This is a genomic window from Ruegeria sp. YTSA168, assembly GCF_059610045.1.
In genome coordinates this window covers 1-51200 of the sequence record NZ_JBXWMW010000015.1, presented here as the reverse complement: position 1 = coordinate 51200, position 51200 = coordinate 1, and the positions used below count along the sequence as shown (strand labels likewise).

Below are 51200 nucleotides of genomic sequence, written 5' to 3'. Positions count from 1 at the left end.
TCGCTCATATCACCGCTCCGTTTTCCGAGCCGTGAATCATGCTGCGCGTTGGAAATCAATGCATCCTGACCCTAGGACCAGGCGCTCAAATTTCCGTCTAGTTTGATGCTAATCGGCGTTCTGTCACAGGGAGTGTCTCGGGGCATGGAAGCGCTACCGGGCATCAGAACACCTTTCCACATCAATCACAGGGAGTCGGCAAACCCGGCGCTCAAATCAAGGAGGCATGCGCCAGGTCAGAGCCCTGCATGATTGCTCAGTCACGCCCGTGTATTGCGTGATCAGCGTCTAAAATGCGCTGCATCTGGCCGTTGCGGTTCGTCACTCCGGCGCGAACCCTTCCTGACACCAAATCGGCAATCATCGCCGAATCAAACCCTTCGTTTCGACCACCGTGTCCGATCGTTTTCCCCGGTTCTACAAAAAGGCCGTGTGCAACACCGGGTGCCACCGGCGTGATCATTTGTCTGGCTAAGCTGGAAGGCAATAAGGCAGCGCTGTCTCCATTTAGCGAAACAATAATCGAACGCATGATCTTGATCAAACCTGTTGCACTGGCCCACAGACCAGCGGCGGCACTTTCGGGATGGCGGACGAAACCACCCGGTATCGGCTGTCCGTCCTCTAGAAACCCATTCGCATGAGGCCTGCGCGGTTCAAGATCGAATGTTGCCCTAGTTGCACCGATCGGGTTCAGGACGTTGGACGACGCATAGTCGGAAAAGCTTACATCCGTTACATCCTCGATTAGGCACTGTAAAATTGTTGTCCCGCCGCCGCTGTAGTCGAAGCGTTTGAAAAACCGACGCTCCGTGTGAACAGGAGGAGAAATAGCTGGGTGTTGTCCGTTCAGAATATCGATGAGACCTGGGATTTCATCATCAACCCCATACCCCATGAAACCATGAATGTTCGTCCCGGCGGTATGCGACAACAGATCCGAAATTGTTGTTCTGCCACTTCGCGGACCCGTGAGTTGCCACCGTTTAAGGTATCCGTTTATTGGAGCGTCGAGTTCGACATGCCCATCCCGAACCAGCGTAAAGACCGCCAAAGCGGTCACTGTCTTAGAGCATGAAGCCACTTGAAATAGTGTTCGGTCATTGACAGGGGTGCCAGGTGCAGCCATCCCGCCATGAGCCTGCCGTAGCTGATTGCCTGTCTGATCAGCGATCTGCCAACCCGTCTGATCACTTTCTTTAGCGAAAGGCGCTGGTGCAGCCATCGCTGAAAGCGAAGCGAATCCGGCAAGTGTAAAGAACCTGCGGTCCATTTGAGTCCTCACAAATATGGTATTTTTCCGAATCCGAAACAGCTGAAGGATCCTACAGCAACCGTAGCTTCGAAAAGCGGCCCGTTCGCCCGACCCTATAGGGCCGTAATACAAGACCCCGGAGGACATAAGTTTGACGTGTCTTGATCAATGACCCTCGGCATGAATCCTAATTCAATGCTTCTTAGCAAAACAGCAAACCTGGCTTTGTTGCACAAAACAGGTGATGGCCGAGGTTCCGCGAGAAGCGTCTCCTGTTCGAGGCTTTGAACAGGTCACTCGCCGACAGTGGGGATGACGGTTAGAAATTTAACGTCAATCCGGGCGCTGAAGGTCCGTCACAGCGTCCGGGATTTCGCAACCCACGGATGTTTGGCGACACTGTAACAAAAGTCGAACATCGCAGTACGGGTGTTATGTGAAGCGATCTCTGGTTGAGTGGTCCGTCCGTCCACAGCCTACCGGCCCAATCACCTAACACCACATTGAGCGGCTTTTTCCCGCCCCATTGATCTTGTTCGCCCAGTCCGATATTCAGACCGGCTGCGTTTTCGGCCGTCTATCCGAGCCCAGCCCAAAACCAACGAGCCAACCGATGGAGGGTGCCATGTAGTTCAGAAACTGCATGAAAGGCCAATGACATGGCCCATTACAAACGCAAACGTCCCCGTACCGTGCTTGGGAACGGGTATGAGCAGGCGGAAGAAGCGGTTTTGGGCGGATGAGGAGAAGCGCGAGATTTGTGCGCAGGCGGTTACGCCGGGGATGTCGGTTGCGCAGGTGGCGCGTCGCTATGCGGTCAATGCGAACCTTATTTTCAAATGGCTAAAGGATCCGCGGTTTTGCGCGCGCCTGCCGTAGCGCGACACGTGCGTCGGGGGATTTACCCCGTGCGTCCTTCTCCACGGCATAGAGTTCCGCGATCCGCCGGATCGCTTCCTCGGCAATGGCGTTGCCCTGGGAGGCGAAGACATCCACGAACTTGCGGCGGACATGCGCCATGCAGGCCATCTCATCTGCCTTGTAATGCCCGAACAATCCGTTGGAGCCGAAGTATCCATCGGCATGGACCCACCCCTTGTAGCCTGCGAGGTGACTGACGGGATGTTCGCCTTTGCGATCAATCGTGAACTGATACCAGGCACATGGCGGTGATTGTCCTGCCCACGGCCTCTCGTCACGCACATAAGTCCAGACCCGCGCTGTTTTGGTCTTCTTTTGCCCCGGCGCCTGCATCTTGACGGGCGTATCATCCGCAAAGAGCGCGCCGCCGCGCCGGACGATCCGCCCCATCTCATCGGCCAGTGGTTCCAACAGCGCCGTTGACCGGCCAACCCGGTCGGCCATGGTCGAGCGATCCAGATCGATCCCTTCGCGGGCATAGATCTGGCTCTGGCGATACAAAGGAAGATGATCGGCGTATTTGCTGACCAGGACATGCGCCAATAGGCCCGGACCCGGCCGTCCACGCTCAATGGGGCGCGACGGCAAAGGGGATTGAACAATCGCCTCACAGCAGGCGCAGGCTTTGCGCGGGCGGACAATGCGGTTCACCACAAAGCGGCCCAGCACATACTCAAGTTCTTCGGTGATATCCTCGCCAAGCGTCTTCAGCTTGCCGCCGCAGCGGGTGCAGTCCTCGCCAGGCGAAAGCACTTCTTCATGCCGGTCCAGATGGTCCGGCAACGGCTTGCGGCTGTGCTGGCGCGGAGGCTTGTCTTCAGCGGACGACGTCTCAGGTTGCGTCTGTTCAGATGCGGCCTCGGCAATCGCCTCATCTTCTTCGAAGGTCAAATTGAGCTGATCCAGGCTCTCGGAACGCACACCAAACCGATGACGGTTCTGGCCCGCCAGTTGGTGCTTCAGCTTCTCGATCATCAGGGCCTGCGACTTGACCTCATCCGCCAATAGACGGTTCACAGCCCGCAGTTCTTCTGGGTCATCTGGTGTGATATCGAGGTCCTTCAGCATCGCTGATCCCATACCGGATCGGGGACAAAACGTGAATCCCGAAAGTGCTCAAAGCCTCGTATTTATTGGTCTATCCAACCTTCAGCGGGCGCCAGGTCTTCTGCGGTATCCGCCAGTCGATCCCTTCCAGCAGCATCGACAACTGTGCTGGCGTGACGCTGATCTTGCCGTCCTTCGCAGCGGGCCAAACAAACCGACCCTTCTCCAACCGCTTGCTGAACAGGCACGCGCCCTGCGCATCCCACCAGATAATCTTCAACAGATCGCCACGTCGTCCACGGAAAACGAACAGGTGGCCGGAGTAAGGGTCAAGTTCCAGAACCTTCTCGGTCTGCGCGGCCAACGTGTTAAAACCCCGCCGCAAGCCAGACCCGCGTGTTGCTGGGAACCGGGATCAAACCGCCAGACCTTGCACCAGGCTGACCACGGCTGAAAGCGCGGTCGGGCCCTCAACCAAGATGCGCCGTCCGTCCGACAAAGTGATGTCCACTCGGCTGGCCGACAGAGAGGCAGATGGAGACGGCATTGGCACGTCGATGGGCCGAGGTTCGCGGGTAACACCAGCCTCGATCTCAATCGGCAAAAACATCGCTTCTTGAGCGGACGCATCAGCCTCTGGCGCAAGCCGATCTTCAATGAACTGGAAGACTGGCTGCACGCGCAGCTGCCCAAAATCTCCGGCAAATCGCCACTGGCCCAGGCCATCCGCTACGCCCTTGGTCGGATGCCAAAGGCGCGGGCATATCTTACGAATGGCCACCTGGAGTTGGATAACAACACAGCCGAGCGGGCCGTCAAACCCGTGGCCATCGGTCGGAAAAACTGGATGTTCGCAGGCTCCGAGGGTGGCGGCAAAGCCATGGCAATCGCCTTCACCCTGATCGAGACCGCAAAGCTCAACAACGTCGATCCGCAAGCCTGGCTCACTTGGGTTCTCGCTCAAATCGCCGATCATAAGATCACACGCCTCGACGAGCTCCTCCCCTGGCGTTACGCTGCCCAAGCAGCGTAACAGCCTAAGCGCAAACCCAACAGGCCGGGTTCAACGGACGGGCACACTAAAACCTAAACTGAATGACTTCGATACTTCGCCTCGTCATCAATGTCCGCTTCCGCGCCGAGAAGCATGCCGTTTGGCAAACGCAGCGAAGGTCCATTTTCCGCCCATTCTTTAGAAAAGCAAAGTGTTCTGGCACAAAAGTAACGGCGCAGCCAACTCCGCCGCACTTGTTTTGGGGCCAGCAGGATTTGGACAAGCCAAACGCCTCTGGCCGTCAGGGGTAAGACGCTGCCTTCCCCCTCGGGCAACCCTATTAGACAACACCGTGTCCTCGGCTGAGCCTGCGGGCCGCACCACTATTGTCGAATAGCATTGCCTCGCCCCCATCCGCGTTCGCCACGTGGCAGATCAGCAGGAACAAGCGCCTTCCGCGTCTGATCTGCAAATCAGCCCTGATTTCCCAAAAGGGAAGTCAGGATCATTGAAATCGGTCTAGGTGCTAGATGAAGGACGTGAGGCGAAAATGGAAAGGTTCTGTCGCTGGTGGCAGAACTATGTGTCGCCTGACAAAGAGTGTGGGGCGACACATAGTTTTGCCATTGCCTCGCCACTAAGCCATTGATTTTGGGTCAACAAGATTCTCCTTGGCACACTAGTTTTGCCTTTTACGACTCAAAGGTTTTCCATCACATCAGAGCAGCCCAATAGCCGCCATTGGTCTCAAGTGCGGAGAAGGCTCGGAATGATCCCAGATTGTCAGGTGCTTCACCAATTGCGAATGGCAGCAATGAGCTGTCACCCTACTCACCGGACCCATTGGTATCTTGCTCACGTTATTGTTCTCGGTAGGAAAAACGGACGGACCATCCAATTCAGATCATTGCCTGCGGCAGAAAAAATGGCATCCCGCCTGCAGGTACCGTGTTTATCGGCAAGTCGATACCGTAAACTTGCTGCATCGTCTCATTGTTGAGAACATCCGACACAGTACCTGATGACCAGACTTTCCCTTCGCTCAGAATGCAAACACTGTCGGCGAACAAAGCTGTCAGGTTCAGATCGTGCATAACTACGACGACACCTCCGCCTTTGACCGCGAAGTCCCGCGCGATGCGCAGAACGATGAACTGATGTGCGATGTCCAGGCTTGCAACGGGTTCATCCAGCAACAACCAGCGGGGCTGATCCTGATCCCTGGTGTCCCATACCTGTGTCAGGACACGCGCTAGCTGAACGCGTTGCTGCTCACCGCCAGATAGGTTCTGGTAGGACCGCGTCTCAAAGCCGCCGAGGTCAACTTGCATCAATGCCCGAGACGGCAACGTGTCGTCCTCGGCGGCCAAGCCATTTGCCAGCCCAAGCCTGACGACTTCATGCACAGTGAAGGGGAAAGCCACGGTCGTTGACTGCGGAAGAACGCCTCGTATGGCAGCCAATTCCCAAGGCTTTAGTGCCGTGATGTCGTGGCCGTTTAATGAGATCCTGCCGGAGCTTTGGATTTCTCCCGACAGTGCCTTCAGCAAAGTCGATTTGCCGGATCCATTCGGGCCGATGATGACCGTGACTTGCCCGGGCTCTGCTTTAAAATCCACGCCTTTCAGGATTTCTTTGCTTCCGATGCGGAAGCGTATGTTTTCAGCTTTCATACTTACATTCCCATTGAGCCGTGGCGTCGAAGCAGGATCCAGAAAAACACCGGCACGCCAAGGATTGCGGTCACGATCCCAATTGGTAGCTCCGCTGGAGCGACGATCACGCGGCTGATCATATCTGCGCATAACAGCAGCGTGGCCCCCAGCAGAGCTGAATTCACCAGCAAGCGATGGTGGTCTGGTCCAGTGCTGAGACGCAGCAGATGCGGCACCACGATTCCGATAAAGCCTATGCCACCCGACGCGGCAACGGCGGCACCAGTTGCCCCAGCAACCGCCAGGATCGCGACGTTTTTGCTTCGCTGGACTGAAATACCCATGTGATGGGCAATGGCCTCACCCATCGCTAAGCCGTTCAGGGCACGGGCGAGAAACTGTGTGCATATAAGTGCAGCCAGAATAATCGGGGCAGCCGTTGCAACCTTTACCCGTGTTGCACCAGCCAGCGAGCCCATACCCCAGAAAGTGAGGTCTCTGAGTTGCTGATCGTCAGCCACGTAGATCATCACGCCGGATACCGCTCCGGCCAAAGCCGCCAACGCAATGCCTGCAAGCAGCATGGTGGCGACCGATGTCTGCCCTTGGCGCGTGGAAACACGATAGAGGATCAGGACTGACGCCCATCCCCCCAAAAAGGCCGCGACGGCAATCAGCCCATCGCCTACCCACGCGAGGACTGCGCCAGGCAGCAGGCCACCAAAGACGATGGCTGTAATCGCGCCCAACCCTGCGCCCGCGCTGACACCGACGATGCTAGGATCGGCCAGCGGATTGCGGAACAGCCCTTGCATCACGACGCCCGAGACTGCCAGCGCCGCGCCAACAAGTATGCCCATCGCAAGACGGGGCAAGCGAATGTCCCACAGAATGATCCGGTTCAGGTCTGACAATTCGCGCCCATGAAGCAAATCCAAGACTGCTATCGTCAGCGTGGCTTCGGACGCCCCGACCGAGACGCTGACCACACTGGTTACGGTCAGAACGACAGTTAGAAACAGCGTCACACGCCGGGCCCTAATCCTCCGCGCGTCGGCGCGCATCGGAGCGCCGTGGTCCAAGGCCAGCGTCATGATCCACTCGCGTATTGCAACGCCGCCGATAGGTCTGAAATTGCCGCTGCAGTACGCGGGCCAAAGCCCAGAAGATAAGCGCCCTGCATGCGGATAAGGGCTTTGTTTTGCCCGGCCGGGGTCAGTTGGATTGCGGGCAGCGCGAACAAGTCTTCGTCCGGGGTTGCATGATTGCCCTGCCTTTCCATCATCAAGATCACGTCAGGCGCTGTGACAGCCAACGCTTCGGGCGTCATGGTCTTGAAGCCACTAACGCCTGCCGCAGCGTTTTCGCCGCCCGCCAATCTGATAATGCTATCTGCCTGAGTATCTTTCCCACCGACGGTGATCTCACCATCCAGTGCCGAAAGAATGAACAAAACGCGCAATGGGTCTGCACCCGCTGCCGCCGAGGCACTTTCCTGCGCTTGCTCCAATTGTTGCGCAGCGTTTGTAGCCAACTCTTCGGCTTCGGCTTCAACGCCTAAAGCTGCGCCGACCGCGCGAATCTTTTCTATAATTCCGTCGCGGGAAAACTCATCATCGATAGTGACATATTCCACACCGGCTTCTTGTAGCACCGAAATGGCATCTGGCGGGCCTGAGCCTTCCAGTGCCAAGATGAGATCGGGTGCGACCGACAGCACGCCTTCGGGTGATAGGGCGCGCCGATAGCCGACATCGGGCAAATCCATCGCATCTGCCGGGTAGGTTGAGGCGCGATCACGGCCTACAAGCTGGTCTTCCTGCCCGAGAGCATATATAATCTCGGTAATTGAACTACCGATGGCGATCACGCGCCTTTCCTCAGCATCTAAGGTAGTAGCGGAAAGCAAGGCAGCTGCGCAGAGAGGTAGCAGCCGTCGCATTACAACACCCCTTTATCGGCCGCATCGGATAACCCGGCGACCAGCGCATCCCAGGCGGGGCGGTGGTCAGTATCGCCGGCGCGTCGACCGAATATCTGGAAAATCAATCCGCCTTCAGCGTCAAACGCTTCAACTGAAACAGCGGGTCCTCGTTGCGTGGGTTTGGTGACGGCCCAGACCTCGGCAATATGATCGGTGCGCAGATGCAGGTTGAAATCCGGGTCCAGCACGTTGAACCAAGGTCCCATCTGTTTCAGGGTTTTGACTGGGCCACCATGGATTTCAATGCAACCGCGATTGCCGACAAAGACCATGACCTCAAGCCTTTGGTCGCGCACCTGTTCGAACATTCGCGGAATTGTGTCTGGGTCAAGCGCCCGAACCAGAGGCGCACCGGCAATACGATACGCCCCCAACCGGTTCATCTTGAGCTTAGATGTCAAGCGCAGGAATTGATGCGTATCCGTCATCTTGGCCCACTCATTGCGCAGAGCTTCAGCCTTGTCCGGATTGGCCTTAGGTGCCTCGGTTGGTTTGCGCTGCTCGACAGTCATCGTCTGGGATTGATCGTCCGCGGCCAGCGTCTGGCCCAGATGTGTCCAGTGATCCAGATCCGAGCCGTCCCGCAGAAAAATCTTGTGAACCGCATCTCCGGCCGCATCAAATACTTGAATCGAGCGGCGTGTTCCGGAATCCGTTTCACGCTCGACCGCGAAGGCATGAACCCAGTGACTGGGGAACATGCGCAGGTCAATCTCTTGGGTCAGGACCATCGCGGCATGAGCGCCAGGGTGGTAGTTGTTGTATTGCCCGACTTTCTCGATCACGCAGGACGGGTTGCGAGTCAGCGCCATAACCTCTCCCAACCCGTTCAACTGACCAAACAGCGCATCCAAGTCGGATGTCAGCCGGGTTGCGCCTTGTCCTGCAAAGGCTGCGATAAGCTGGCCTTCGGACAAACCAAGTGATTCCGCCAGATCGCGATCACGTTTGCCCGCCTTCTCTGCATAGGCAGCACGAATATCCTGAGGGGCCATAAGCACCTGTTCCATAGTGGATTTCCCATCTTCGAGTGGTTCTGTGAGGCGCTGGCCCGGCCCATGATCGCGTCATTGGCCCGCTGGCAGTGACTGCAATTTTAGTCACGGAAATATGTTGACTATTTTAGTAAGCTTTATTAATGAGCACAAGTCATCGCTGAAAGGCGATTCCAAAAAACACCAAAAAGACTGACCTTAGCCAGCGAACTGCAAGCACCTCCGGTCCTCAAACCACTCGAAGGGACAGATATGCGTGCTTCAATTCGAAAGGTGGGCCTGCTTGGCACCGCCTCTTGCCTCAGTTTGATCGCAGCGACCGCTTGGGCGCAGGAACAGGATGATGGGTTCCTGGGCACTCTTGAGCTGGGCGAAAGCAAACGGGAAATACAGACCGACACCGCAGTACCGATTACCAACATTGATCAGGAAGAGATCAATGACCGTCAGGCCAACACGGTTGCGGAACTGATCGACACTGTGCCTGGTGTGACTCTGGTGAATGGCTCGACACCGCAGGGGTCTGGCATCAACATCCGGGGCTTCGGCGCCAACAGTACCTTCGGCACCGACCAGAAGTTTCTGATTCTGATCGACGGGGCAACAACCGGCTCGGAAGAGCTGTATAGGATCGGCAACCAACTCTTCACCGACCCTCAGCTTTACAAAAGCGTGTCGGTGATCCGTGGCACCGTCGGGTCGTTCGAATTCGGCTCGGGCGTTGTTGGCGGCGTGGTTCAGTTGGAAACCAAAGACGCATCGGACTTCACCGGTGGTGAGCCCGGCTTCCGGTTCCGTCAGACGCTGGAAGGCTATTCGAATGGCAACGGTTTCGCTTCGTCGTCGATCCTGGCGTGGCAGCCGAATGAGCAAACGGAGTTTCTGTTCAACTACAGCTATCGCGATCAGGACGATCAGGAAGACGGGGATGGTGAAACAATCGGCAATAGCGCCTTTACTCTGCCTTCGCTATTGGCAAAGGGGAAATACAGCTTCGGTGACAGCCTTGAGCATTCGATCACTGCGTCCTGGAACCAATCGACTTCGGAAGAGCGGGACGTGCCCTATGACTCTTTTGGTACAACTGCGGATGCCTTTGGCAATGTAGATCGGGACATTGAAACCCGGATTGGCATCTTGCGCTATCAATACCGGCCAGCGGACAATGATCTGATCGATCTGGACGTGAACCTCAGCTATTCCGAACAGTCCATCGACAGCAGCTATGTCTCTGGCTCTTCCAGCCTTGAGGGTACACCGTTCTTCCCAAGCATTCAGGCGCTGGCGGACGCAACGCATAACTACGAAACCACTAAGCTGACAATAAAGAACACCTCGTATTTCCAAACCGGCATTGCGTCCCACGATCTGCGGGCCGGGATCGAGTTCATTGATCGCGAACGTCTGGATGCCCCTTCGGCACCGGGTGGCACAGATCGGCGTGTCGCATTGTTTGCTGTTGATGACATTCAGATTGGCGATCAACTGACAATCACCCCGGCGCTGCGCTACGAAACGCAAGATATCGAAGGGGATGGCGATACAGCGCCTTTCAATGAGAGCTACGACAACGACGCTTTGATGGGGGGGCTGTCGGCGCGGTACGAATTCGCAAACGGTTTCGCAATCTTTGGGGGCGGCGCCTACACCGAAAGCCTGCCAATCATCGACGACCTCGGCACCCCGGCGTTTATGACCCAGCCCGAGAAATCCCGTACCTGGGAAGCAGGGTTTTCGTTCAATCGCGGAGATATCTTTGCCGAGGGCGACATCGTGCGCGCCAAGGTGAATTTCTACGACACCAACTTGCGGGATGTGACGTCGTACAGTCAGTCGAACCCGATTACCGGAGCCTCTGTTCTTTTGGATGAGATCGAAACGCGCGGCGTCGAAATCGAGGCATCCTACGCGAACGCAGGCGGGTTCTACATCGACTTTAACGCCAACGTCGTAAGCGGCACCGAAACAAACGAAAACAGCGAGGAGTCTCGCTGGCGCAACGAACCGGCGGATTCGGCGCGGATCACGTTCGGCAAGCGGTTTGGTGAGACGTTGGACGTGAGCTGGGAACTGTTCGGAGCCAGATCTGGCTTTGATTCCTCGGGCGTTCCGGTTGCCGGGTATGGCGTGAACACATTGCGTGCTTCCTATTTCCCGCAAGAAGGTGCGCTTGAAGGGTTCGAAGTTCGTGCCGGTATCGAGAACATCTTCGACAAAAGTTATCTGCCGAACCTGTCCACGCGCAATGCACCGGGCCGGAACTTCAAGCTGACCGTGGCCAAAACCTTCTGATGCAGGACAAGAATGGAACAATTATGCGAATAGCGTCGAAAAGAAATGCTCGGTTGGTCCAGTTGGCCCTGCTCCCAATCCTGGGGGCGGGGCTTGCCTGTGCTGAAGAATCCGGTGGCGTATCGATTGAGCTCAGTTCTGCGGAAGAACGAGACCAAAGCTGCCTGCTCAGCTTTCTGGTCGAGAACACCTATAACGCTGATATCGAGGGTGCCGTCTACGAAACCGTCTTGTTTGGCGCGGAAGGTGAGGTTGCGCTGCTCACGCTTCTGGATTTCGAGGATCTGCCCGCAGGACGACCTCGGGTTCGTCAATTTCAATTCGATGGAATGACCTGCAACCAGATCACCCGCATCCTGATCAACGGCGCACAAGAATGTGCGCATCAAGGGGACCCCGAGAATGCTTGCATGTCAAACCTGAACCTCAAAAGCCGCCTAGAAACCGAGATGATTGGATAAACTAATGGATGCGATCATTCAGAGACTGACGGATATCCTCGCGCTCGGCGGGCCGGTTGTTGCGATCCTGATCGCAGCTTCGGTCGCAACCTTGTCGCTGATCTTCTACAAACTGTGGCAATACAATTCTGCCGGGGTGGGTCGTCACCTCGATCTGTCCTTGGCAATTGAAGCCTGGGACCGTCAGGAACGGGCCGCTGCGATGGCGCATCTGAATAGAAGCCGAAGCTACCTGGCCCCGGTGATTGCGATGTCGTTAAGTGAAAATAGCAGCGCGCTGTCTGAGCGCGTCGATGCCGAGGCCGAAGCGCGTTTTGCCGGGCTTGAACAGGGCCTCAACGTGCTGGACACGGTTGCTCAGCTTGCACCGCTATTGGGATTGTTCGGCACTGTTCTTGGTATGATCGAAGCCTTCCAAACCCTACAGGGCGCGGGCAACTCGGTAGACCCGGCGCTGCTTGCGGGCGGAATCTGGGTTGCTCTGCTGACAACGGCTGCGGGATTGGCCGTCGCCATGCCGACTTCGCTAATCCTGACTTGGTTCGAGGCCCGCATGACGCGCGAACGCATCTTCGCCAACCGCGCCTTGCGTACTGTCTTCGCCCCAGGACACGGCACGGAAAACCCCCTAGCCGACATGCCCAATGCCCCCCTCGCCCATGGCACTTGAGACCCGCATCAAACGGCGCAAACGCCTATCAATGACGTCGTTGATCGATGTCGTCTTTTTGCTGTTGCTGTTTTTCATGCTCACCTCAACCTTCTCGAAATTCGGCGAGATCGAGTTCTCCACTGCTTCGGGAGGAGAGTCTGACCAAGACATCCCGATCCGCTTTGTGAAGCTAGAACAGGATCGTCTTCTGGTCGACGGGACCGAAGTGTCTCTGGACGCCGTAGCTGCGCTGTTCGACGGGACCAGCAAACAGATGGCACTGATCAGTCTCGGCCAGAACGCGACCTCGCAACAATTAATTGACCTGCTGACGACTTTGAACGGCGTGGCGCAGTTGCGGACGCAGGTGATCGGATAATGCAACTGAAACCAAAAGCGAGGCAAACACGAGAGCCCACAATCGCCCTGATCAATGTGGTCTTTCTGATGCTCGTTTTCTTTATGATTGCGGGTACCCTTGCCCCACCGCTTGGCAATTCGGTTCAATTGGTCGAAACACGGGACCTTGAAGGGCGCGAGCCGCCAGATGCGCTGGTCATCCGTGCCGATGGTGTGCTCGAGTATCGCGGGGCCGAGCTTACGGATGTCGAAGCCTATGTTGAACGCGCCTCGATTGACTTGCCGCTGGATACCGTGCGCTTGGTTCCCGACCGCGTGCTTCCAGCGGTGCGGTTGAAAGCGGTCAGTGATGCCCTTCGGGGTCTTGGCACAAAGAAAGTCTTTGTGGTGACTCAAAGGGCTCTGCAATGATCCCCAAATCCCGCGCCATGGCCGCAACTGCACTCCTGTTGGCGGCAGCTACGCACGGTCTGGCACTGCATGATTTTGGCCCTCAAGCGACTGTACAGATCGACGGTAGTGGTTCGTTCGAAGCTTCGGCGCTTGGAACGTCCTTTAATGATTTCTCTGCCGGAACCATTGCATCCGCACCGATCAAGGCCCGGAAAGCGACTGTAGAGCCTGATCAAGCAACTGAACGAGCAGACCCTGAGGTGCAAACAACGAAGGCAGCAAAATCCCTGACGAAACAGGTCGCGCCTACCTCAAAACAAGTGTTGACGGCAACGGCTTCTCAGAAGCCCAGCCAGCCCGATGTGACCCAAGCCAAGCAACCCGAGACAGAACCAGCACGCAAACCCGCAACGGCACCCATCCAAAACCCAGAATTTGAGGAAAAGGGCGTTTCCCGGCCCGCTGCGAAGGCAGGAAATGCCGAGCGCACTCGGAAGAAAGGCACTATAACGGGCGAAGCCGCCAGTGGAGAAGTCGCTGCAGAAAAGACAACCCGCACGGCCTCGGCCACGGGCAATGCCGATGCAAGCAATTACGCGGGGAAAGTCAAACGCAAGATCCTTCGCGCGCGACGCAAAAGTGTGAACATCCGCGGCACCGTTCTGGTGACGTTTCGCATCGCTGACAGTGGGGAGTTGCTGTCAGCTAACATCACCCGCAGTTCAGGTTTAAAACGTTTGGATCAGATCGCATTGTCACAAGTGCGCGCAGCTGCTCCCTTTCCGTCTCCGCCTGCAAGGGCTCGTCGCGAGTACACTATAGAAATTGTGAGCAAGTAGATGTGAACTCGCGAGGCCAAAGTACTTTCGAAAACGACGTGGCCAGCACCGGATCAGAGTAGCGCAGGTTCGGGCGGTAGACTCAGAGCGCCCAACGGCGTGCATCAACTGGGCCGCACTACCATTGTACTAATGCTTCCAATGGAAGAATTTTGGCTATGAAGCTCAGCTTTCATCCCCTCTACGTGAATCTTTTCATTTGCAGAGATATACCACGTTCCGCCCAGGGTGTTGTTACCTCGGTCGCAGAGCGCACAAAGCGACCGTTCGCCCGAAAAGTGTTAGCGGCATGTTTGTCCGCACTACGGTCGTCGCCGAACGAGGTCTCGAATGGCACGCTGCTGCAACCAATGGATGATTAACCAGATCATTGCAAACCGCGAACATCGCTGAAGCGGTTTTATGTGAAGCGATCTCTGGTTGAGTGATGGCCGTTCAATGGAACAAGTACGAAAGGCTGCCTCGCGGACATTGCGGCTATCCGCATTTTTACTCCAAAGGACCGTAGTCAGGCCAATGCGGACGATCGCTACCAAGCATTGTAAAACTCAACCACACAACGAAACGTCCAGTTGCAAAGGTTGTATCGGAAGTGGCAACCAACCATGCAGGTCGTCGGCTAATCTGTTCAAAGTCGCCTTACAACTGCTCCGAACTGATCCGACGAGGACCTCATCTTCGAAGCATTCATTTGGCTCGACCACATTTACTTGCTTCGGAACTTGGTCGGTGTCATTCCGGTTTGACCTCGGAAAAAGCGAGTGAAATGGGACTTGTCGGAGTAGCCGAGCATCAGACCAATCTCCGCAATTGTCATCTTCTCATCTCTGAGTTGCTCTTTGGCGACATCGATACGTAGCCGTTTGATCTCGCGTGGCAACGTCGTGCCTTGTTGTTGAAGCGCTTTCAGAAACCGTTCCGGCTGTATCCCCAGAAATCCGGCCACCACCTCTGGCCCCAGTTCGGTTTCATCCAGCTTGTCGCATAAAACGGATCGCAAAGCGGCCACCACGGTGACTTCTTCTGTCTGTCGAGCCGAGGCAACGGGTTTGGCAGAACCCTCAGAGGCATGATGCAGAAACAACCATTCCACCGGAAAACTAATTTGCATTCCTGGGTCGGTCCCAAGGCCGACCTCGATCCCTTTGTAGTCGATAGGCAGACCAGTAATATATCTGCTTTCCCAACGCACACGAGAAGCCTCCCAGGCATCTCCGACGACGGTCTGCAAAAGGCGTACATAGATTGCGGCACCAAAACCGGTCACTTGAATGGGTGGGACAGCGGGTTCCTGTTGTCTCTCGATACGATAGGTCGCTTTGTCTGTTTCAATGACTAGGCTGTGCCGCACGGAATTGGACTCCTGCGGGACAAGCCCAACAAAGCGGGTAAAAAACTCAAACAGCGAATTTGTTGATTGCAAGGCCTGAGCAAATGGAGGCCATTCCTGCAGGTCAAAAGTCTCTCCTACATTCATGCCAAGGTATCGGTCCCCTGACAAGTCCGAGAAGGCATTTAGCAGACCGTAGACCAGCTCTGAGTGGACATAGACGGAAGGGTCAGACAACAGTTCGGACTTCAAGCCGACCTGATCCAAGGCTGGTTGCGGATCGATCTCGCGGTCGGTGAGATACTGCAGAAACGGAGCTGCTAGCGCGAGGCGAATGAAGCCTTCGCTATGCTCTTGAGAGGTGGAGTTGAACGGCAATCTCGTCAGCCTTTCAAGATCAAATGCTGTGATCAGTGGCCATTTTTTCAGTCACATTCGAACATCCTAATACGAAACTGGCAACCGAAGCAAAACTTTCCGGGCTACAGTTGGCAAAACATGAATATGAAGGGAGTACTTATGGCGAGTCTGCGAATGTCTCTTTGCTCGGCGGCAATTGTCGCTGCAGGTCTCTTTCTTGCATCGTCTGCGCAAGCTCAGGATCAGGAAGAACCCCAAACGCTGTTTACCAACGTGCATATCTTCGATGGCGTGAATGAACAGCGTATCGAGAATGCCAGTGTATTGGTCGAGGGCAACCTGATTAAGGCCGTATCAACCGATGCGATCGATGCCCCCAATGCCACAGTTATTGACGGACAGGGGCGGACACTGACCCCCGGGTTTATCGAACTGCACGCGCACCTGATGCTGATGGGGCCAACCTTGCCTGCGATGGAAGCCAACACAACGTGGGAAGACTTTGCCATTCACGGTGCGCGGATGGCCGAGATGTATTTGATGCAGGGCTTTACCACGGTCAGGGATGCGGGTGGAGCCAATGGCGGGTTGCGTCGCGCAATTGACGCAGGCCAAATTGACGGTCCACGTTACTTTCCGTCCGGTGCATTTATCGGAACGCGCGGCGGTCATGCTGACTTCGCGAATTTCACCGCTCCACCAGGTTCAGAGACCAACATGAGCCGTTTGAACTTGGCGCAGGAGGTGAGCGGTGTGGACGACGTCTACAGGTTCGCGCGCAACAATTTCCGCATGGGTGCGACCCAGTTGAAGTTCATGCAATCCGGGGGTGTCGTTTCGGCCTTTGACCCATGGCAACTACTGGCCGGATCGCCCGAGGAAATCAGGGCCGCCGTGCAAGTGGCCAATGAGTATGGCAGCTATGTCATGGCGCATTCCTATCGCAAGGAAGCGATCCTCAGTGCGCTTGATGCAGGTGTGATGTCAATCGAACACGGCTTTTCGTTTGACTGCGAAATTGCCCAGGTCATGAACGAAAAAGGGGCGTATATCACCACCAACCTGACGGCCTTCGATCCCGGGCTGCTTGATATTCCGGCGGTGGCAAACGTCCCTTCGAGCCTTGCCAAAGCCAAATCTGCCTCGGCCACATTTGCGGGCTACATCGACAATATGAAGGAGTGCCCGGTGAAGCGAGGGTTCCAGACCGACTGCGTTGGTTCGGTTGAGGCGTGCAATATCCAGATTGCCTACGAGAAGCACCTGAACAACGAGTTTTTCGGGCCCTACACATCCATGGTCACGCTGACATCGACAGGCGGCGAGGTGGTCGCTTTGTCAGGTGACTTCATGAACCCGTATACCGCTGGGAAACTGGGTGTGATCGAAGAAGGCGCCTATGCGGATATCCTGCTGATCGACGGTAACCCGCTCGAGGATTTCTCGGTAGTTGGTACGGGTGATCAGTGGTTCGGTGCCGACCCGAGGCCTGAAAGCCCTGATACGATTCGACTGATCATGAAGGATGGCGTTATCTACAAAAACACACTGGATTGAGCTGTCTAAATAGCCGGAGAGTATTTATGCACCATTGGTTCCGCTGGGTAGTATTCGCAGGGTTTTTTTGTTGTGGGCATTCTGCGCTGGCGACGCCTGAAACTGCATTAGATTGGGCCGACCTGCCAGACCCATCTGCGCAGGTCTTTGAAGACCCCTACCGTGATCTCAGCCCTGAACAATTTGACGATGTTCTCTACGTCGTTCGATTGCGAGGCAGGCTGCAGCAGGATCGTGGCAGCGAAGAAGAGCGGCAAAAGTGGCAAATGCTTTTGACCGAGACTGAGGATGCCTTGGCGGCTGATGGGATTGATGTCGACTGGCTACTCGACCAGCGAGAGGTCGTGACGGAACGTCGAAGAAAGGCTGGAACAAACGGAAATCCACAATTCGATGGTCAAACAGTCACACTGGCGGGCTTCGCCATTCCCGCGCCGAGTGATCCGGACGGTCGGCCAGTCGCGTATCTAGTGCCGCAACGCGGAATGTGCAGTCACATGCCTCCTCCTCCGCCCAACCAGATGATCCGTGTGCGGTTGAACGGGGACTGGGCGCCCAGCTATTTCCATGAACCCGTTCGGCTGACGGGTATGCTGACTATCGATCCTACTGTTCAGAATATGTTGGTTGTGGATGGCCTCATGCCTATGAATGCGACTTTCCAGTTGGAAACGGAACGTGTCGAAACGCTGGAAACCGAGGCAGACAGGCTGGAATGGAAGCAGCGCGCAGCTGATCGCATCCGCGCGGCGGGAAATCGCAAGACCGGCGGGGCAAAGGGGTCTGAATGATAAGACTTCTGGTTGCCGCATTGAGTATCGCTGTTGCTGGCGCTGCCTCGGCGCAAGGACTGTCGGGGCCCTCTTCGGTCGAAGCTGATCTTCAGCCCGGAGATGGGCTCACCGACCCACAATATCGTTCCGATTTTCCACGCAACATCGCACCCGGTTGGTTTCAGTGGAAAGATCGGCTGGCTGAGGGTGGGTTTCGGTTCAATATTGATTACCTAGCACTCGGCCAAACCACTAATGCTGCCCTGGGAACCGGCGAAGCGGCCAGCGGAATTGCGCGTTTCTACGGGAATTGGCAGGCAACTGAACGGGGTTCCCTGACATTCAAGATCGAAGACCGGCACAGCTATACCGATGTGGCCCCGCAGTTCCTTGGGCTGGATGGCGGAGCGCTGTCGATCACCGGGACAGCCTTCAACGATAGCGGTTTGCTGCTGACCAATCTGTTCTGGACCCAAAGGGCCGAAAACGGTTCGTGGACGCTGCAATTCGGGCAGATTGATGTAACGGACTTTTTGGACGTTTATGGTTTGGTAAGCCCCTACAGTGGTTTCCAAAACCTGTCTTTTAGTACTAACCCGACACTAAACGCGCCCAACCCGGGCCTTGGTATTGCCGGTGGGATCAAGCTGAGCGAAAACTTCTACGCTGTCGCGAGCGTTGCAGACGCAAATGCCGATCCGTCTGATCCAAACTTCGATGTTTTCAGCGACGGCAATCTCTTCAAATCACTCGAACTTGGGTACACGTCCGGCTTTGATCGCATTTATTTCGATAATGTCCATCTGACCCTCTGGCACGCGGATGCGGCCAAAGATGGCAGCCGAGCGGAAGACTACGGCGCTGCGTTTTCTGCAGCTTGGTTTGTTGACAATAAGTGGATGCCGTTCTTGCGGGCTGGGGCCTCAAAGGGGACCGCAGCGCTTTATGACCGGTCCTTCTCTGCAGGTCTGGGCTACTATGGTCGCAATACCGACTTGGCGGGACTGGGCCTGAACTGGGCCGAGGCAAGAGGCATAGACGGTGACCAGTTCACGCTCGAAGCATTCTACCGTTTTTCAATCTCACCTGGACTGCAGATCACGCCGTCACTGCAGTTCATTTCTGACCCGCTGCTGGACCCCACTGAGGATAGTATCACTCTGTTCGGTCTAAGAACCCGGATCGTCTTCTGAGGTGGTTCGATAGCATTAGCCAAGGGGGCTGGGTCAAGGGGTGTAAACAGGACATTGCAAAGCCGGTTTTCTGCGCATCGCTGCAATTTGGGTCTCGCGCAGCATCGAACACAATGGGCTCCTTTGGAACCTTCACCGCACGCTGCACTTGGGTCCGGTTTTGATTTCTTGGAAAAAATACAATAGCAGAAAGCCCCTGCACATCGCAGTTCGGGTGTTATATGCACCGGTCTCTCGTTGAACGCCCGATCTGCTGTCACATGCCTTCGTTATTGGCATTTTAGGCCGTGGCATTTTCCTTAACGATGTACCGCAGCAAGCTATTACCCTCGGCCATGAGGTCGAGGCAATCTTCGTTCTTTTTCACCACGGCTGCCCACGCCATTTGATCTTGTATGAAATCGTCAACGATCGCTATGCGTTGTCCACGGCCCATTTCCTTGGTTTTGCTTTTTAACGTTAACAGCCGGTCAATGTGTTCCACTAGGTTGGGTGACAGGTTCTGATCTTTAATGAGATCATGCAGGTTCATCGGTGGCGGCGTTTGGGGTATCTGCCTGATCCACGAGATCGCCAAAGCGGGTCGCAGTATGTAGAAATACGTTTTGAAGCTCACCTTTTGGCTCTCACCAACATGCTTGTCCCACTGTTTATGTGCCAGGTTGCGATAGTGGTGCAGGCAAGATTCGCCGTAGGTCGTCTTGGCTGCGAAGGCAATCAGCCGTTCACAGACTGCGTCATTCCATCTGTACCTGATAGGACTGGATAACCACTCCAACATCACAGGGTTAGGTTTGATCAACAAACCAAGTGCTTTGCGAATATCCCAACCGTTTATGTCCCAATCGCCCTCAATGGGCAGTTCGATCACATCGCGACCGGGCTCAAGGCGCTGCCTTCCCCCTCGGGCAACCCTATTAGACAACACCGTGTCCTCGGCTGAGCCTGCGGGCCGCACCACTATTGTCGAATAGCATTGCCTCGCCCCCATCCGCGTTCGCCACGTGGCAGATCAGCAGGAACAGGCGCCTTCGGCGTCTGATCTGCAAATCAGCCCTGATTTTCCCAATAGGGAAGTCAGGATCATTGAAATCGGTCTAGGTGCTGGATGAAGGAAGTGAGGCGAAAATGGCAAGTTTCTGTCGCTGGTGGCAGAACTATGTGTCGCCTGACAAAGAGTGTCGGGCGACACATAGTATTGCCATTTATCGACAGCTAAGTCATTGATTTTGAGTCATTCGATTTTTGATGGGCGCACGGGTTTTGCCATTTGCGACTCAAAGATTTTCCATCAAGCTGAAACCATCGCACAGCGGCAATTGCCCTTCTGTTTAACAGATACGGGCAAAAGCCGTATGCATAGCCGGATCGCACACTCTAAATTGCTTTAGGTTGCAACGTGCGAAACATCCCTGTCTGGCGAATAGATGTCGAGAATATTCCAATGCCCGGTTGTTGGTGTTGGGTTGTTGATCATTGGCACATCCAGCACGGTTGGCTTGCCACTGGCGATTGCCGCTTCCAGTGCGGGCAACAGTTCGTCCGCAGCGCTGAGCCTGTGCCCTTCCGCGCCGTAGGCTCGCGCTATGTCGGCATAGCCCGGTCCGTTTGCGGGTGCGGCGGCTGACCCGGGGAACGTGGTTCCATAGGTCAAACCGTAATGCGCTTTTTGAAGGCCAGCGATCGTTCCGAAGGCGTTGTTGTTCATAACCAACCAGATGATACCCAAATCAAGTTCGACCGCTGTTGCCAGCATCGACGGATTTTGACCGAATCCACCATCGCCAACCAAACTTAGTACGACTCGATCAGGTGCTGCCAGTTTTGCGCCGATCGCTCCCGGCGGGCCAAAACCCATCGTAGCAAACCCGCCCGGGGTCAGTATTGAGCCGGGGGTCAGGATATCGAATTGCTGTCCGACACCGTTCTTGTTCCACCCAACGTCCGTGGTGATGATGGCATCCTCAGGCAGTGCCTTGCGGGTATCTGCCAGAATACGCTCAGGCATCATCGGAAAGGCCGACGAGGTCGCCATTTCCACGTTGCGCGCTTTGAAGTCCGTCCGAAAGTCAGCGATCTTCCGCTCCAGCACGGGGCGCTTGAAGCCGTCCGGATACATCTCGCGGGCGACCCGGTTGAGGACTAGTAAAGCGGCCTTGGCGTCAGCAACGACTCCGATCTCGGTGGGGTAGTTCCGGCCGATCTCCTGCGGTTCAATGTCGATATGAATGACCTTGGAACCGGGGATGTTGAACGTATAGCCGGGGTACCAGCTGGAGCAATCGGCCTCTTTGAACCGAGTGCCCACGGCAAAGATGTAGTCCGCATTCAAGCAGGACTGGTTGACCAATTCGGTGCCCCAAAACCCGGTCATTCCCAGCACAAGCGGATGGTCGTCTCGCAACGCGCCTTTACCCATCAGGGAATGCGCGACTGGAAGGCCCATATGTTCAACAAATTCTCGCAACTCCTCGCTGGCCTGTGCCAATAGAATACCACCCCCAACATAAGCGACTGGGTTTTCGGCCTTCGCCAAGGCTTCGACAATCTCTCGCGCTGTCTCGTCGTCAATCGACGGTTTCTTGAGCGCGCGCGTGTTGTCGCGGATACGGTCAAAGCTGTCCGAGGGGATCACCTCCGAAAAGATGTCCATGGGGACATTGACCAACACGGGGCCAGGCTGACCATTTTCGGCGAGATGGAACGCCTTTTCCAGAATTTCAGCCATCAAATCTGCGCGGTCCACCCGCCAAGCGCGTTTGACAAAGGGGCGATAGATTTCCCACTGGGCAGCATCTGCGTGAAGGTTCACTTCCTGGTGCGGGTGTTTACCGTAGTAATGCGTGGGAATGTCACCCGCGATCACGACCATCGGGATACAGTCCAGTGCGGCGTTGGCGACCCCGGTGGCGCAATTGGTCAGCCCCGGGGAGAGATGGGACAGCACCACCGAGGCCTTGCCCGTCACGCGGGCATAAGCGTCCGCCGCGTGGCTGGCTATTTGTTCGTGCCGTACGGTGACGAAATCGATGGGGCTTTCCGCCAGCGCGGCCAGAACCGCTATATTCGTGTGGCCGCATAGACCGAACACATGTTTGACCTCACGACGCTCAAGGAAATCGACGATGTGCTCAGCAACGGTTTTGCCTTCCAATTTAGCTCCGTCCATCACGCGACCTCCTGTCCGTAGAACTCACCGAACAAGTCCGGCTCCGAGGGGCGATCCTCTGGGATGGGACGGCTGACCCAGGTGTAGTTCATCATGTGTTTCATGGTTACGTTTTCATTAGTTATGTTGCCGCCCCAGATACCGCAGCCCAGGCTGCTGGTCATAGGCATGCCATTGGTCCAGGCACCCGCATTGGCCTTGGACTGAGGCTGTCGAACCATCATGCGACTGACCGGAGCCAAACGCGCCAATCGGTCGATGTGATCGTCATTGTGGCTATAGATACCGCAGGAATGGCCCTTGCCCCCGGTGTTGTAGATCTGGCTGACCGTTTCCAGCGCGTCATCGAACGTGTCGAAGTGATAAAGCGCCATCAGAGTGGTCAGTTTTTCCTTTGAGAACTTGTGCTGCGGGCCGATTTGCCCCTGATTTTCAACCATCAGAAACTTGCGATCTTCGGGGATGCTAAAACCGGCGACCTTGGCCGTTTGCTGAGGTGGGCAGGCGATGGTCGGGAACGTACGGTTTCCCTTTTCATCCCACATGGCCGTTTCGAGCATGGCCTTCTCTTCGTCCGAACACAGGTACCCGCCTTCGGCCTCAAGCGCCTTGATCATATTGTGGTAGACCGAACGCTGGATAATGATGTTACCGTCGGCGGAACAACCCGAGCCAAAGTCGGACGTCTTCGAAATGCGTGTGTTCTGAGCGGCGATGTCCAAGTCGGCTGTCTCATCTATGACTATGGACGAATTGCCCGCCCCTACACCAAAGGCTGGACGCCCTGAACTGTACGCCGCTTTGACCATGGGTTTGCCGCCCGTCGCTAAAGTCAGGTCACAGATCTCCATCAGATGTTGCGTCAATGGGATCGACGGTTTGCGAATGGATTGAAACAAGTCCTCGGGGGCACCTGCAGCACGACAAGCTGCACGCATGACCTCGACCATTTCGAAAGTGGTATGGGCGGTTCGCGGATGCGGGCTGAAGATGACCGCATTCCGGGCGTTCGCGGCGGAGACACCGGTCACCGGTGGTGTCATCGCGGGGTTGGTCATGGGGATCAGAGACGCGATCACACCGGCTGGTTTGGCATATTTCACCAAGCCCTTTTCCTCATCGACCTCGACGATACCGGTCGATGGAGTGCGCAGGACATCACGCAGCACCATGTGAATCTTGAATCGCTTCGCAGGACGCCCTTCGCGATCTCCGATACCGCTTTCGTCCACGCCTTGCTGGGCCAGACGCGTGAAGGTCTTCTCGTTCCCTGCGTACCACGCAATTGCCTGAGACAGGCGGTCCAGCCTGTCCTGATCCCAATCCTCGATCTCGGCCATAGCAGCGCGGGCGCGTGCCAGCATATCGGCCGCCATGTTGCGTTCGTTTTCAGTGAGCTCTTTGCCCATGATGATCCTCTTGGTGTTTTAGAATTGCAGCATCGGGCACACGACGCTGTGACCGCGCCTCGCCGAATGTTCGCTTGGCGTGGCTGAGACAGCGACGCGCGTGTTCTTCATATCCCAACTCGGCAACGCGGCTTTGGTTGGGTAATTCAATGGAGTAGTCGACGGGCGGCATCCGTTCGATGATGCCGGTGAAGTCAATCCAACCTTCGCCGGGATAGAGCCGCGCATCGCGGGCCAGTTGGATCATGCCCTCTCGCGTATCGGCGATCCCGGGCAGGCAATCGGAGATATGCAGGAAGTGAAACAACTCCGAGGGGACGTGCAGAAGCTCTCCCAAATCCACGCGGCTGAGATGCAGATAAAGCGTATCGACCAGAATACCGCCATTCGGTTGATCAGAGGCGCGAACAATATCCAGGGCCTCATCCAGAGTGCGCAAGCGAGAGAAGCTTGGGAATTCCAAGTCCACTGTTAGCCCGTAGGGCGCCGCCAGTTCGCAGGTTTCAGAATAGACGTCGATCAGGAAGTCACGATCATCGCGGGTAGTGGTCCACGCGCTCATGATCATGCGTTTAGCGCCTAATTCCCCACCGATCTCAAGAGAAGGCTCAAAACTGCGGGGATCGACATCTTCCGTGATGCGCGCAAGTTCGACATCGAGGACTTTCAAGCCAGTGGTAGAGAGAGCAGTTTTGGTGGCATGCACCTGTGCCTTGTCGATTGGAGATTGAGTGAATTCACCGGGCACATGCATCGGAATGAATCGGGGGCTGACGGCATCGTAACCGGCGCGGGCGGCGATATAGACCAGCTCGGGCGGCGTACAACCGATCAGCGTCAGATGCGCCAAGGAATAGAGAGAGGGACTTGCGCCAGCCTCTTCGGGTTTCACCATGAACGACAGCTCCACGTGCCTGCGAATCTCGGCTTCATCACACGTTGCAAAAAATATCTGATATTTTTTAAAATATCAACTTTTAATACTGAGTAGGAAATGAAAACGCCCGGGCGTGTTTTACATTCTTGTTGGCAGTGCCTTAGAGAGTGACCCAGTCCCCTCCAGACTGGTGAGAGCGCACAGAGGCATCAATGAATCGGACACCGTCTGCGCCTTGTTCGACACTGGGATAGGTCAGCCAATCGGCCGGAACAGTAACGCCATCCCGACGCGCGGCTACGGCCATGGCAAATTCCGTATAGAGGTTGGCCCAGGCTTCGATAATCCCTTCAGGGAAGCCGCGCGCGGTACGGATCAGACGTTCTGCGCCGGGGCCGATGCCATGCCCGTGACCTCGGCTGATGATACGATCCGGATCACCAAATCGATTGAACTTCAACTGTTCCGAATTCTCCAAGTCCCATTCCAGACCTCCTTCGCTCCCGAATATGCGCAACCGCAAACCGCCTCGATTTCCCGGAGCAAGACGCGTTGCCATGAGAGTGCCCGGAACCTCATTTAGGTAACGAGTGAACATGAACACCGTGTCTTCCAAAGGCTTTGGAGCGCCGCAGACATGAAACTCGGCCCGTAGGTCGGTCAAGGGCAGGCCTGAGACAAAACTGGCCAGATGCGCGGCATGGGTGCCGATATCGCCGACACAGCTGGTCGGACCAGAAATCTTTGGGTCCAGCCGCCACTTTACATGAGGCGCATCGGCCACATCTTCGGGCGTCATCCAGTCTTGCATGAACTCGACGTGGATTTGGTTGATTTTACCGATGCCACCTTCCGCCACGATTTGTTTGGCCTGACGGATTACTGGAAAACACGACATCGCATAGCCGACAGCAAAGATGTGTCCCGTGCGCGCGGTAATCTCCTCAAGCCCCTCGGCCTCGGCGACTTCGTTGGTCAGGGGCTTGTCGCACAGCACGTCAATGCCCACCTCCAGAAACGCTTTGGCCGCTTCGAAATGAACGTGGTTCGGGGTAGTGATCATTACGGCATCTACGCCATCCGGGCGCGCCGCCTCGGCCGGTGCCATCTCCTCGAACGACGCGTAGCACCGGTCGGCCGGCAGGAACCACTCGGCCCCGCGTACTTTGCTGCGCTCGGCATCTGAACTGAGCGCGCCTGCGGCGACGTCCCATCGGTCGTTCATCCTCGCTGCCATCGCTTGCGTGACAGAGATACGTCCTCCGCCAACAACGCCCAGCCGCAAACGGCGAGACAACCGGGGGAAAGGCCCGTCGAAGTTCAGGTCTTCGGGTAAAAGTCTCTCAGCCATTCTGAACCTCCATGTCCGGGACCCGCGCGCCTTCCGGCAGTATTTCGACAGCCATGAAGATGCTGGGGGTAATGGTCTCGTATTGATGCCAGGGATAGTTGCCTTCGTCGTCATACATAGGCTTGTGGGTCGTGCCCGGGGCCAGAAATTCCTCGAGATAAAGGGTTTCAACGTCCCGTTCGCGGCATTGCTGCATTTTGCCAAAGCCTACGATTTGCGTATGCACTTCGCGAAACCCCGGTACCGGGCAGAACGGATGATCCTTGTGCAATCCGACATTCAGCGGCACCGAGCCTGAGTGGTACATGGTCAGTCCGACGTTACCCACGAAGACCTTCGGTGACATGTAGTGGCTGACACCGCGCAGACGCTCCTCTTGGCGGACATCAAAAGCAGATGGCCACGTATCTTTCACCCATGCGAACAACTCGTATTCATCGGCATGGGCATCGAAACCGTGGACAATGACTGCACGTTCCACGCCGCCAAGCGTGCTGTCTTGCACGATCACGGAAGAAAGCGGTGCAACGGTCTGATCCTCGACAGAGAGATTTCGCCACCCAAGGTTAAGGACGATGGCGCGACCCTCGATAGAAATTCTGTGCTCGTCAGTGATGTGCTGGACGCGAAAGAATGGTTGAGCAAAGTCGAGTGTCTCAATCGGCATGAACCAATTCCTTCCTCTCATCGTTAAGGAAATCGACCGGCAAAGGCTCCGGAGCCGCGCAACGGCTTTCTATCGTTTGATAGGCGCCGAATTTCGGCGCCCGTTCGATCGCGTCCATGACCTCGAAAACGTGGTAGGCAAGCGCTCCACTTGCACGGGGTTGGCGTCCTTCTTGCGCCGCCAGGGCCAGATCCAAAAGGCCGAGACCGCGGCTGTCTTCATTGAACCCGTGTTTGTTTTCGACCACCTGCCAGTCTTCGCGGCCGGTTGGACGAGGCTGATGACACCAGCGCGAGGTCTCCCGCGTTTTCAGCCAGACATCCCCTTGAAAGATATTGGCACCATGAACCGGGTCAGGATCAGGAATGCTGATGGTGCCGTTTTCACCGTAGATCTCGAACCGCGGAGTTTCACTATCCCAGATGTCGAAGCTCATGGTCATCGACCCTATAGCTCCTGAAGAGAACTGCAGCAGGCTTAGGGAGTGCGTGTCGACCTCGACATCCATCCATTCGCCGTTGCGAGGGCCGTTTTCGATCATCCTATTGTCGAACGTGCGCCGAGCCATTCCCGCGACCCGGTCAACGGGACCAAGGCAGCAGATCATGGCGGTCAGGTAGTATGGCCCAAGGTCCAGCAAGGGCCCACCACCCGCCTTGTAGTAGAAATCCGGGTTGGGATGGTGGCGTTCTGTCCCGTGGGTACCGACATGGGCAAAAACCCCTGTCGGTTTGCCAATGGTACCCTCGTCGATCAAGCGCCGAACGGTCTGCCAGCGACCGCCCAGAAATGTGTCGGGCGCGCAACCGACCAGCAACCCCTTTTCAGAGGCCATGTGCAGGATCGCCTTGCCATCCGCTCGATTCATAACCAACGGCTTCTCGGAATAGACGTGCTTGCCCGCCTCCAACGCGCGCAAACTGATTTCCGCATGCGCCGCCGGAATTGTCAGATTCAGAACGCAGTCAATCGTCGGATCGTCAAACACTTCATCTGGAATGCAGGCCTTGGCGACACCGTATTGATCCGCTTTGGCGCGGCTTTCCGAAGGATCAAGGCTTGCACAAGCCACGACCTTGACGCTCGAAAATTTGGATAGTGTCTTTAGATAAATATCGCTGATACGACCACAGCCAATAAGGCCGACCCGGAAGGATTTCGATGTCTCACGTGTCATCATTCCTGTCTTCGTAGAGGGGTAAGTAATTCGGGGGCATCGGCCCTTTGTTCCGCCCCCCCTGGTTCATCTGCTCCCAAGCGTGTGCAAGTATTCCAACCGAGCGGGACAGGCAGAACAGCCCCCGCGACAAGGGCGCAGGAAAGCCAAGCTCGCAGAAGATCACCGCTGTCGCACCGTCGATATTCATGGCAATTGGCCGACCGCCGCGTTGACGACCGAGTTCGGCCTGAACCTCTTCTCCGATATCGGCAAACCGGCCAGAAACTGTGCCTTCTGCCGCCGCATCTCGAACAAGTTGCATCAATCGTGGTGCGCGTGGATCGACGGGCTTGTGAAACCTGTGACCAAAGCCCGATACGATCTTGCCGTAGGTCTCGCACCAACTGTCCAAGCCATCCCGAACAACGTCATTCAGCGAAGCTCCTGCATCCATGCGGACTGCGATATCATAGTACAGCTCTGCACACTGCTCGCCTGCCCCGCCGTGCACGTCGCCCAGCATGTTCACCGCAGTCGCCATCGCATTGTTGAGACCTACCCCGCAGGTGGCGGCCATACGCGCAGCCGCGATTGAGGGGGCTTGCGGACCATGATCCACGCCTGCGACCAAAGCTGCCTCGAACAGGCGCGCTTGAGCGTCGCTGGGCAGATCGCCCCGCACCATCAGCCAGATCATCTGCGGGAGTGAAACGTTCCCGATCAGGTCCTCTATGGCGTTGCCACGAAAAGCGATCTGACCAGGCTTCATGTCGATGATGGAGGTACGCCACCATTGGCGAACGGCGCGCTCATCCATCGTCATGTTTTCATCCAGAACGGTCATTGAGCCTGCACCTCTTTGAGTGTCTGGGTTTTGCTTTGCGCGGCGAGGCGAATGGGCGCGTTACGCGCGCCATAACCGGCATAGCCCATACGGCGTTCAACAATTTCAAAAAAGAAGCCGTTAAAGATCGGGCGGCTGTAGATCTGAAAATACTCGGCACCCGCCGCCCGGTCGTAGAGAATGTTGCCTCGGCGCAGATGGGCAACCAAATCGTCATCCAGCCCGAATGTCGCTTGCAGATCGGCGTAGTAGTTTTCAGGGATGGACAGGCTGGGAAAGCCGGACTTGAGCAACTGGGCTGAGGTTTCAAAAATATCATCCGACTGGAAGGCAATGTGCTGAACACCGGCCCCAAAGCCATCTTCAAGGAATGACGCCGCCAGAGTTCGGCGCCCAACGGCCCCGTTCAGGTTCAGGCGCACTTCGCCCTCGGGGCTTTCAATGGCTTGGCTTTGCACGACGCCGGACGGGTCGGCGACGTTCACGATTGGCGACTTCGCCATCTCAAAAGTCGAAATGTAGTAGAGCAGCCAGCTTTGCATCTCATCATGACGCATCGTCTGGGCCAGATGGTCGATACGGCGCAGACCGGCAGGCTGGGTCGCTTTGGTTTTCGCAACCGGCTCAAACTCGATGTCCCATACTCGATGCAGGTCGGATTTCTCATCGATGAAATGGACAACATTGCCACCAACGCCCCGAATGGCCGGAATATCCAGCTCTCCTGTTCCCACCGGCTGTGAGAAATTCGGTGCGCCCAGCGCGGTCGCCCGCTGAACCGTCTGATCCGCATCTTTGACACGCAACCCCATGTCGCAGACCGAAGGGCCGTGACCCAGGAACGCCGAATGGGCAAAACCTTCCTTTTCGGTATTCACAACGATGTTTATGGCACCCTGCCGCCACAACTCGACGGACTTGCTCACATGCTTTCGCTCCATTCGAAAACACATCGCTGACAGCATGTTTGCCAGCTGCGCGCCGCTTGTTTCATCGGCTGTAAATTCGACGAACTCCAAGCCTGATGCATAGACACGTTCCGGCAGGTCCGGGATGCCAAAATCGGTTCCCGGCTCGGTCCTTGATACCTCATCCAGGAGGTTCACCAGCGACCTGTAGCTGTCTCGGGCAAGTGTCCGGCCACCAGGTTGAGGAGCTGCTTCGTTGACACGCGCAATCGACCAAGGCCCCTTGTATCCGGCGCGGGACAACACCCGCACAAAGCCCGCAAGGTTCAGCGATCCGAGACCGGGCAAAAGCCCGAAGTGGCGCTTGAGCCTGCGGATATCCATCTCAAGCCGGGGCGCATCGGACAGTTGCACATGGAACAGCCGCTCTCCGGGAATGTCCCGAAGGCGGGCGGGCTTGGACCCGTCGGCAAGCGAGAAGAAGGAATTCAAGGCCAACCCCAAATGAGGGCTGTCGATAGATTCAACGACGCCTAACGCCTGCTCATCCGAGTGAACAAGATCCGACCATGGCAAGCCCATATAGGCCAGACGCAATCCCATCTCTTTCGCGATCTGGGCCGCCTCGCCAAGGTCTGCGATGACCTGTTTTTCGGTTGCAGCGGCATCGACCTCGAAAGCGGACCCGATGAGCAGCAATTCCGTGCCCAGATCATTCATCAGATCGAGTTTACGCTTCAGCCGATCAAAGGCACGCTTACGCCCGCTGCCGGCCTGACCTTCAAGGTTATGGAAGGGTTGTAGCAGGCAAATCTGCAGGCCGAGATCTGACACAATGTTCCGGATCTGCGAGGGCGGCCCATCAAAAGCGGTCAAATCCGGCTCGTGTAATTCGACGCCCCCGAATCCCGCGTCAGCGATAGCACTTAGTTTTTCAGCCAGATCACCGGGGATCGACGTTGTCGAAACCGAGAGGCACATTATCCCTGATACCCAAACATCCGCGGCAACCACAGGACCAGATCCGGCATCAGCATCATGATCACCAAGGCGAATATGAGAACCGCGAGGAAGGCCCAGATTTCAGAGATGATTTCGCGCAGCGGAATATCCGTCACGGCGTTGATCACAAAGAGTAGAATGCCATAAGGCGGTGTGATCAGACCGATCATCGAGTTCACGACGACCAGAACTCCGAAATGCACCAGATCAATCCCAAGCGCTTCGCAGGTTGGAATGAACAGCGGCACGATCACAAGGATGATCGTTGTTGCGTCCAACACGCATCCCAGCGCAAGGATCAGCAGGTTAACCAGGATCAGAAAAACAATCGGACTGACATCCGAACCCTCCAGCAGGGCCGAGATCGACTGTGGGATCTGTTCCTGAATGACGATGAAGTTCAGAATGAACGCGCCGCCAATGACCACCCCGACGGCGGCGGAAGAGCGCGCGCTGTCGACGAACACTTGATAAAGGCCACGGAAAGTCAGCGCGCGGTAGAACAACGCAGCCAGTAGCAGGGCGTAGAATGCAGCTACGGCGGCAGCCTCGGTCGGAGTGGTGACGCCGCCATATATGCCGTAGAGCAGGATTGCAGGCATCAGCAGCGCCGGAAACGCGTTGGCGGTTTTTGCGGGCAACTCGCGCAACGGAACAGGTTCTTCCAAAGCAAAGTTCCGCTTTCCGGCCAGATAATAGTTCATCGCCATCAGGACGACGCCCATGATCAGGCCGGGTAGAATACCGGCCAAGAATAGCGACCCGATAGAGGCCTTGGAAACGAGCGCATACAGAACCATCGGGATCGAGGGCGGAATGATCGGACCGATCGTCGCCGAGGCCGCCGTGATCGCAGCAGCATAACCTCGGCTGTAACGGCCATCCTTGGTCATCATCTCAATAATGATCTTGCCGATCCCCGCCGCATCCGCGACAGCCGAGCCGGACATGCCGGAGAAAATCAGCGATGCAACCACGTTGACGTGCCCGAGGCCGCCCTTGAACCGCCCGACCGCAGCGACGCAGAAGTTCAGCAAGCGGTCGGTGATCGACCCCGCGTTCATGATATTGGCGGCGACGATGAACAAAGGCACGGCAAGCAGGATCGTGCTTTTGTAGAAACCCTGCAGGATTTTTTCACCCGCCAGTGCAACGTCCAGACCGGCGACACCCAGATACATCAGTGACGCCAGCAGGATGGAATAGCCGATAGGGGTCCCGATGCCTGCCAGAACAAAGAGTGTGAGCAGGCAGGAAAGAAGCTCAAAACTCATTTGCTTGCGTCCTCGTTGTCTTCCACATCAACGCGGGGATGTTCGTCGACCACGTTGTACCCCACGACCATTTCAAGTTCGGTTTTTGGTGGGCCGTTGCGCATGATGTCAAAGAACAGCCATGCATATCGCGCGGCGACAACCAGCATGAACACGGCATAGATCGAAAACACGGTGCGCAGCGGTATCTTCTCACCTGAGAACGGATTGCGCACCGTGGCGGTCTTGCGGATCTTCATCCAGTCGATGTAGTCCCACGTCGGCAGGAAACTGTAGAGCATCCCTACCACGATCGCTGCGGCCGCGAGCATCGCAAAGACCTGGCGCACGCGCCGGGGCACCGACAGATAGATGATGTCGAACTTTACGTGATCCCGCTCGCGCACGATGAAAGCGCAGCTAAAGAAGATCACCCAGACCCAGAGGATGCCGATCAATTCCAGCGTCCAGCCAGCGGGCGTGAAGAAGTACCGCAACAGAATTTGCAGAAGGAAGATCAGGAATATTGCCGCCAGCATCCCACCGGCAATCGCTTCGGTCAGTCGGGAGAACCCCTTGATGAACGCCTTCATTTTGGTTCTCCCTCCCTAACTATTCAGGTTTAGTTGCCCAGAGCGTTGATCTGCTCCAGAACGCCGTCCGGCCATGACCCGGCAAATTCGCTTTCCAGATACATGGTCTGTACCTGATCACGGAACGCTGCGAGATCGGGTTCGTAAACCTCCATGCCCTGTTCCTTAAGGAAGCTGACGAGGTCCTCTTCCTTCTGCAGCTGCTTCTGGCGACCCGCTTCAGCAGCTGCATCGGCCGCTTCCTGTACCTTGGCCTGCTGCTCGGGTGTCAGCCCATCCCAAACCCCCTTGCCAATGGCGATGTAGTTCAGGTCGACAAGATGAGATGTCAGGACGATCTGATTGGTCACTTCGTAAAATTTGGCATCCACCACAGTCGGCAACGGGTTGTCCTGACCGTCGACGGCGCCGGTCGACAACGCTGTGTAGACTTCAGAGAACGCCATTGGTGTCGGGGCGGCACCCAGTGCCTTCCCGAGGAACTGCCACGCATCGGTGCCAGGCATCCGAAGGTTCACACCTTCCAAATCTGCTGGCGTGGTTACTGTCAGCTCATCCTTGGGCTGACGCAGGTTCACCTGACGACGACCCAGATACATGACCGACAAGAGTTTGACGCCCAGCTCTTCTTCAGCTTTTTGCTTGAAGGCATCCATCAAGGAATCGTTGAAGACAGCCACCTGATGCGCCGCGTCCTGGTGGACATAGCCTGCGGTAAAGATCGAAAACTCGGGGAAGAACTGTGCCAGTTCCTGCGCCGAGGTGATCGACATTTCCAGGTTACCCCGGCTGATGGCGTCCAGCTCGGTGCCTTGGGCGAAGATGGTACCATTGTAGCTGGGCTCATAGCTTGCGAAATCGGCGACCATGGGCGCGAAGACCTCGGCCATGGCGACCGAGCGCTGGTCAGTCTCCGATCCTGATGTTGCGAGGCGAAGTTGAACTTTGTCTTCCGCCAGCGCACCACTTGTTGCGCTAATCAGAACACCGGTTGCGACCAGGGCTGACACAGCAGCCCTGCGGGTAAGTTTGGTAATCACTTTGCTCCTCCCTGAGACATCATGATGCATATTTCCGATTCTGAGTTTTGCCCTATTTTGGACTTTTTGCAAGATTTTTTGAAAAATATCAGATATTTTTCATTGCCTGCAATTTCTGTTGTTGCATTTCCTGAAGGTTTCTTATCCTGACAGTCTCGCCAGTTCTGCAAGAATTCTGAATGGCTTCAATGACTTGAAGTGTTCTGAAGCCTTCCCAGCCGGTCACAATCGGATCTGCTTCGTGCCGAGCAACTTCAACAAAGTGCCCGAGTTGATTGACCAGTGGGTCAGAGGCACCCTTCTTCAGCGCGGTTGATGAGATTGGCGTCCACCAGTCCCTTTGCTCTCTCTGGTAACTCCACAGGCGTAAATCGGGAACGGACAACGAACCATGAGAGCCACCTATCATGTAGCTACTCTCAGTGGTCGAAGGATAGATTGGATATTCCTGAGACGTCATCTCCCAGCTCCATGGAGCGACGATGCTGTCGGACACACTTATGGTCCCAATCGCCCCGCTTTCAAACGTCAACAGCGCACCAGCAACATCTTCGTTGTCGTAACCCCGCTGCGATGCAGCTGACTGGGCCTGTACGGTCACAACCTCTCCGGCCAGATACCGCAGAAGATCCACATCATGGACAAGATTGACCGAAATGGGGCCTGCACCAGGTTTCTTTCGCCAAGGCGCAGCGTCAAAATATCCGTCGGGCTTATAGAACCAGCAATTCGCATGGACAGCGCGCACATCTCCAATCTTCCCATCAACAATGGCTTCTTTAGCTGACTTGATCAGAGGATTGTGCCGACGATGATGTCCGACCATCAGCGGCACATTGGCCTTCTCCGCTTCTTGGACAAGCTCCAGTGCAGTGGTGGCTTCCACGGCGATCGGTTTTTCGACAAGAACGGGACAACCATGTCGAACACATGTGAGGCCTTGTTCGACATGAAGCGTGGTCGGGGTCGCAAGCACAGCTCCGTCCGGCATCTGATTTGCAAACATTTCCTCGAGGGTCTCGTAACATGCGACCCCGTTCTCAACGGCGTAAGCACGGCCTTCATCGCTGGGGTCGACAACTGCGACGAGATCAACATGGCGCAACGCTCGGATAGCGTCTGCGTGGCGGCGTCCAACAAGGCCAATGCCAACAATGGCAATGCGAAAGTTCTTAGACACTTTGCTTCCTTCCGGATGGTCCGGAAAATCCCGAAACCGATGATTGCGATCGGGCTGTTTTGCCCAACTTGGCCACGACCGTATTGGGGTTTTCGCGATTCCGCAATAATGTATGATATTTTTATTTTTACCATACATCAGTTTGGATTGCTGATGTCTCTGAAAAATGCTAATTGAACGAGGAAACTGATAATATCGGGTGAAACGCATGGCGAAACAGCCGTCTACGATAGGTGCAAGTACCTATCAGCGCATTAAGCGGGACATCATTTTCGGGGAGTTGCAGCCCGGCTCCAAACTGAAGCTGGACGCCTTGAAGGAACGCTATTCGGCAAGCCTTTCGACACTTCGTGAAACCCTGAACAGGCTTGCCAGCGACGGATTTGTCGAAGCACCCGAGCAACGGGGTTTCCTGGTCACGCCAGTTTCACGAGAAGACCTGACCGAGATATCAGAGCTGCGCGTTCTTTTGGAATGCCACGCGTTGGAGTTATCCATTGCGAATGGCGACACGGATTGGGAAGGCAACCTGGTTGCCGCACACCACAAACTGCACCTGATGGAACAGCAGCTTCTCAAGGGCGACGAGTCCGAGAAAGAAACCTGGAAACGATATGATTGGGAGTTTCACCAGGCGATGATCGCGGCCTGCAACTCCAAGAACCTTCTATCTCTGCACTCGATCATCTACGACAAGTATCTTCGGTATCAGATGCTCGTACTAACCTATCGCGGCGAAGAGGCCGTCAAGGAGCACAAGGGCATGTTCGATGCCGCGCTGGCCAGAGACGCCGATACAGCCAAGAAATTGTTGGTAGATCACATCCGAAACGGTCTCTCACATACGCTTGAGGCTATGTAGCTCGCTGTTGTTGCTGCCGATCACCGTCGCCTGGATCAGCGACACGGGGCCTGATAGGCAAGTTTAATTTCTGTGCTTACCAGATGAATTTCGTAAGTTCATTATTCAACATCCTAACCCCGCTGCATCAGGCAGCCGTATGAGCAGGGATGAAAACGCCAAGCTTCTGCAGCCAAGGGTTGCTCTGCACCGCCTTAACAAACTGCGAACATCCTTGAAGCGGTTTTATGTGAAGCGATCTCTGGTTGAGTAACGGCCGTTCAGTGGAACGAGTACGAAAGGCTGCCTCGCGGACTTTCCGGACTTATGCACTCGCTGCTGTTGCTAACGCAGCATTTGCCGCCAAGCGCGGCACGCACACCGCTGCGCCGCAGCTGATTTCGCCAGAGAGGTCATTCAAATATGAGCCACTGGCTTGGAACCGCAGGCGCGATCCGTACCGCCTTCGAAGCCCAAGGCATTCAGTTCCTTGACGAAGGCGATGCTTGCCAAATCTCCTAGTGAATGCGCCGTCTTGTTGGATGTCGTCGAACGTGTTGAAGTTCGTGCATTCTCCGAGGCAGCCCTGCGGCGTGACTAGGGGAACCGGGCGAGACTACACCCATTGCATTCCTTGAGGATACCTTCGTACGTCCCAAAGACCAGGGCTCCGGCGTTGGAAGGTATTTACTGAGTGCAGTGCAGTTGTGGGTGTAAGCCGACGAGAACTACAACATTGAGCCCCACTGCCCCGTTTTCGGTTTGCGTCCGAACGGCAGAAGACCGAGCGATGCTTTGTCAGCGAGGAAGGCCGTTAGTTAAGTATATCGGCTATGGCGCCTATCAGGTTCAACACCTCGTGCGTCTCTCGGTTCAACTGATAAACATAGTCTCCAGCACGCACATAGTAGCCGTTTCGTCGCAGTCCATATCGGCTGGGATTGTCGATACGCACATACCCATCGTCGATGTAATCCCCAACCCGATATCGTTTTACTTGGCCTGGCGGCACGCATGGAATTGCTTTTTTGGCCAAGCCAGGTGGACAGTGTCCCGCCTTCGATTTCACGAGAACAGGCTGCACTGCGGCATGTGAACTAATAAGTTGTCCAAGCCCAAGGGTCTGTAAGTCGAAACTCGCACCCGCAACCGGCGCAGTCTGAATGGCAGATAGTGTTGCTGCGATTACTAACGTTGTTTTCATCTTTGGGGCCTCATTTGGCTTCAAATTCTAAGTATGCTTCCAGTCCCGGTTTGCCTAACCCATAGGCGGAGACTGGCTTGCGGCTAGCATCTTCTGATCTGATGCGATGGTTCGTTTGATGCGTCATCCCCACCTAGCGACCTTCCAAACCCTCACGTTAAAAGGTGGCAATCGAACGGTCGCGCGACCAGAATTCATCTGTTTTTGTTCCGTAAACAACATTAACTGAACATGAACAGTATATTATCGGTGCGTTCAACCACGCTGAGTCATAGTCCCGGCACTGGATCGAACGACATGTGTATCGTTTGACGTAACAAGGGGAACAACATGGTCAAGCCTGCCTTTGTGACTAAAGACAGTGACAAACCAGCTGCAATGCAGACCTCCAGCAAAGCTGCCGACGAGCGTCTGCAAACCTTGATCAATTCGAGCAATGGCCGCTTCCCTCCTATCGAAAATGCACTAACCGAAATCACCAAAAACATGCGGCTCTCCGAGGCTCGTCAGGACGCCTGAAGGCAGATCAGTTGACCCCCCCGAACAATTCTCGATATTCACCCTAAACATCAGAATTGTCCCCCGATCCCACCCCATCATTTGGGGTGGGATTTGTTTTGGACGGGTGACATTATCAACAGAAGACGAGTTTCAGCTTCGAAAATCGTCAAAACATCCATGGACGCGCCTGCGGCCGGCACGCCCAAAGTGTAGATCAACAAGGGCCTAAAGGCTTCGGATTACAATCCCAAAAGGGCTTTGACCTGTTCTTCTACGGCGTCAGTTACAGGCTTGTTGGCCGCCGCTTCCAAGGCTTCGCGCTCTGCCAAGTCCTGTTCTTCAACAAGCTCTGTCAATTCTTCCACCTCTTCGACCGCGTCATTGTAATCGATGGCAGACTGTCTTTCGTCGTCCAAGTCTTGCGCTTCATCAATTGAGGCATCCAAAGCGGCCTGAGCCTCTTCAAGCTGCGCTTCGATATCGGGATCTGTTCCGCCTGCATCAGCCAAGGCCTGTTCTAGCTCTTGTACTTTGTCCCGGTTTTCTTGAACTTCAGAAAGCGCAGTTTCCAGATCATCTTCGATATCTTGCAATGGGCGCTCTGGCGGCTCCAGCCCTGCCAGAACCTCTAACTGTTCCACCAAATCTTCACGCAGGGGCTCACCGGCCAACACCGTGTCTCGGTAGGTGGCTATTCTGCCAACGCGCGAATTCGGCGCAGCATTGGCCAGTGCAGTGGGGCTGGCGTTGGCCGCATTCAGCGCGCCCAGTTCCGATGGATGGGCACCAAGCAACGCGGCCATACGATTGCCCTTGGCACGAGATACGGGGCGCTTTGACTCGTCCACAATGACAGTCTGCGCTGCGGATTTTGGTGCCTTGGTCTTACGGGTCCCGTGCGTTTTGTTAGCACCCGTCGCGGCGGCTTCTGTTTTACGCGCTTTCTTTTTCCCACTGAACAGGTCTTTCAGAGAGAACCCACCGCCTTTTTTCTGACCAACCCCGGCAGAGCGAGACTTTGTTTTTCCTGCTCTGGATTTTCCGGCCTTGCTTCCGCTGGCGTCCCTGCCAACCGCGCTGTGATCTCCGCCAGATCCCTTCGCCCCGTTGCCGTTCCCACCGCCATTACCGTTGCCGTTTCCACCACCGTTGCCATTGCCGTTTCCGCCGCCGTTACCACCACCATTGCCGTTGCCATTGCCTTGCTTGGCATAGGCAAAATCAGGAGCTGCAACAGTGGTCACAATGGCTGTCGAACCCAAAAGGGCAATCGCTATTGTCGAGGCTTTCAACAGTCCGCACTTGGTGATGTTCATCTCAATCTCCTAAAAAACTCACAGCAACAGCTATCGAAAAACTGAACCTAGACGCCGTGTTCTGGCCGTTTGATCCATGTTCGAATCAACAAGGCTGGACTTCATTTAACTTGAGCGCCCTTGAACGCAGGGCTAACTGCTTGTTCATCGCCGGTTCACATCCGGCCTTGTAGTCTTGGCCCAAGAGTAAGAGGGTTCCATGCAGACCAAAACTTTATTGTTGGTTGCAGCGTTGCTGAGCGCCTTGTCCGAAGGACAAGCGGCGGCCGATGCGCGCGAACTCAAACAGTCTGAACTGCGTATGGCAACTCTGTCGGGAAGCGCAATCCGGTTGAAACGCGTCATCAAAGGTGTGGAAAAAGCCATCGGTGGGACCCCCGTTGATGCACGCGCATTCCAAGCCGACAAGATTTACTATCGCATTCTGGTCAAGAAGCCGGGCGGAAAGATCGTCAGCGTGATTGTGAATGCCCAAACCGGCACCGTCGTGTCGAATAACTCAAGTGTCGGACGCGAAATCTCTGAAGCCGCACGCTCCACAGCCTCCAAGTCCAAAAGCAGTATTGGTCAAAGCGCCTCTGCGACTCGCGGGAACAGCACTAGCCGTGGCAACAGCAATGGCGGCGGAAATGGTAACGGCAATGGCGGCGGAAATGGTAACGGCAATGGCGGCGGCAATGGCGGCGGCAATGGCGGCGGCAATGGCGGTGGTAACGGCGGTGGTAACGGCGGCGGCAATGGCGGTGGTAACGGCGGCGGCAATGGCGGTGGTAACGGCGGCGGCAATGGCGGTGGTAACGGCAATGGCGGCGGTAAGAAATAGCGTGAAGCTGACCGCGTTTTAGATATAGTCTCCGAATATGCGAATTCTCCTTGCTGAAGATGAACCCCAGCTTTGTGAACAAGTCAAAAAGCTGTTGAGCTCCGAAGGCCGCGTGGTCGACGTGGCAACCAATGGTACGGATGCCCTGCATCTGGGGTCGACTGAACCTTATGACATGATCATCCTCGACATCGGCCTGCCCGAACGCGACGGTATCTCGGTCCTGCGGGAATGGCGTAACGCGGGCGTCAAAATCCCGGTCTTGATCCTGACTGCCAGAGATGGTTGGAGCGAACGTGTCGACGGACTAGACGCCGGCGCGGATGACTATATGACCAAGCCATTTCACATGCCTGAGTTGGCCGCGCGGGTACGTGCAATCTTGCGACGCCAAAGCGGTCAGTTGAACCCCGTGATAGAAATGGGGGATGTCTCCCTGGATACACGAAACGGTCGGGTCAGTGTTGGAGGCATTCCTGTCGATTTGACCGCACAGGAGATCGCTGTTTTGACCTATCTGGCCCACAACATCGGTCGTATGGTGTCACGCACTGAGTTGTCCGAACATATCTACGAGTACGACGGCGACCGAGACTCCAACACGATTGCAGTATTTGTGACCCGACTGCGCAAAAAACTTGGCTCCGATTTGATCACGACCGTCAGGGGGCGCGGTTACATGATCGATCCAGCCTGATGCTGTCATTGCGCCAACGGGCCTTAGTCGGAGGTATCGCCTCGGGTGCTTTGTCCGTGGGCGTTGGTACGTTGGTGGTGTTTTCTTACATAAATTCCCGCGTCCTGGATCAATTCGACGGAGCGTTGCAAGACCGGCACACCCAGCTTGTTGTTGGTCTCAGCGCCACCACGGATGACCCTGAAACCTTGCGACTGTTGGTGTTCGACCCGGCCTATAGCACGCCTTATTCGGGACGCTATTGGCAAGTAACTGACAGTGCCGGGGCCATCTACACGTCTGCTTCGCTTTTTGATGAAACGATTGCCGAGCCTCAAAGCGAAAGTGACGACACAACCGTTTGGAACACCATTGGTCCAGATGGTGAAGCCATTCGCAGCGTCTATCAAAAGATCACGTTCGAAGACGGAACAGAGTGGGGCGTAACTGTCGCCGAAAGCAGGAGCGAGCTGATCAACGAACGCAGCGCCGCACAAAGAAACCTGCTTCCGGTCTTCGGCCTGGTCGGTTTGATTGGAGTGGCCAGTTCTCTGTTGTTGATGTCCGCGATTGTCGGCCCCCTCAGGAAGTTGCGCGCCGATGTAGCTCATCGCTGGGATCAGGGCGATGATCTGCATCCCGAAGACTATCCGGACGAGGTTGCCCCACTTGTGGAAGATCTCAATCAACTGCTGCATCGAAATCGCGAAATAGTCTCAGGTTCGCGAAGGCAGGCGGCAGATCTGGCGCATGCACTCAAAACACCGGTAGCCATCTTGCGAAACGAATTGGCAGACCTGTCAGACTCCGGAGCACATACAGAGGCCGGTGACGAAGCCCTAACCCGAATTGACGCCCAGCTTAGCCGGTCTCTGGCGCGCATGCGTGCATCAAACACCGGAGAGTTGACGCATTCCAAAACCGACCTGTCGAATTCGGTCGCACGACTGTCCCGACTGTTCTCGGTCATGACAGAGCGCGAGGGTAAGACGCTTGTTTCTGATTGCGAGGCTGGGCTTCGTGTCCGAATGGACCCACAGGACATTGAGGAAGTGATCGGAAACCTCCTCGACAACGCCCTCAAGTGGAGCCGGACAACACTCCAAATCACTACGAAGCGAACGGAAAGCGGTATCGAGCTTTGCGTGGAAGATGACGGACCCGGTATTCCGGAGGGTGCCCGAGACGAAGTCCTAAGTTCAGGCAGTCGGTTGGATACTTCCGTAAAGGGAACAGGTTTGGGCCTGTCTATTTCCGTTGATTTGTTGGCAGCCTATGGTGGGAAACTAGAACTCACAACATCGAAACGCTTAGGTGGCTTGGCTTGTGAAGTGAAGATTATCGCGTGAGTAATTCGCACTGCTTTATTCCGTTGACCTTCACGGCGCATCTGCGTCAAAAAACCGAACCTCTGACCTTATGAAAAAAAAGAGCTTCGTGAGCAAAAAACGAGGCGTTCTTTAAGCGCGAATAGAAAGCTTCGGGCACGGTGTCTCCATCAGTTTTCTGAAGGAGACAGCCCGTGGGATCTTTCCAAGACATAAAAGTTGCTGGGTCAATCAAACCCAAAGAACACGCTGTCCAGGCAGATGGCGAAGAACCGACGGCGCCTCGCCACCGGACGACTGATAATCATCCACGCTGCTCGCGGCTTTGCGAGGAATGCCAATTCAATCCCACAAGGAGAAAAACATGAAAGACAGTGTCTTCTTTGAAACCACAACCGGAGCCAACGCCGAAGCCATTGAGTTTCTTGGTGAAGCGATCAGGGCGTTCAATATCTATCGGGGCGATCCGGTCGCGCTTGCTGATCAGGCTATCGAAGCATCGCCCACTTATGCCATGGCGCACATTTTGAAGGCTTATCTGTTTGGCCTCGCGACCGAACCGGAGGCCACGGCCGAAGCACGTGCGATCCTCACGACTGCACGCTCGCTTGCGGTTAATCGAGATTGAAACCTCCCACGAGATGCTTTTTACGAAAAAAGGAAACCCAGCAAAGCGTCTAGCTGGAGCGTTGAATCAACTCGAAGATTGGCGTATTGAAATTGATCGCCAGCCAAGCTTCTATGCCGGTGAGCTACTCAGAATGGCTCAAAACCTAGATGAGTATGAGAAATCAAACGGGCACTCTAGAGGAGTGCGTTTCGCATCTTCCGAAGAGATAAAAAGAATCTGGGATATGTTTGGGGGCGTTGAACAGTGCTTTTGGACCTACACGGCCATTCTTGGCAGATGGTCCAAGCTGAACGCGGAAGAAAAGGTACGAATTGTGCATCGGAACCAATCAGGCCCTGTGAAAATACACACTTTCGAACAACTTGCTCGAAACGCTAATTTTCGGCTTGAGCGCGACGATTGGCACAACGACTTGGATGACTGGAGTTAGCCCTCCCAAGTTTCTAGATCAGTGAAATTGGTTCGGCCCATCGGCCACAACGAAGGAATGTAGGCGGCATCATGATGTTTACCACACTTCATACGGTGTCTCTTACTTAGAAGCGCTCATCCGCGTTCGCCACGTGGCAGATCAGCAGGAACAGGCGCCTTCGGCGTCTGATCTGCAAATCAGCCCTGATTTTCCCAAAAGGAAGTCAGGATCAATGAAATCGGTTTAGGTGCTGGATGAAGGAAGTGAGGCGAAAATGGAAAGGTTCTGTCGCTGGTGGCAGAACTATGTGTCGCCTTACAAAGAGGTAAGTGGCGGACCGAGGAGCAACTATATATTTTTCGTAATTATTTGTTAAATATTAATAAAAAAATTAGCCATAATACCCATACCACTAAATATACCACACTGAACATAGAATCTGGCGTTTCAAAGCCTCAGGTTCGAGTATGACAGAACGACCGGTAAGACGTAATACAACAGACGCTCGCGCAAAGTGCAGCAAACGACTGCTTCGAGCCCTTCTTGACTGATACTGCACTGTCCGCAGGTGACCGGTGGTCGTCGAAAGCCGACATTGGTTGAAGCAAGGGAGGGAGCCCTTAAGTGCCGCGCAGAAAGCAACGCAAGAATTCGAGGCGGGGCGCGAATAGACGCCCCGCACAAAGGCTTTATCCGATGGCTGTGGCTACCGCCGAGGCGAGTGGCGTTGTCGGGCGCCCGATCAGGGTGGAAAGCTGCGTTCCTTCATCAAACAACGCGCCCTTAGACGCCTCGACGTCACAATGGGCAAGGAACCCAGCCAGTTCGGCAGGTAGGCCCGCGCCGGTGAGCGCTGCCGCATAGTCGGGCTCAGGCATATCGACATAAGGGATGTCCCTGCCCGCCTGGGCAGACAGCGTCGCGGCCAGATCGGTCAGGGTATAGCTGTCGTCACCGGAGAGCTCGTAGGTCTTGCCTTGAAGGCTCGTGTCCAGCAGGACAGCCGCAGCAGCGGCGGCGTAGTCCTGCCTCGTGGCTGAAGATATCCGGCCATCCCCGGCCGCACCGATTAATGCGTTGTGTTCCAGTGCCGCGGGCAGCCCCATGGTGTAGTTTTCCGTGTACCAACCGTTGCGCAGCACGGTATGGCCGATGCCAGAAGCGGCCAGAAGTTTTTCTGTCTCCACGTGTTCCAGCGCAAGGCCCAGCGTGCTGTTCGGTGCGTTCAGCATGCTCGTATAGACAATGTGCTTCACACCCGCAGCTTTGGCGGCTTCTATCACCGCTGCATGTTGAGGAACGCGGCGACCGATATCGCTGCCCGAGATCAGCAGCAGCGTCTCGACGCCTTCCAAAGACGCGGCGAGCGTTTCAGGGGCGTCGTAATCGAAAGCACGGACAGGCACGCCCAGATCGGCAGCCTTATCGGGATTGCGAGCCAAAGCAACGAGGCCCTCGGGCGCGGTTTTGGTTTTCAGGGTCTCGGCAACAAGGCGGCCAAGCTGGCCGGTGGCGCCGGTCACTGCGATTGTCATGACAGATCTCTCCATTTTTCTTTCCATGCGGCACAGCTAGGCCCTTTACTTACAAAAGGTAAGTACATACATTTTTGTTAGTATAAAATTTTGAGGTCGCCATGCCGAAACTCAGTGACGCCGTTCGTTCGGGCAAATTGATCGGGAACCTGCAAGCGCAGCAATGCCCGTCGCGCAGTATCCTCAAGCATGTCACAGGCCGCTGGGCTGTTCTGACGCTGATTGCGCTTCAGGGAAGGACGATCCGCTTTGCTGCGCTCAGGCGGACGATCGGCGGGGTCAGCGACCGGATGCTGACACAGACGCTTCAGACATTGGAAGCGGATGGCTTCGTGCATCGGCAGGACTTCAAGGTCGTGCCGCCCCATGTTGAATACAGCCTGACCCCGATGGGAGAAGAGGTCGCGCAACATGTGCGCGTGCTCGCAGACTGGATCGAAGACAACACCAGCAACATCCTGTCGACGCGGGAAGAGATCGCGGCAGAATAGTCGGACGCTATGGAGATCAAACAGGCGGCAATCATATGCGCCGTAAATGATAGCGCCGCCTATGCTGATTTTCGCGGCTGTCGCGACCCGCAAAAAGCGGCCTTTTAGATCAGAAATGGCAATGGCAGCAAAGTCCGCAAGGCCGCGATAGGTTGCCTGTATTCGAAGGGCTGCTTGGTGTTGGGCGTCCATCAAAGGAGACTTTCGGCTCCGGCGCGGCGAGGGTCTGGATTGAGCCCGGCTCGGTCATTGTAACTTCGTGCTGCAAACGCACGCAGCGGAAAAATCGCTGCATTTGCATCCATACTGATGCTACAACGCAGCGTAAGAACCAGTCATTCTTGTTCAGCGCAGCAATCACGGGGTTCGAATTCACGGGTCGCGGGACACAGCCGCCTTTTGCTCACGCCGCTTTTGCTGACGCAGAAACTCCTCGCGGGCGCGGCGCGCTATTTGTTGCATCGCAGAGGATTTCCCGATTGAGGTCATTCATCGGTGTAAAATTCAGCTAAATCCAAACCGCCTTTTCGCCGCAAGCCGGATCGATCATCGAGGAGCAGACAAACCTGACTTTTGCTCATGCCGCTTTTGCTGACGCAAAAAATGCTCGCATGTGCCGCGTGTAATTTATTGCGCCGCAACGGAATTCACGAATCCGGACGTCCAACCGAATTAAGAATTACAGATTTCAAACTCATTTTTCGCAGCAATCAGGATCAATCATTAAGGATCGGTGCTAAATGTACGTTGACTCTCATTGCTTCCTCCAATTCACAGAGAACGTCTTCTATGATGGCCAGATTGATCTAACTAATTCGATTATCGACTACCGTTTGAGCGCCCTAGATAAAGCGTTGCTGCAGAAGGCGACGCGGCGGCAAGCGAAAAATTTTTCAAAAAATCTGCCGCATGTCATGCAGTTGACGAAGGTAAGAAAAAAGTGGGCCCAACGATGTTTGGTGTTTGGGGCCGAGAAGCTGGCGCCGTTGAGGGCTACAAATACTCACCAGCGATGGGAGAAGCCGGGTTTGTTTGGGATAAAGAACACTTATCTGGGTTCCTAGCGTCTCCCAAAAAGTACCTGCCGGGCACGAAAATGTCCTTCCCCGGAATAAAAAACCGGAGCAAATCACAGACCTGCTGGCCTATCTGGAATCCTTGCAGTGACAGACCAACGGCGTTTCTTTGATGGCGTCTTGCGCGCTTGCCCTCAAAGAAACGCTAAATTGCCTTCTCCGTGGTTGGTCAGGCTCTAAGCTTTTCCGTTCAAATACCGCGCCATTTCCGGGGCAGCCATAAGGGTCTGAATGAAAGTCCCGAAATGTTCAAGCGATCCCGTGCGTGGGTCACTGTCGCGCCATGCCAGCCTGATAGAACGGCCAAACACCCCATCCGCAATGGGATGCGTTGTTGCTAGGCCGCCGAAACGGTCGGGGCCACTCACAGACAATGCCGGAAAAAGCGCGCAACCCTCTCCCAGCGCGACCATTTGCCGGAGCATCTCAAGACTGCTGGCCACTCTTTGTCCTGGTCGGTCAATCCGGTCGCAAAACGCAACGGTCTGATCCCGTAGACAGTGTTCTTGAGAAAGCAGAACGAGCTGTGAGGACAAAACCTTGGACCAACGAACCTTTTCATTGGGTTTGAGATCTACATCCTTGGGACAGGCAAAAACAAATGGTTCATGAAACAGCTCAAGCGCACTTAGTGCGGGCTGTTTCGGGTCAGTTGCGATCAGCGCAGCGTCCAGCGCCCGATTGGTGAGCATCTCTTCGAGAACATGCGTGGGCTCTTCGAACAGTGACAGCCTTAACTTGGGATAAGCGGCTTTGAGTGACTTGAGGATGAGCGGCAATAAGTAGGGACCAAGGGTCGGAAGTACACCAAACTTCAAATCACCTTCCAGATTGTCACTCAGGCTCAGCGACAATTCCAACAGCTCACGGGCCTCGGTCAGAAGGATTTCTGCTTTTTGCAAGACTATCCGGCCATTTTGCGTCAAAGAGACATGTCTGCCCTGACGTTCGAAAATCGAAAATCCAAGTCGGGCCTCTAGTTTCAATACCTGTTGGCTGATTGCAGGTTGTGAAACCCCACAGATATCAGCCGCCCGGCCAAAATGACCTTCTTCGGCAATGCTTTGAATGTACTCAAGATCTCTGAGTGAAAGACCGGCGACTGAGGTTCTTCTGGCCATGCATCACCGCTGATTATCGGTCGGATAATTTATATAAGTTGGAGTAATCTGGCCGTTTTCGGTTTTGTCCTGCCAATACCAACTCAGGAGATTGACATGATGAGTAAACCGAAACTGACCACCGCGTTTGGCGCGCCAGTGCCCAACAACCAAAACACTCTGACGGCGGGGCCACGTGGCCCTGCGCTGCTTCAGGATGTATGGTTTCTCGAGAAAATGGCTCATTTTGATCGCGAAGTGATCCCCGAACGCCGGATGCATGCCAAAGGGTCTGGCGCTTACGGTACATTCACAGTGACCCACGACATCACCCGCTATACACGCGCCAAATTGTTCTCTGATGTTGGCAAGAAGACGGATCTCTTCCTGCGTTTCTCGACCGTTGCAGGAGAACGCGGTGCGGCGGATGCGGAACGGGACATCCGAGGTTTTGCGGTAAAGTTCTACACTGAAGAGGGCAACTGGGACCTGGTTGGGAATAACACCCCTGTGTTTTTCCTTCGCGATCCGCTGAAGTTTCCCGATCTTAATCACGCTGTCAAACGTGATCCGCGGACCAACATGCGCAGTGCGGACAACAACTGGGACTTCTGGACCAGCCTTCCGGAAGCGTTGCTTCAGGTGACGATTGTTATGTCTGATCGCGGCATTCCCGCAACCTACCGGCACATGCACGGCTTTGGCAGCCACACGTTCAGTTTTATCAACTCGGATAACGAACGTTTTTGGGTCAAGTTCCATTTCAAAACCCAGCAAGGGATCAAAAACCTCACCGACGAAGAAGCCGCGCAGATCATCTCTGGTGACCGTGAAAGCCATCAGCGTGATCTTTACGATGCTATTGAAGACGGTGATTTTCCCAAATGGACGCTTTATGTCCAAGTCATGCCAGAGAAGGATGCGGGTACGTATCACCTTAACCCATTTGACCTCACCAAGGTATGGCCGCATGGGGACTATCCGTTGATTGAGGTTGGCGAACTGGAGTTGAACCGGAACCCCGAGAACTACTTTGCCGAGGTGGAACAGGCCGCCTTCGCGCCTTCCACAATTGTTCCTGGTATCAGCTTTTCGCCGGACAAGATGTTGCAGGGACGTCTGTTTTCCTATGGCGACACTCAGCGGTATCGGTTGGGTGTCAACCATTCCCAGATCCCGGTGAATGCGCCTCGTTGCCCGTATCATTCCTACCATCGTGATGGCGCGATGAGGGTCGACGGCAATGCCGGATCTCGGATTGGCTATGAACCCAACATGCATAGCGAATGGGCCGAGCAACCGGATTTCTCTGAACCACCTTTGTCCATCGAAGGTTCTGCGGATCATTGGAACCACCGCGAGGATGATGACTATTTCTCGCAGCCCGGTGATTTGTTCCGCCTGATGACGCCGGAGCAACAAAAAGTGTTGTTCGAAAACACCGCGCGCGCGATTGGAGCTGCAAGGAAGGAAATCCAGATCCGCCACATATCGAATTGCCTCAAGGCAGATCCCGCGTATAGCGCCGGCGTCGCAAAGGCTCTTGGTTTGAGCATCGAGCGTGACCCCCTTGAGTGAAATCAATTGGCAAGTTCCCGACTTTCGGGAACTTGCGCGATGCCGTGTGGCGTTCATGAACGAACGATGCATAGCGGTTTTGGGTTTCCTGTCGCTGTGGTCGCCAAAGCCGCGTTCTTGCGACCGCCAACGGCGGGTTTTGTTCCGATGTCCGGACACCATGGCCCGTTCAGACATTGCAGCGACCTGCTGTGTCTTCACTTTGACCGACAGTTACGGGGCCGCTTTTAGCCGATACGACGCCTCGTGTCAGAAGGCCGCCAATCTCTGATCCCAATTGCAGTTCAGAAACCTGGCCAAGGTGATGCGCAACGATCTGCCCCGCCTGATCCAACAGGACAAGGCTTGGTGTGCCGCGCATACCAAAGCGAGACATCGTGTTTGGCAATGATCCAGCGCCCTGTTTGTCCACGCCAACAGGGAAGGTGATGCGATACTCATGTAAGAAAGCCTTCAGAGACACCGGTGTCATAGCATCGTGATGTTCGAAAACAGTGTGCAGGCCAATCACGGCTACTTTTTCTTCAGGAAATATCTTCTGAATCGACTGTGCCAAGGGAATGCCGTGCAGGACGCATCCTGGGCATAACATTTGAAATGCCTCAATCACAACAACCCGTCCTTCTAACTCGCGTAAAGTCAGGGGTGTGTCTGTGTTGAACCATTCCGATACGTCTAATTCTGGTGTTTGCATAGTCTCGTCCTCTTTTGCGTGCAGCCGCCTTGGGTTTGGCGGCTGCACGCTCGAATATCAGTGAAGTTTGCCCGGCAGGTTCAGGTCGCCAGATGCGACGTCGAAGATATCTGTGACGCATAGCAAGGGCGCATGGATATTCGCGTTGACCCTCAAGGCTGATGTGACACCGTCATAAGCGACTCCATCCAGTTCCACGTCGCTGGCGAAGCCTGCGTTCACCACAATTTCGGGCCCGTCGAACAGCGGTGTAAACCCTGGGCTGTCCAGAAAGATCGGGAACCCAGGCCATGTCGCAGGTAGCTTGGGTGTGGAGCCTTCGGGGATGTCCCGTACGGCAAGCGCGACGGGTCCGCACGCTTCGGTCGGGGTCAACACAACCCAGTGGCTGTGCCATTCGATGCCGTCATTGGCCGGATCTCCGTCGCCGTTCTCATCAAAAAGCGGTGTGTCATCGAAATCTGGATGACTGGTTGCGGCCAATGCAAGGATTCCTGTGCCGGCTTCGAACCCAACGGCCGAAGGGTCCAATGACGTAGGCCAGACATATGACCAGACATCTGATCCACCGACCTCTCCGGTTGCCACCGGAACCGAGGCGCCAGCCGATCCATTCGTTGTCATGTGAAAAGTGACGGTGTTTCCATTGCGGTGCGCGTGTGCGGCCAGAATGTCAAAGTCCGCGACTTTACTGGCGTCTGCCGAAGATATGATGGCGCCATCTTGATGGATGGCATGGTTCCCATCAGCAAGAGCTGTGCTGCCGATGACCAAGACCAGAGTGGAAGTGAGTATTGAGAGTTTCATGTGTGCCTCCAAATGAAAGATAGCGAGTCGCTACTATAGTGAGAAATACATTGCAACTATAATTTCGAGTCGCTACTAAAAGCGTTATGAATACAGATCATCGCATTCGCACACTGATCAACCGTCTGGCCCGGATAGATTCTTCCGAAGGATGGGCGGGAGATTTGAACCCGACTCAGAGGATGGCGCTCGAGTACCTCGCTGAGGCGAACATGTTCTCGCGCTCGCCGTCGCATGTTGCAGAATACATCGGAACAACCCGTGGAACGATGTCACAGACGCTCAAAGCTTTGGCGCGAAAAGGCTATGTAGAAGAGCACCGCAAAGAACATGATCAGCGGTCGATCTCCTACGAACTCACCAAGGAAGGGGGCGAGATCGTTCGTCAGCCAAACCCAGTTGCTCAGGCAATTGGAGTTATGCCCTTAGAAAACCAAGCCATGCTTGAGCAGGGGCTGATGCAAAGCCTCAGTCTGGCTTTGGCCGCAAACGAAGGCCGATCGTTCGGCCAATGCAAATCCTGTGCCCATCATGATGTCACGACGGAAAACGGGTTTTGCAAATTGTTGGGTGTTTCATTGGAGCCCGGAGAAAAAGACAAGATCTGCATTGAGCACGAGGAAGCTAGATGAACCATCCTGAACTGTCGGCAAAAATCGACGGCATTTTTCTTGGATCCATCAGAGATCGCTGGGAAGGTAAACCACCTTCTGCTATTCAGAAAGACCGGGTGGGCGGGCGGCAAGCCATTACCTTGCTTGGATTTTCCGGGGACGCTCAGGCTGACCTGACCGTGCATGGAGGCGAAGACAAAGCCATCCATCATTATGATTTTGATCACTATTCGGCTTGGCAAGCAGAGGACCAAATGGCACCCGGCACAATGCCAGCGGCGTTTGGCGAGAACATTTCTACGACAGGATTGACCGAGGAAAACCTCTGCATCGGCGACATCCTGTTACTCGGGACGGCGGTAGTTCAAATTAGCCAGGGGCGGCAGCCGTGCTGGAAACTTGGGCTACATACGGGGCGCAAGGAAATGCCCTATCAGTTTCAGAAGACGGGCCGAACCGGATGGTACTATCGAGTACTCGAACCTGGCGAAGTTAGCGCCGGTGATCGGATCGCCTTGGCGGAAAGGCCAAATCCGAATTGGTCAGTATTGGCTGTTACACGCGCACGGCTGACTCGTCGTATTCTGCCGGAAGATGCCGAGGTTTTGTCTCAGATGGAAGAACTTGCTGAAGGTTGGCGACAAGCTTTTAGCCGAATGGCTGAAGGTAATGCCAAGGAGGATACATCGGCAAGGCTTGGAGGCTCAGGATAAGACACCCAACGCGCGTTCAGTCGTGACGTAGTTTCCTCGAGCTTAGCAACCTCCTCAACTCCGTGATGGTCAAACACCCGTACAGCGACGTTCATGGTTTATTATGACGCTGCAATTCATGCGGCGGTCGCGAAACCTGCCCTTCGAAATCCGGATCGACGAAGACCGCAATGGGCTCCCAAAGCAGCCATTCGCAAAGACACTTCGGTCGCCTACAAACTGCCCAAACCTGCCTTTCATCGTTTTGCTCTGATGATGCAAAGCGGCCCGCTAAACCGGATGGGGTGGATGGCTCCTGCTCCACCGGCGTCGCAATGCGCCATAATGCAGTTGTCTATCACTGCTAG

General features: G+C 55.4%; 46 protein-coding genes and 3 pseudogenes. 22 read left to right on the top strand and 27 right to left on the bottom strand.

Features of this window, described 5'->3' with window-relative positions; all coding sequences use genetic code 11:
- Window positions 1-256: 256 nt before the first annotated feature.
- Window positions 257-1273 (bottom strand): serine hydrolase domain-containing protein, encoded by a 1017-nt coding sequence (locus tag AC2FFE_RS18890; protein WP_496847378.1) that lies wholly within the window; start codon window positions 1271-1273, stop codon window positions 257-259.
- Window positions 1274-1909: 636 nt separating this feature from the next.
- Between AC2FFE_RS18890 and AC2FFE_RS18885 the strand changes: the two genes are divergently transcribed.
- Window positions 1910-2134: a transposase gene (locus AC2FFE_RS18885; RefSeq protein WP_496819246.1), complete on the top strand. Its 225-nt coding sequence runs from the start codon at window positions 1910-1912 to the stop codon at window positions 2132-2134.
- Here the strand turns inward: AC2FFE_RS18885 and tnpC are convergent.
- From tnpC to AC2FFE_RS18870, 3 genes and pseudogenes are all read right to left on the bottom strand, one after another.
- A pseudogene (gene tnpC / locus AC2FFE_RS18880) lies at window positions 2111-3244 on the bottom strand (IS66 family transposase); the annotation flags it as partial. The gene AC2FFE_RS18885 and the pseudogene tnpC overlap by 24 nt on opposite strands.
- 70 nt (window positions 3245-3314) lie before the next feature.
- Window positions 3315-3642, bottom strand: a pseudogene (tnpB, locus tag AC2FFE_RS18875) (IS66 family insertion sequence element accessory protein TnpB).
- Window positions 3639-3833, bottom strand: coding sequence for a hypothetical protein (locus tag AC2FFE_RS18870; RefSeq protein ID WP_496819245.1), 195 nt, complete (start codon window positions 3831-3833; stop codon window positions 3639-3641). The pseudogene tnpB and the gene AC2FFE_RS18870 overlap by 4 nt, the downstream one beginning before the upstream one ends.
- Window positions 3834-3866: 33 nt before the next feature.
- Between AC2FFE_RS18870 and AC2FFE_RS18865 the strand changes: the two are divergent.
- Window positions 3867-4256, top strand: a pseudogene (locus tag AC2FFE_RS18865) (IS66 family transposase); the annotation flags it as partial.
- Window positions 4257-5116: 860 nt separating this feature from the next.
- On the opposite strand, the gene AC2FFE_RS18860 reads toward AC2FFE_RS18865, so the two are convergent.
- The 4 genes from AC2FFE_RS18860 to AC2FFE_RS18845 all read right to left on the bottom strand — a co-directional run bounded on the left by AC2FFE_RS18860 (window position 5117) and on the right by AC2FFE_RS18845 (window position 8866).
- Window positions 5117-5890, bottom strand: a complete 774-nt coding sequence (locus AC2FFE_RS18860; protein ID WP_496819244.1) for a heme ABC transporter ATP-binding protein — start codon at window positions 5888-5890, stop codon at window positions 5117-5119.
- Between the two features lie 2 nt (window positions 5891-5892).
- Entirely contained in the window at window positions 5893-6966 is a 1074-nt protein-coding gene (locus tag AC2FFE_RS18855; RefSeq protein WP_496819243.1) for a FecCD family ABC transporter permease, read from the bottom strand.
- A complete protein-coding gene (locus AC2FFE_RS18850) occupies window positions 6963-7742 on the bottom strand; it encodes a heme/hemin ABC transporter substrate-binding protein (RefSeq protein ID WP_496819242.1) in 780 nt (259 codons plus the stop codon). The genes AC2FFE_RS18855 and AC2FFE_RS18850 overlap by 4 nt, the downstream gene beginning before the upstream one ends.
- A gap of 71 nt (window positions 7743-7813) precedes the next feature.
- Window positions 7814-8866: a hemin-degrading factor gene (locus AC2FFE_RS18845; protein ID WP_496819241.1), complete on the bottom strand. Its 1053-nt coding sequence runs from the start codon at window positions 8864-8866 to the stop codon at window positions 7814-7816.
- A 237-nt stretch (window positions 8867-9103) separates the two neighbouring features.
- Between AC2FFE_RS18845 and AC2FFE_RS18840 the strand changes: the two genes are divergently transcribed.
- From AC2FFE_RS18840 to AC2FFE_RS18815, 6 genes are all read left to right on the top strand, one after another.
- On the top strand, window positions 9104-11143 hold the full coding sequence (locus AC2FFE_RS18840) for a TonB-dependent receptor domain-containing protein (protein ID WP_496847377.1): 2040 nt from the start codon (window positions 9104-9106) through the stop codon (window positions 11141-11143).
- 62 nt (window positions 11144-11205) lie between these two features.
- Window positions 11206-11604 (top strand): hypothetical protein, encoded by a 399-nt coding sequence (locus AC2FFE_RS18835; protein WP_496819239.1) that lies wholly within the window; start codon window positions 11206-11208, stop codon window positions 11602-11604.
- Window positions 11605-11608: 4 nt separating this feature from the next.
- Window positions 11609-12274 (top strand): MotA/TolQ/ExbB proton channel family protein, encoded by a 666-nt coding sequence (locus tag AC2FFE_RS18830; RefSeq protein WP_496847376.1) that lies wholly within the window; start codon window positions 11609-11611, stop codon window positions 12272-12274.
- Entirely contained in the window at window positions 12264-12635 is a 372-nt protein-coding gene (locus AC2FFE_RS18825) for a biopolymer transporter ExbD (protein ID WP_496819237.1), read from the top strand. Before AC2FFE_RS18830 ends, AC2FFE_RS18825 begins: the two co-directional genes overlap by 11 nt.
- Window positions 12635-13027, top strand: coding sequence for an ExbD/TolR family protein (locus AC2FFE_RS18820; RefSeq protein ID WP_496819236.1), 393 nt, complete (start codon window positions 12635-12637; stop codon window positions 13025-13027). Before AC2FFE_RS18825 ends, AC2FFE_RS18820 begins: the two co-directional genes overlap by 1 nt.
- Before the next feature lie 17 nt (window positions 13028-13044).
- Entirely contained in the window at window positions 13045-13848 is an 804-nt protein-coding gene (locus AC2FFE_RS18815; protein ID WP_496819235.1) for an energy transducer TonB, read from the top strand.
- 706 nt (window positions 13849-14554) lie between these two features.
- Here AC2FFE_RS18815 and AC2FFE_RS18810 read toward each other — a convergent pair.
- Window positions 14555-15556 carry a helix-turn-helix transcriptional regulator gene (locus AC2FFE_RS18810; RefSeq protein WP_496819234.1) on the bottom strand — a complete coding sequence of 334 codons (1002 nt, stop codon included), beginning with the start codon at window positions 15554-15556 and terminating at the stop codon, window positions 14555-14557.
- A 141-nt stretch (window positions 15557-15697) separates the two neighbouring features.
- Here AC2FFE_RS18810 and AC2FFE_RS18805 point away from each other — a divergent pair, with 141 nt between their 5' ends.
- Genes AC2FFE_RS18805 through AC2FFE_RS18795 form a run of 3 tightly spaced genes read left to right on the top strand, consistent with a single transcriptional unit; the run spans window position 15698 to window position 19061 of the window.
- On the top strand, window positions 15698-17095 hold the full coding sequence (locus tag AC2FFE_RS18805) for an amidohydrolase family protein (RefSeq protein ID WP_496834260.1): 1398 nt from the start codon (window positions 15698-15700) through the stop codon (window positions 17093-17095).
- A 26-nt stretch (window positions 17096-17121) separates the two neighbouring features.
- Window positions 17122-17886: a DUF3299 domain-containing protein gene (locus AC2FFE_RS18800; protein WP_496847375.1), complete on the top strand. Its 765-nt coding sequence runs from the start codon at window positions 17122-17124 to the stop codon at window positions 17884-17886.
- Window positions 17883-19061, top strand: a complete 1179-nt coding sequence (locus tag AC2FFE_RS18795; RefSeq protein ID WP_496847374.1) for a carbohydrate porin — start codon at window positions 17883-17885, stop codon at window positions 19059-19061. Before AC2FFE_RS18800 ends, AC2FFE_RS18795 begins: the two co-directional genes overlap by 4 nt.
- Before the next feature lie 280 nt (window positions 19062-19341).
- On the opposite strand, the gene AC2FFE_RS18790 is transcribed toward AC2FFE_RS18795, so the two are convergent.
- The 13 genes from AC2FFE_RS18790 to AC2FFE_RS18730 all read right to left on the bottom strand — a co-directional run bounded on the left by AC2FFE_RS18790 (window position 19342) and on the right by AC2FFE_RS18730 (window position 34723).
- Window positions 19342-20052: a DNA polymerase beta superfamily protein gene (locus AC2FFE_RS18790; RefSeq protein WP_496819230.1), complete on the bottom strand. Its 711-nt coding sequence runs from the start codon at window positions 20050-20052 to the stop codon at window positions 19342-19344.
- A gap of 396 nt (window positions 20053-20448) precedes the next feature.
- Window positions 20449-22230 (bottom strand): thiamine pyrophosphate-binding protein, encoded by a 1782-nt coding sequence (locus tag AC2FFE_RS18785; protein WP_496847373.1) that lies wholly within the window; start codon window positions 22228-22230, stop codon window positions 20449-20451.
- Window positions 22230-23639 carry an aldehyde dehydrogenase family protein gene (locus AC2FFE_RS18780; protein ID WP_496847372.1) on the bottom strand — a complete coding sequence of 470 codons (1410 nt, stop codon included), beginning with the start codon at window positions 23637-23639 and terminating at the stop codon, window positions 22230-22232. Before AC2FFE_RS18780 ends, AC2FFE_RS18785 begins: the two co-directional genes overlap by 1 nt.
- Window positions 23620-24534 (bottom strand): sugar phosphate isomerase/epimerase family protein, encoded by a 915-nt coding sequence (locus tag AC2FFE_RS18775; RefSeq protein ID WP_170717160.1) that lies wholly within the window; start codon window positions 24532-24534, stop codon window positions 23620-23622. The genes AC2FFE_RS18780 and AC2FFE_RS18775 overlap by 20 nt, the downstream gene beginning before the upstream one ends.
- A gap of 142 nt (window positions 24535-24676) precedes the next feature.
- Window positions 24677-25867, bottom strand: a complete 1191-nt coding sequence (locus AC2FFE_RS18770) for a Gfo/Idh/MocA family protein (RefSeq protein ID WP_496847371.1) — start codon at window positions 25865-25867, stop codon at window positions 24677-24679.
- Window positions 25860-26534, bottom strand: a complete 675-nt coding sequence (locus AC2FFE_RS18765) for a hypothetical protein (RefSeq protein WP_496847370.1) — start codon at window positions 26532-26534, stop codon at window positions 25860-25862. The genes AC2FFE_RS18770 and AC2FFE_RS18765 overlap by 8 nt, the downstream gene beginning before the upstream one ends.
- Window positions 26524-27714 (bottom strand): Gfo/Idh/MocA family protein, encoded by a 1191-nt coding sequence (locus AC2FFE_RS18760; RefSeq protein ID WP_496847369.1) that lies wholly within the window; start codon window positions 27712-27714, stop codon window positions 26524-26526. Before AC2FFE_RS18760 ends, AC2FFE_RS18765 begins: the two co-directional genes overlap by 11 nt.
- Window positions 27701-28537: a citryl-CoA lyase gene (locus AC2FFE_RS18755; RefSeq protein ID WP_496819223.1), complete on the bottom strand. Its 837-nt coding sequence runs from the start codon at window positions 28535-28537 to the stop codon at window positions 27701-27703. The genes AC2FFE_RS18760 and AC2FFE_RS18755 overlap by 14 nt, the downstream gene beginning before the upstream one ends.
- A complete protein-coding gene (locus AC2FFE_RS18750; protein WP_496847368.1) occupies window positions 28534-30426 on the bottom strand; it encodes a bifunctional sugar phosphate isomerase/epimerase/4-hydroxyphenylpyruvate dioxygenase family protein in 1893 nt (630 codons plus the stop codon). Before AC2FFE_RS18750 ends, AC2FFE_RS18755 begins: the two co-directional genes overlap by 4 nt.
- Entirely contained in the window at window positions 30426-31721 is a 1296-nt protein-coding gene (locus AC2FFE_RS18745; protein ID WP_074736095.1) for a TRAP transporter large permease, read from the bottom strand. Before AC2FFE_RS18745 ends, AC2FFE_RS18750 begins: the two co-directional genes overlap by 1 nt.
- Entirely contained in the window at window positions 31718-32293 is a 576-nt protein-coding gene (locus AC2FFE_RS18740; protein ID WP_496819221.1) for a TRAP transporter small permease, read from the bottom strand. The genes AC2FFE_RS18745 and AC2FFE_RS18740 overlap by 4 nt, the downstream gene beginning before the upstream one ends.
- 29 nt (window positions 32294-32322) lie before the next feature.
- Window positions 32323-33333 carry a TRAP transporter substrate-binding protein DctP gene (dctP, locus tag AC2FFE_RS18735; protein WP_496819220.1) on the bottom strand — a complete coding sequence of 337 codons (1011 nt, stop codon included), beginning with the start codon at window positions 33331-33333 and terminating at the stop codon, window positions 32323-32325.
- Window positions 33334-33421: 88 nt separating this feature from the next.
- Window positions 33422-34723, bottom strand: coding sequence for a Gfo/Idh/MocA family protein (locus AC2FFE_RS18730; protein ID WP_496819219.1), 1302 nt, complete (start codon window positions 34721-34723; stop codon window positions 33422-33424).
- Here AC2FFE_RS18730 and AC2FFE_RS18725 point away from each other — a divergent pair.
- Window positions 34722-35375 carry a GntR family transcriptional regulator gene (locus AC2FFE_RS18725; protein WP_496819218.1) on the top strand — a complete coding sequence of 218 codons (654 nt, stop codon included), beginning with the start codon at window positions 34722-34724 and terminating at the stop codon, window positions 35373-35375. The genes AC2FFE_RS18730 and AC2FFE_RS18725 overlap by 2 nt on opposite strands.
- A 1513-nt stretch (window positions 35376-36888) precedes the next feature.
- Window positions 36889-37077, top strand: coding sequence for a hypothetical protein (locus AC2FFE_RS18720; RefSeq protein ID WP_496847367.1), 189 nt, complete (start codon window positions 36889-36891; stop codon window positions 37075-37077).
- A gap of 221 nt (window positions 37078-37298) precedes the next feature.
- Here the strand turns inward: AC2FFE_RS18720 and AC2FFE_RS18715 are convergent, their stop codons facing one another.
- Complete coding sequence (locus tag AC2FFE_RS18715; protein ID WP_496847366.1) at window positions 37299-38375, bottom strand: hypothetical protein; 1077 nt, start codon at window positions 38373-38375, stop codon at window positions 37299-37301.
- A 199-nt stretch (window positions 38376-38574) separates the two neighbouring features.
- Between AC2FFE_RS18715 and AC2FFE_RS18710 the strand changes: the two genes are divergently transcribed.
- From AC2FFE_RS18710 to AC2FFE_RS18690, 5 genes are all read left to right on the top strand, one after another.
- Entirely contained in the window at window positions 38575-39198 is a 624-nt protein-coding gene (locus AC2FFE_RS18710) for a PepSY domain-containing protein (protein WP_496847365.1), read from the top strand.
- 37 nt (window positions 39199-39235) lie between these two features.
- On the top strand, window positions 39236-39895 hold the full coding sequence (locus AC2FFE_RS18705) for a response regulator transcription factor (protein ID WP_496847364.1): 660 nt from the start codon (window positions 39236-39238) through the stop codon (window positions 39893-39895).
- Window positions 39895-41223: a sensor histidine kinase gene (locus AC2FFE_RS18700; RefSeq protein WP_496847363.1), complete on the top strand. Its 1329-nt coding sequence runs from the start codon at window positions 39895-39897 to the stop codon at window positions 41221-41223. Before AC2FFE_RS18705 ends, AC2FFE_RS18700 begins: the two co-directional genes overlap by 1 nt.
- A gap of 343 nt (window positions 41224-41566) precedes the next feature.
- Entirely contained in the window at window positions 41567-41830 is a 264-nt protein-coding gene (locus AC2FFE_RS18695) for a hypothetical protein (RefSeq protein ID WP_496847362.1), read from the top strand.
- Window positions 41811-42263: a Shedu anti-phage system protein SduA domain-containing protein gene (locus AC2FFE_RS18690; protein ID WP_496847361.1), complete on the top strand. Its 453-nt coding sequence runs from the start codon at window positions 41811-41813 to the stop codon at window positions 42261-42263. The genes AC2FFE_RS18695 and AC2FFE_RS18690 overlap by 20 nt, the downstream gene beginning before the upstream one ends.
- Window positions 42264-42934: 671 nt before the next feature.
- Here AC2FFE_RS18690 and AC2FFE_RS18685 read toward each other — a convergent pair.
- Window positions 42935-43780, bottom strand: a complete 846-nt coding sequence (locus AC2FFE_RS18685) for an SDR family oxidoreductase (protein ID WP_496820510.1) — start codon at window positions 43778-43780, stop codon at window positions 42935-42937.
- A 101-nt stretch (window positions 43781-43881) separates the two neighbouring features.
- Between AC2FFE_RS18685 and AC2FFE_RS18680 the strand changes: the two genes are divergently transcribed.
- Window positions 43882-44271: a winged helix-turn-helix transcriptional regulator gene (locus AC2FFE_RS18680; RefSeq protein ID WP_496820509.1), complete on the top strand. Its 390-nt coding sequence runs from the start codon at window positions 43882-43884 to the stop codon at window positions 44269-44271.
- Between the two features lie 1252 nt (window positions 44272-45523).
- Here AC2FFE_RS18680 and AC2FFE_RS18675 read toward each other — a convergent pair.
- Window positions 45524-46468, bottom strand: coding sequence for a hydrogen peroxide-inducible genes activator (locus AC2FFE_RS18675; protein ID WP_496847360.1), 945 nt, complete (start codon window positions 46466-46468; stop codon window positions 45524-45526).
- 96 nt (window positions 46469-46564) lie between these two features.
- Here AC2FFE_RS18675 and AC2FFE_RS18670 point away from each other — a divergent pair, with 96 nt between their 5' ends.
- The gene (locus AC2FFE_RS18670) at window positions 46565-48025 is read left to right on the top strand and encodes a catalase (protein ID WP_496821218.1); all 1461 of its coding nucleotides are present in this window, start codon (window positions 46565-46567) and stop codon (window positions 48023-48025) included.
- Between the two features lie 169 nt (window positions 48026-48194).
- Here the strand turns inward: AC2FFE_RS18670 and AC2FFE_RS18665 are convergent, their stop codons facing one another.
- Entirely contained in the window at window positions 48195-48719 is a 525-nt protein-coding gene (locus AC2FFE_RS18665; RefSeq protein WP_496821217.1) for a redoxin domain-containing protein, read from the bottom strand.
- A gap of 57 nt (window positions 48720-48776) precedes the next feature.
- A complete protein-coding gene (locus tag AC2FFE_RS18660; protein WP_496847359.1) occupies window positions 48777-49526 on the bottom strand; it encodes a hypothetical protein in 750 nt (249 codons plus the stop codon).
- Window positions 49527-49612: 86 nt separating this feature from the next.
- Between AC2FFE_RS18660 and AC2FFE_RS18655 the strand changes: the two genes are divergently transcribed.
- Window positions 49613-50158, top strand: coding sequence for a MarR family winged helix-turn-helix transcriptional regulator (locus AC2FFE_RS18655; RefSeq protein ID WP_496821215.1), 546 nt, complete (start codon window positions 49613-49615; stop codon window positions 50156-50158).
- Window positions 50155-50853: an MOSC domain-containing protein gene (locus AC2FFE_RS18650; protein WP_496847358.1), complete on the top strand. Its 699-nt coding sequence runs from the start codon at window positions 50155-50157 to the stop codon at window positions 50851-50853. Before AC2FFE_RS18655 ends, AC2FFE_RS18650 begins: the two co-directional genes overlap by 4 nt.
- Window positions 50854-51200: the final 347 nt, after the last annotated feature.

Excerpts from the sequence above, each read along its gene's own strand:
- AC2FFE_RS18890 (WP_496847378.1), bottom strand. The coding sequence starts at position 1,273 with ATGGACCGCAGGTTCTTTACACTTGCCGGATTCGCTTCGCTTTCAGCG.
- AC2FFE_RS18885 (WP_496819246.1), top strand. The coding sequence starts at position 1,910 with ATGACATGGCCCATTACAAACGCAAACGTCCCCGTACCGTGCTTGGGA.
- AC2FFE_RS18870 (WP_496819245.1), bottom strand. The coding sequence starts at position 3,833 with ATGTTTTTGCCGATTGAGATCGAGGCTGGTGTTACCCGCGAACCTCGG.
- AC2FFE_RS18860 (WP_496819244.1), bottom strand. The coding sequence starts at position 5,890 with ATGAAAGCTGAAAACATACGCTTCCGCATCGGAAGCAAAGAAATCCTG.
- AC2FFE_RS18855 (WP_496819243.1), bottom strand. The coding sequence starts at position 6,966 with ATGACGCTGGCCTTGGACCACGGCGCTCCGATGCGCGCCGACGCGCGG.
- AC2FFE_RS18845 (WP_496819241.1), bottom strand. The coding sequence starts at position 8,866 with ATGGAACAGGTGCTTATGGCCCCTCAGGATATTCGTGCTGCCTATGCA.
- AC2FFE_RS18840 (WP_496847377.1), top strand. The coding sequence starts at position 9,104 with ATGCGTGCTTCAATTCGAAAGGTGGGCCTGCTTGGCACCGCCTCTTGC.
- AC2FFE_RS18830 (WP_496847376.1), top strand. The coding sequence starts at position 11,609 with ATGGATGCGATCATTCAGAGACTGACGGATATCCTCGCGCTCGGCGGG.
- AC2FFE_RS18825 (WP_496819237.1), top strand. The coding sequence starts at position 12,264 with ATGGCACTTGAGACCCGCATCAAACGGCGCAAACGCCTATCAATGACG.
- AC2FFE_RS18820 (WP_496819236.1), top strand. The coding sequence starts at position 12,635 with ATGCAACTGAAACCAAAAGCGAGGCAAACACGAGAGCCCACAATCGCC.
- AC2FFE_RS18815 (WP_496819235.1), top strand. The coding sequence starts at position 13,045 with ATGGCCGCAACTGCACTCCTGTTGGCGGCAGCTACGCACGGTCTGGCA.
- AC2FFE_RS18805 (WP_496834260.1), top strand. The coding sequence starts at position 15,698 with ATGGCGAGTCTGCGAATGTCTCTTTGCTCGGCGGCAATTGTCGCTGCA.
- AC2FFE_RS18800 (WP_496847375.1), top strand. The coding sequence starts at position 17,122 with ATGCACCATTGGTTCCGCTGGGTAGTATTCGCAGGGTTTTTTTGTTGT.
- AC2FFE_RS18795 (WP_496847374.1), top strand. The coding sequence starts at position 17,883 with ATGATAAGACTTCTGGTTGCCGCATTGAGTATCGCTGTTGCTGGCGCT.
- AC2FFE_RS18790 (WP_496819230.1), bottom strand. The coding sequence starts at position 20,052 with ATGGGGGCGAGGCAATGCTATTCGACAATAGTGGTGCGGCCCGCAGGC.
- AC2FFE_RS18785 (WP_496847373.1), bottom strand. The coding sequence starts at position 22,230 with ATGGACGGAGCTAAATTGGAAGGCAAAACCGTTGCTGAGCACATCGTC.
- AC2FFE_RS18780 (WP_496847372.1), bottom strand. The coding sequence starts at position 23,639 with ATGGGCAAAGAGCTCACTGAAAACGAACGCAACATGGCGGCCGATATG.
- AC2FFE_RS18775 (WP_170717160.1), bottom strand. The coding sequence starts at position 24,534 with ATGGTGAAACCCGAAGAGGCTGGCGCAAGTCCCTCTCTCTATTCCTTG.
- AC2FFE_RS18770 (WP_496847371.1), bottom strand. The coding sequence starts at position 25,867 with ATGGCTGAGAGACTTTTACCCGAAGACCTGAACTTCGACGGGCCTTTC.
- AC2FFE_RS18765 (WP_496847370.1), bottom strand. The coding sequence starts at position 26,534 with ATGCCGATTGAGACACTCGACTTTGCTCAACCATTCTTTCGCGTCCAG.
- AC2FFE_RS18760 (WP_496847369.1), bottom strand. The coding sequence starts at position 27,714 with ATGATGACACGTGAGACATCGAAATCCTTCCGGGTCGGCCTTATTGGC.
- AC2FFE_RS18755 (WP_496819223.1), bottom strand. The coding sequence starts at position 28,537 with ATGACCGTTCTGGATGAAAACATGACGATGGATGAGCGCGCCGTTCGC.
- AC2FFE_RS18750 (WP_496847368.1), bottom strand. The coding sequence starts at position 30,426 with ATGTGCCTCTCGGTTTCGACAACGTCGATCCCCGGTGATCTGGCTGAA.
- AC2FFE_RS18745 (WP_074736095.1), bottom strand. The coding sequence starts at position 31,721 with ATGAGTTTTGAGCTTCTTTCCTGCCTGCTCACACTCTTTGTTCTGGCA.
- AC2FFE_RS18740 (WP_496819221.1), bottom strand. The coding sequence starts at position 32,293 with ATGAAGGCGTTCATCAAGGGGTTCTCCCGACTGACCGAAGCGATTGCC.
- AC2FFE_RS18725 (WP_496819218.1), top strand. The coding sequence starts at position 34,722 with ATGGCGAAACAGCCGTCTACGATAGGTGCAAGTACCTATCAGCGCATT.
- AC2FFE_RS18730 (WP_496819219.1), bottom strand. The coding sequence starts at position 34,723 with ATGCGTTTCACCCGATATTATCAGTTTCCTCGTTCAATTAGCATTTTT.
- AC2FFE_RS18720 (WP_496847367.1), top strand. The coding sequence starts at position 36,889 with ATGGTCAAGCCTGCCTTTGTGACTAAAGACAGTGACAAACCAGCTGCA.
- AC2FFE_RS18715 (WP_496847366.1), bottom strand. The coding sequence starts at position 38,375 with ATGAACATCACCAAGTGCGGACTGTTGAAAGCCTCGACAATAGCGATT.
- AC2FFE_RS18710 (WP_496847365.1), top strand. The coding sequence starts at position 38,575 with ATGCAGACCAAAACTTTATTGTTGGTTGCAGCGTTGCTGAGCGCCTTG.
- AC2FFE_RS18705 (WP_496847364.1), top strand. The coding sequence starts at position 39,236 with ATGCGAATTCTCCTTGCTGAAGATGAACCCCAGCTTTGTGAACAAGTC.
- AC2FFE_RS18700 (WP_496847363.1), top strand. The coding sequence starts at position 39,895 with ATGCTGTCATTGCGCCAACGGGCCTTAGTCGGAGGTATCGCCTCGGGT.
- AC2FFE_RS18695 (WP_496847362.1), top strand. The coding sequence starts at position 41,567 with ATGAAAGACAGTGTCTTCTTTGAAACCACAACCGGAGCCAACGCCGAA.
- AC2FFE_RS18685 (WP_496820510.1), bottom strand. The coding sequence starts at position 43,780 with ATGACAATCGCAGTGACCGGCGCCACCGGCCAGCTTGGCCGCCTTGTT.
- AC2FFE_RS18680 (WP_496820509.1), top strand. The coding sequence starts at position 43,882 with ATGCCGAAACTCAGTGACGCCGTTCGTTCGGGCAAATTGATCGGGAAC.
- AC2FFE_RS18675 (WP_496847360.1), bottom strand. The coding sequence starts at position 46,468 with ATGGCCAGAAGAACCTCAGTCGCCGGTCTTTCACTCAGAGATCTTGAG.
- AC2FFE_RS18670 (WP_496821218.1), top strand. The coding sequence starts at position 46,565 with ATGATGAGTAAACCGAAACTGACCACCGCGTTTGGCGCGCCAGTGCCC.
- AC2FFE_RS18665 (WP_496821217.1), bottom strand. The coding sequence starts at position 48,719 with ATGCAAACACCAGAATTAGACGTATCGGAATGGTTCAACACAGACACA.
- AC2FFE_RS18660 (WP_496847359.1), bottom strand. The coding sequence starts at position 49,526 with ATGAAACTCTCAATACTCACTTCCACTCTGGTCTTGGTCATCGGCAGC.
- AC2FFE_RS18655 (WP_496821215.1), top strand. The coding sequence starts at position 49,613 with ATGAATACAGATCATCGCATTCGCACACTGATCAACCGTCTGGCCCGG.
- AC2FFE_RS18650 (WP_496847358.1), top strand. The coding sequence starts at position 50,155 with ATGAACCATCCTGAACTGTCGGCAAAAATCGACGGCATTTTTCTTGGA.